Annotated in this window: 48 protein-coding genes (2 of these 48 cut by a window edge); 31 read left to right on the forward strand and 17 right to left on the reverse strand. The window is 66.2% G+C overall.

The window, feature by feature from the left end; translation table 11 throughout:
* The 8 genes in view from gvpJ to ACLMAJ_RS19310 are tightly spaced (at most 5 nt apart) and all read left to right on the forward strand, a layout consistent with a single transcriptional unit that may run on beyond the window.
* On the forward strand, positions 1 to 280 hold the 3' portion of the coding sequence (gene gvpJ / locus ACLMAJ_RS19275; protein ID WP_412015123.1) for a gas vesicle protein GvpJ. 134 nt of this gene lie to the left of the window's left edge; the window shows 280 of its 414 coding nt (coding positions 135-414); the start codon falls outside the window, past its left edge; it ends in the stop codon at positions 278 to 280.
* Entirely contained in the window at positions 280 to 1,041 is a 762-nt protein-coding gene (locus ACLMAJ_RS19280; RefSeq protein ID WP_412015124.1) for a GvpL/GvpF family gas vesicle protein, read from the forward strand. The genes gvpJ and ACLMAJ_RS19280 overlap by 1 nt, the downstream gene beginning before the upstream one ends.
* A 3-nt stretch (positions 1,042 to 1,044) precedes the next feature.
* Positions 1,045 to 1,302: a gas vesicle protein GvpG gene (locus ACLMAJ_RS19285; RefSeq protein WP_412015125.1), complete on the forward strand. Its 258-nt coding sequence runs from the start codon at positions 1,045 to 1,047 to the stop codon at positions 1,300 to 1,302.
* Positions 1,303 to 1,307: 5 nt separating this feature from the next.
* Complete coding sequence (locus tag ACLMAJ_RS19290; protein WP_412015126.1) at positions 1,308 to 1,643, forward strand: gas vesicle protein GvpO; 336 nt, start codon at positions 1,308 to 1,310, stop codon at positions 1,641 to 1,643.
* Complete coding sequence (locus ACLMAJ_RS19295) at positions 1,640 to 2,026, forward strand: gas vesicle protein (protein WP_412015127.1); 387 nt, start codon at positions 1,640 to 1,642, stop codon at positions 2,024 to 2,026. The genes ACLMAJ_RS19290 and ACLMAJ_RS19295 overlap by 4 nt, the downstream gene beginning before the upstream one ends.
* Positions 2,023 to 2,811 carry a GvpL/GvpF family gas vesicle protein gene (locus tag ACLMAJ_RS19300; RefSeq protein WP_412015128.1) on the forward strand — a complete coding sequence of 263 codons (789 nt, stop codon included), beginning with the start codon at positions 2,023 to 2,025 and terminating at the stop codon, positions 2,809 to 2,811. Before ACLMAJ_RS19295 ends, ACLMAJ_RS19300 begins: the two co-directional genes overlap by 4 nt.
* The gene (locus ACLMAJ_RS19305) at positions 2,808 to 3,038 is read left to right on the forward strand and encodes a gas vesicle protein (protein ID WP_412015129.1); all 231 of its coding nucleotides are present in this window, start codon (positions 2,808 to 2,810) and stop codon (positions 3,036 to 3,038) included. Before ACLMAJ_RS19300 ends, ACLMAJ_RS19305 begins: the two co-directional genes overlap by 4 nt.
* A complete protein-coding gene (locus ACLMAJ_RS19310; RefSeq protein WP_412015130.1) occupies positions 3,031 to 3,336 on the forward strand; it encodes a gas vesicle protein K in 306 nt (101 codons plus the stop codon). Before ACLMAJ_RS19305 ends, ACLMAJ_RS19310 begins: the two co-directional genes overlap by 8 nt.
* A gap of 277 nt (positions 3,337 to 3,613) precedes the next feature.
* Here ACLMAJ_RS19310 and ACLMAJ_RS19315 read toward each other — a convergent pair whose 3' ends face one another.
* Positions 3,614 to 3,820: a hypothetical protein gene (locus tag ACLMAJ_RS19315; RefSeq protein ID WP_412015396.1), complete on the reverse strand. Its 207-nt coding sequence runs from the start codon at positions 3,818 to 3,820 to the stop codon at positions 3,614 to 3,616.
* A 491-nt stretch (positions 3,821 to 4,311) separates the two neighbouring features.
* Between ACLMAJ_RS19315 and ACLMAJ_RS19320 the strand changes: the two genes are divergently transcribed.
* Positions 4,312 to 5,280: a TIGR03557 family F420-dependent LLM class oxidoreductase gene (locus ACLMAJ_RS19320; RefSeq protein ID WP_412015131.1), complete on the forward strand. Its 969-nt coding sequence runs from the start codon at positions 4,312 to 4,314 to the stop codon at positions 5,278 to 5,280.
* A 49-nt stretch (positions 5,281 to 5,329) separates the two neighbouring features.
* Here ACLMAJ_RS19320 and ACLMAJ_RS19325 read toward each other — a convergent pair whose 3' ends face one another.
* Both ACLMAJ_RS19325 and ACLMAJ_RS19330 read right to left on the reverse strand, forming a co-directional pair.
* Complete coding sequence (locus tag ACLMAJ_RS19325) at positions 5,330 to 5,644, reverse strand: hypothetical protein (protein ID WP_412015132.1); 315 nt, start codon at positions 5,642 to 5,644, stop codon at positions 5,330 to 5,332.
* Positions 5,645 to 5,830: 186 nt separating this feature from the next.
* Positions 5,831 to 6,667 (reverse strand): alpha/beta fold hydrolase, encoded by an 837-nt coding sequence (locus tag ACLMAJ_RS19330; RefSeq protein ID WP_412015134.1) that lies wholly within the window; start codon positions 6,665 to 6,667, stop codon positions 5,831 to 5,833.
* A 402-nt stretch (positions 6,668 to 7,069) separates the two neighbouring features.
* Here ACLMAJ_RS19330 and ACLMAJ_RS19335 point away from each other — a divergent pair, with 402 nt between their 5' ends.
* The 10 genes from ACLMAJ_RS19335 to ACLMAJ_RS19380 all read left to right on the forward strand — a co-directional run bounded on the left by ACLMAJ_RS19335 (position 7,070) and on the right by ACLMAJ_RS19380 (position 19,742).
* Positions 7,070 to 8,221: a hypothetical protein gene (locus tag ACLMAJ_RS19335; RefSeq protein ID WP_412015135.1), complete on the forward strand. Its 1,152-nt coding sequence runs from the start codon at positions 7,070 to 7,072 to the stop codon at positions 8,219 to 8,221.
* Between the two features lie 156 nt (positions 8,222 to 8,377).
* Entirely contained in the window at positions 8,378 to 11,311 is a 2,934-nt protein-coding gene (locus tag ACLMAJ_RS19340; protein WP_412015136.1) for an AAA family ATPase, read from the forward strand.
* Position 11,312: 1 nt separating this feature from the next.
* Positions 11,313 to 14,249, forward strand: coding sequence for a helix-turn-helix transcriptional regulator (locus ACLMAJ_RS19345; RefSeq protein WP_412015137.1), 2,937 nt, complete (start codon positions 11,313 to 11,315; stop codon positions 14,247 to 14,249).
* Between the two features lie 228 nt (positions 14,250 to 14,477).
* Positions 14,478 to 14,768 (forward strand): hypothetical protein, encoded by a 291-nt coding sequence (locus ACLMAJ_RS19350; protein ID WP_412015138.1) that lies wholly within the window; start codon positions 14,478 to 14,480, stop codon positions 14,766 to 14,768.
* A gap of 5 nt (positions 14,769 to 14,773) precedes the next feature.
* Positions 14,774 to 15,487 (forward strand): maleate cis-trans isomerase family protein, encoded by a 714-nt coding sequence (locus ACLMAJ_RS19355; protein ID WP_412015397.1) that lies wholly within the window; start codon positions 14,774 to 14,776, stop codon positions 15,485 to 15,487.
* The gene (locus tag ACLMAJ_RS19360) at positions 15,484 to 16,632 is read left to right on the forward strand and encodes an FAD-dependent oxidoreductase (RefSeq protein ID WP_412015139.1); all 1,149 of its coding nucleotides are present in this window, start codon (positions 15,484 to 15,486) and stop codon (positions 16,630 to 16,632) included. The genes ACLMAJ_RS19355 and ACLMAJ_RS19360 overlap by 4 nt, the downstream gene beginning before the upstream one ends.
* Before the next feature lies 1 nt (position 16,633).
* Positions 16,634 to 17,425 (forward strand): aspartate/glutamate racemase family protein, encoded by a 792-nt coding sequence (locus ACLMAJ_RS19365; protein WP_412015140.1) that lies wholly within the window; start codon positions 16,634 to 16,636, stop codon positions 17,423 to 17,425.
* Positions 17,422 to 18,399, forward strand: a complete 978-nt coding sequence (gene hemB, locus ACLMAJ_RS19370) for a porphobilinogen synthase (protein WP_412015141.1) — start codon at positions 17,422 to 17,424, stop codon at positions 18,397 to 18,399. The genes ACLMAJ_RS19365 and hemB overlap by 4 nt, the downstream gene beginning before the upstream one ends.
* 171 nt (positions 18,400 to 18,570) lie before the next feature.
* Positions 18,571 to 19,605 carry a hypothetical protein gene (locus ACLMAJ_RS19375; protein WP_412015142.1) on the forward strand — a complete coding sequence of 345 codons (1,035 nt, stop codon included), beginning with the start codon at positions 18,571 to 18,573 and terminating at the stop codon, positions 19,603 to 19,605.
* A complete protein-coding gene (locus ACLMAJ_RS19380) occupies positions 19,602 to 19,742 on the forward strand; it encodes a hypothetical protein (protein ID WP_412015143.1) in 141 nt (46 codons plus the stop codon). The genes ACLMAJ_RS19375 and ACLMAJ_RS19380 overlap by 4 nt, the downstream gene beginning before the upstream one ends.
* Before the next feature lie 60 nt (positions 19,743 to 19,802).
* Here the strand turns inward: ACLMAJ_RS19380 and ACLMAJ_RS19385 are convergent, their stop codons facing one another.
* From ACLMAJ_RS19385 to ACLMAJ_RS19405, 5 genes are all read right to left on the reverse strand, one after another.
* On the reverse strand, positions 19,803 to 20,360 hold the full coding sequence (locus tag ACLMAJ_RS19385) for a dihydrofolate reductase family protein (protein WP_412015144.1): 558 nt from the start codon (positions 20,358 to 20,360) through the stop codon (positions 19,803 to 19,805).
* Between the two features lie 458 nt (positions 20,361 to 20,818).
* Positions 20,819 to 21,262 (reverse strand): winged helix-turn-helix transcriptional regulator, encoded by a 444-nt coding sequence (locus ACLMAJ_RS19390; RefSeq protein ID WP_412015398.1) that lies wholly within the window; start codon positions 21,260 to 21,262, stop codon positions 20,819 to 20,821.
* A gap of 124 nt (positions 21,263 to 21,386) precedes the next feature.
* Positions 21,387 to 21,566, reverse strand: a complete 180-nt coding sequence (locus ACLMAJ_RS19395) for a hypothetical protein (RefSeq protein WP_412015145.1) — start codon at positions 21,564 to 21,566, stop codon at positions 21,387 to 21,389.
* Positions 21,567 to 21,729: 163 nt separating this feature from the next.
* Positions 21,730 to 23,403, reverse strand: coding sequence for an FAD-dependent oxidoreductase (locus ACLMAJ_RS19400; protein ID WP_412015146.1), 1,674 nt, complete (start codon positions 23,401 to 23,403; stop codon positions 21,730 to 21,732).
* A 76-nt stretch (positions 23,404 to 23,479) separates the two neighbouring features.
* Complete coding sequence (locus tag ACLMAJ_RS19405; protein ID WP_412015147.1) at positions 23,480 to 24,268, reverse strand: alpha/beta hydrolase; 789 nt, start codon at positions 24,266 to 24,268, stop codon at positions 23,480 to 23,482.
* Between the two features lie 395 nt (positions 24,269 to 24,663).
* On the opposite strand from ACLMAJ_RS19405, the gene ACLMAJ_RS19410 reads away from it, so the two are divergent.
* The 5 genes from ACLMAJ_RS19410 to ACLMAJ_RS19430 all read left to right on the forward strand — a co-directional run bounded on the left by ACLMAJ_RS19410 (position 24,664) and on the right by ACLMAJ_RS19430 (position 29,624).
* Complete coding sequence (locus ACLMAJ_RS19410; RefSeq protein WP_412015148.1) at positions 24,664 to 25,527, forward strand: enoyl-CoA hydratase/isomerase family protein; 864 nt, start codon at positions 24,664 to 24,666, stop codon at positions 25,525 to 25,527.
* Positions 25,528 to 25,615: 88 nt separating this feature from the next.
* Entirely contained in the window at positions 25,616 to 26,083 is a 468-nt protein-coding gene (locus ACLMAJ_RS19415) for an OsmC family peroxiredoxin (RefSeq protein WP_412015149.1), read from the forward strand.
* Positions 26,084 to 26,491: 408 nt separating this feature from the next.
* The gene (locus ACLMAJ_RS19420) at positions 26,492 to 26,932 is read left to right on the forward strand and encodes a TIGR03618 family F420-dependent PPOX class oxidoreductase (RefSeq protein WP_412015150.1); all 441 of its coding nucleotides are present in this window, start codon (positions 26,492 to 26,494) and stop codon (positions 26,930 to 26,932) included.
* 707 nt (positions 26,933 to 27,639) lie between these two features.
* Complete coding sequence (locus ACLMAJ_RS19425) at positions 27,640 to 28,224, forward strand: GNAT family N-acetyltransferase (protein WP_412015151.1); 585 nt, start codon at positions 27,640 to 27,642, stop codon at positions 28,222 to 28,224.
* 230 nt (positions 28,225 to 28,454) lie between these two features.
* Positions 28,455 to 29,624 (forward strand): cytochrome P450, encoded by a 1,170-nt coding sequence (locus ACLMAJ_RS19430; RefSeq protein WP_412015152.1) that lies wholly within the window; start codon positions 28,455 to 28,457, stop codon positions 29,622 to 29,624.
* Positions 29,625 to 30,148: 524 nt separating this feature from the next.
* On the opposite strand, the gene ACLMAJ_RS19435 is transcribed toward ACLMAJ_RS19430, so the two are convergent.
* The 6 genes from ACLMAJ_RS19435 to ACLMAJ_RS19460 all read right to left on the reverse strand — a co-directional run bounded on the left by ACLMAJ_RS19435 (position 30,149) and on the right by ACLMAJ_RS19460 (position 50,888).
* Positions 30,149 to 46,429, reverse strand: coding sequence for a LuxR C-terminal-related transcriptional regulator (locus tag ACLMAJ_RS19435; protein WP_412015153.1), 16,281 nt, complete (start codon positions 46,427 to 46,429; stop codon positions 30,149 to 30,151).
* 152 nt (positions 46,430 to 46,581) lie between these two features.
* Positions 46,582 to 47,013, reverse strand: coding sequence for a YbaB/EbfC family nucleoid-associated protein (locus tag ACLMAJ_RS19440; protein ID WP_412015154.1), 432 nt, complete (start codon positions 47,011 to 47,013; stop codon positions 46,582 to 46,584).
* Positions 46,994 to 48,682, reverse strand: coding sequence for a hypothetical protein (locus tag ACLMAJ_RS19445; protein WP_412015155.1), 1,689 nt, complete (start codon positions 48,680 to 48,682; stop codon positions 46,994 to 46,996). The genes ACLMAJ_RS19440 and ACLMAJ_RS19445 overlap by 20 nt, the downstream gene beginning before the upstream one ends.
* Positions 48,683 to 49,112: 430 nt before the next feature.
* Positions 49,113 to 49,439, reverse strand: a complete 327-nt coding sequence (locus ACLMAJ_RS19450) for a toxin-antitoxin system YwqK family antitoxin (protein ID WP_412015156.1) — start codon at positions 49,437 to 49,439, stop codon at positions 49,113 to 49,115.
* 462 nt (positions 49,440 to 49,901) lie between these two features.
* Positions 49,902 to 50,597, reverse strand: coding sequence for an alpha/beta fold hydrolase (locus ACLMAJ_RS19455; RefSeq protein WP_412015157.1), 696 nt, complete (start codon positions 50,595 to 50,597; stop codon positions 49,902 to 49,904).
* Positions 50,598 to 50,612: 15 nt separating this feature from the next.
* Positions 50,613 to 50,888, reverse strand: coding sequence for a hypothetical protein (locus ACLMAJ_RS19460; RefSeq protein WP_412015158.1), 276 nt, complete (start codon positions 50,886 to 50,888; stop codon positions 50,613 to 50,615).
* A 201-nt stretch (positions 50,889 to 51,089) separates the two neighbouring features.
* Here ACLMAJ_RS19460 and ACLMAJ_RS19465 point away from each other — a divergent pair, with 201 nt between their 5' ends.
* The 4 genes from ACLMAJ_RS19465 to ACLMAJ_RS19480 all read left to right on the forward strand — a co-directional run bounded on the left by ACLMAJ_RS19465 (position 51,090) and on the right by ACLMAJ_RS19480 (position 54,237).
* Positions 51,090 to 51,689 carry a DUF4232 domain-containing protein gene (locus ACLMAJ_RS19465; protein WP_412015159.1) on the forward strand — a complete coding sequence of 200 codons (600 nt, stop codon included), beginning with the start codon at positions 51,090 to 51,092 and terminating at the stop codon, positions 51,687 to 51,689.
* 163 nt (positions 51,690 to 51,852) lie between these two features.
* A complete protein-coding gene (locus tag ACLMAJ_RS19470; RefSeq protein ID WP_412015160.1) occupies positions 51,853 to 52,803 on the forward strand; it encodes a hypothetical protein in 951 nt (316 codons plus the stop codon).
* A gap of 21 nt (positions 52,804 to 52,824) precedes the next feature.
* Positions 52,825 to 53,160, forward strand: a complete 336-nt coding sequence (locus ACLMAJ_RS19475; RefSeq protein WP_412015161.1) for a hypothetical protein — start codon at positions 52,825 to 52,827, stop codon at positions 53,158 to 53,160.
* 324 nt (positions 53,161 to 53,484) lie between these two features.
* A complete protein-coding gene (locus ACLMAJ_RS19480; RefSeq protein ID WP_412015162.1) occupies positions 53,485 to 54,237 on the forward strand; it encodes a Mut7-C RNAse domain-containing protein in 753 nt (250 codons plus the stop codon).
* Positions 54,238 to 54,343: 106 nt separating this feature from the next.
* Here the strand turns inward: ACLMAJ_RS19480 and ACLMAJ_RS19485 are convergent, their stop codons facing one another.
* The gene (locus ACLMAJ_RS19485; RefSeq protein ID WP_412015163.1) at positions 54,344 to 55,237 is read right to left on the reverse strand and encodes an NmrA/HSCARG family protein; all 894 of its coding nucleotides are present in this window, start codon (positions 55,235 to 55,237) and stop codon (positions 54,344 to 54,346) included.
* 112 nt (positions 55,238 to 55,349) lie between these two features.
* On the opposite strand from ACLMAJ_RS19485, the gene ACLMAJ_RS19490 reads away from it, so the two are divergent.
* Entirely contained in the window at positions 55,350 to 55,919 is a 570-nt protein-coding gene (locus tag ACLMAJ_RS19490; RefSeq protein ID WP_412015164.1) for a TetR/AcrR family transcriptional regulator, read from the forward strand.
* A gap of 242 nt (positions 55,920 to 56,161) precedes the next feature.
* Here the strand turns inward: ACLMAJ_RS19490 and ACLMAJ_RS19495 are convergent, their stop codons facing one another.
* Positions 56,162 to 56,533, reverse strand: a complete 372-nt coding sequence (locus tag ACLMAJ_RS19495; protein WP_412015165.1) for a winged helix-turn-helix transcriptional regulator — start codon at positions 56,531 to 56,533, stop codon at positions 56,162 to 56,164.
* Positions 56,534 to 56,582: 49 nt separating this feature from the next.
* Between ACLMAJ_RS19495 and ACLMAJ_RS19500 the strand changes: the two genes are divergently transcribed.
* The gene (locus ACLMAJ_RS19500; RefSeq protein ID WP_412015166.1) at positions 56,583 to 56,939 is read left to right on the forward strand and encodes a DoxX family protein; all 357 of its coding nucleotides are present in this window, start codon (positions 56,583 to 56,585) and stop codon (positions 56,937 to 56,939) included.
* Positions 56,940 to 57,063: 124 nt separating this feature from the next.
* Positions 57,064 to 57,516: a hypothetical protein gene (locus ACLMAJ_RS19505; RefSeq protein ID WP_412015167.1), complete on the forward strand. Its 453-nt coding sequence runs from the start codon at positions 57,064 to 57,066 to the stop codon at positions 57,514 to 57,516.
* Positions 57,517 to 57,612: 96 nt separating this feature from the next.
* On the opposite strand, the gene ACLMAJ_RS19510 is transcribed toward ACLMAJ_RS19505, so the two are convergent.
* A protein-coding gene (locus tag ACLMAJ_RS19510; protein ID WP_412015168.1) for an FAD-dependent monooxygenase crosses the window boundary here: on the reverse strand, positions 57,613 to 57,671 show its 3' end. Its footprint extends 1,135 nt past the window's final position; the window shows 59 of its 1,194 coding nt (coding positions 1,136-1,194); its start codon lies beyond the right edge, outside the window — the gene reads right to left on this strand; its stop codon occupies positions 57,613 to 57,615.

Raw genomic sequence — 57,671 nt, forward strand, 5'->3', positions numbered from 1 at the left:
GTCGCTGGTCGGCATCGAATTGGTGACCATCGACGCGCGTGTGGTGGTGGCCAGTGTCGACACCTATCTGCGTTTCGCCGAGGCGGTCAACCGGCTGGAGATCTCGAGCAGCGAACCGAAGGGCCTGACCGATATCGTCGGCGATGTCACCGAGGGCGCGTCGAAGCACAAGACGAAGGGTGTGCTCGAAGCGGCCGGCGAGAAGGTCACGGACTTTCTCGGCGACGTGCAGGACAAGCACCAGACAGCGCCCCGCTCGTCCAGACGCCGGGAGCAGTGATGGCTGCCGACGCAACCACCGTGTACGTCTACGGCATCGTGCCCGCCGACGTCGAGCCCGTACCGCACGCGACCGGTGTGGGCGATCCTCCCGGTGAGGTTTCCGTGGTGCGGCACGGCGAAATCGCCGCATTGATCAGCACGCTCGAGTCCGATCGGCCACTGGGCACACCCGAAGACCTCACCGCCCATGCCGAACTGCTGGACGGGTCGGCCACTGTCGTTCCGGTACTGCCGCTGCGGTTCGGTGCGGTCATGACCGACATGGAAGCGGTGGAGAACGAATTACTCGAAACAAACGAGGACGAATTCCGCGCCGCGCTCGAGGAACTCGAGGGCCGGGCGCAGTTCGTGATCAGAGGACGCTACGTCGAGGACACCATCCTGCGAGAACTGCTCGATGAGAACGCCGAGGCGGCCCGACTCCGCGAGGAGATTCGCGATAAACCGGAGGACGCCACCCGTAATGCCCGGATCGCGCTGGGCGAGCTGATCAATCAGTCCATCGAGGCCAAGCGAGCCGAGGATACCCGCACGACGGTTTCCGAACTCGAGAAGTTCGAGCCACTTGTCAACCAGCGCAAGCCCAGCCACGAGCAGGACGCCGTCCACATCGCGGTGCTGGTCGAGTTGGCCCGGCAAGCAGAGCTGGAGGAAACGTTGCGTCGGCTCACCGAGGACTGGGACGGCCGGGTAGAGCTGGACCTGCTCGGACCGATGGCGGCCTACGACTTCGTGACGAAACGAGCCCCCGAGGGGTGAGGTATGGGTCTGCTCTCATCGATATTGTCGTTGCCTCTCGCGCCGGTTCGCGGCGTGATGTGGCTGGGCGAACTGATCCAGGATCAGGTCGAGCAGCAGCTCAATGATCCCGCGGCGCTGCGGGCCGAGCTCGAGGAGATCGATCGCGCCGCTGCGGCGGGTCACTTGTCCGAAGAAGAGCAGAAGCAAGCGCAGCAGGCGGTTCTGAATCGCATGACCGGGGCTGCGGATGACATGACTGCGATCGATCGGAAGGAGTGACACGCGTGGCCCGCAAGACCACTTCCGATGATTCCGAGGACGTTCATTCGGCATCGGACGAACAGCCTCCCCTGACCGCGGCGCAAGCCGCCGCGGTGGTGATCGAACACCTCACGGCACTCACGTCGAAACACGTGCAAGGCGTCACGTGCATGGAACCGACGGAGGATGGCTGGTTGGTGGAGATCGAGGTACTCGAGGATCGCCGCATCCCATCGTCGGCGGACATCCTGGCGCTCTACGAGGCGGAGGTCGATCTCGACGGGAATCTGCTGGCCTACCGCAGAATCAAGCGCTACGGGCGTGGCAACACCGACGTCGGCGGAAGCGGGCGGCGATGACGGTGGTCGGAGGGGGATCTTCCGTCCCGCAGCCCTACGGAGGCGGGCATCAGTCCACGAACCTCGCCGACATCCTGGAGCGGGTCCTCGACAAGGGTTTGGTGATCGCGGGCGACATCCAGGTGAACCTGCTCGATATCGAACTGCTCACGATCAAGCTGCGCCTGGTGATCGCGTCCCTGGAGACGGCCAAGTCGGTGGGCATCGACTGGTGGGAGACCGACCCCTGGCTCAATAGCAAGGCCCGCACGCTGGAACGTCAGGATAAGGATCTCGAACTCGAGAACCGGGAACTTCGGGACCGGCTCGCCCGACTGGAGGCGGCGAACGAAGAACGTCAACTCATCGAGCGCGGCCGCGAGCCGAAGGAAGAACGATCGTGACCGGTGGTCTCGGGGTCTGGTTGTACGCGGTGACGTCCAGCCGTGTGGGGGAACCGCGAGAGCTGACCGGGGTCGCGGGCGAGCCGGTGCGGACGGTGGTCTCGGACGATCTGACGGCGGTCGTAGGGTCGGTGCCGCTAGAGGTTTTCGGGGAGCAACCACTACGCGGGCACTTGGAGGATCTCGACTGGTTGGAGTCGACAGCCCGGGCGCACGACGCCGTGGTGTCGGCATTGGTGCGCCGAGCTCCGACCGTCCCGCTACGATTGGCCACGGTCTTCAGCGACGACAACCGGGTGCGCGAGCTGCTCGACGAGCGGCAAGCGGACTTCGGTGCGGCCCTGGCCCTGGTGAGCGGCCGCACCGAGTGGGGGGTAAAGGCCTACGGCGATCGTGCTGCCCTGACCGCTGCTGTGGCCGAGGCTCGGGCCGCGGACCCAGGCAGTGGTACGGGGGCAGGGGCCGCGTATCTGGCCCGGCGTCGTGCGGAACTGTCCGCGCAGGAGAGCGTGGAACGCGACGCGGCAGAGCGCGCCGAGGAGGTCCACACGCGCTTGGTCCACCATGCCGCGGCAGGACGACGTCAGGCGCTGACCGATCCAGCATTGAGTGCCCGCCGGGATTGGATGGTGCTCAACGGGACATACCTCGTGGACGACGATCGCGCCGACGACTTTGCCGCGACCGTCACGATGTTAGGCACCGAATTCCCTGGCATCCGGCTCGAACTCACCGGCCCGTGGCCGCCGTATTCGTTTGCAGGCGTGGAACGAGAGCCGGCATGAGCCAGGTCGACCACAGTGTCGACGATGGGCGCCGCGTCGCGCTGGTCGATCTGCTGGATCGGGTACTGGCCGGTGGGGTGGTGATTTCCGGCGATGTCAAGCTCGCCATCGCGGACGTCGACCTGGTTCAAGTCTCGTTGCGAGCCCTCATCTCCTCGATCAGCACTCTGTCGGCGCCGGATGGGTCCGCGATGCACGATGTGCTGGAACCGCCCGGCGATGACTGAATTCGGCGGCATCCCACCGCGTATCGACACCGAACCAGAATCCGTCGAGCGCGGGCTGGTCACCCTCGTCCTCACGCTGGTAGAGCTACTGCGGCAACTGATGGAGCGGCAAGCGCTACGCCGCGTCGACGCAGGCGACCTCACCGACACCCAGATCGAACGCATCGGCACCACCCTGATGCTGCTCGAACAACGCATGGACGAATTACGCGAACACTTCGGCCTGACCCCAGAAGACCTCAACATCGACCTCGGCCCCCTTGGCACCCTGCTCCCGCGTGACCCGACCGAACGCTGACGCCAGTGAGCACCATGATCAACGGCACAACGCTGCAGTTTCACACAGAGCCTTCCGGCACGTACCGTTGATCATGAATCTAGGGCCTGCGGCCACATACCCTGAACAGGGTTGATCGGCGCAACCATCGGACTGGTCCGGCCAATGACCCGACCCCGAACAGGAGTCAAACCTAGAGTCGCCATCTGCACGTTCCGCAACCCCGCCCACAAGCAGCCGCGTGCCTCGTGGACGCCAGGGACAACGATCTACGCGGCGTGGACGTCGGGGATGTGCATCAGGGGAGATGCATCAGCTGTCGAGCAAGGCCGAACAGACGGCTGCCGAGCTTGATGACGGGAAGCCCCAGCGGAATCAGGAGGATCGTCGCGCACAGCACCGCACCGAGGATCCACACCACGGCCGCGAGCAACCCGACTACCGTGCCGAGCACGGCCGTCACGATCCCCAACACCAATTTGAGTAGGCCTTGTATCGCTCGCATGACGACCTTTCTGTTTTCCATTCTGCGCTCTTTTCACTCGATGCGTTCCTGCAAACCACCTCGTTGGCGCGTGGAAAGCCGCCGGAGTTCGGCGAAATCTTGTGGCACAGAAGGTCAAGAGCGTCGGGTCTACCTGGACGCCCTCGGCGTTGTAGAGCGCGGTGTAGCGAATAAGGAAGGTTCGCCGGAGTCGGTTATGGGAACGCCACCGAGTGGAACACACACCCGAGGAGGTGTGGGGTGGGACAGAACGAACGCGAAGCGCCGCCGTTCGAAGCCGACGAGATGATCAACTCACCGGCCGATACGGGATAGCCCGTCGTGGGCTCGTAAACAAGCCGCCGCTGGGCTGACTTGGCCCGCATACCGGAACAGAGGCCGTTTACCGTCCGCTCCCTCGGGTAGGGCGATATTGATCAAACCGGCTGACCTGTGTGGTCAGCGGTGTCGGTAAACGGGAATGAACTCCGGAGGCAATCGAGGAGGACGCCGTGAAGGTCGGATACAAGCTGTCGGCAGAGGGATTCGGTCCTGCGGAATTGATCCGGCAGGCAGTACGCGCTGAGGCGGCGGGTTTCGATTTCGTCGAGATCAGCGATCATTTCCATCCCTGGCTCGACGAGCAGGGGCACTCGCCCTTCGCGTGGACGGTGCTCGGGGCAATCGCGGCGCGCACCGATCGGATCGGTTTGGCTACCGGGGTGACGTGTCCGACGGTGCGGTACCACCCGGCGATAGTCGCTCAGGCCGCGGCCACTCTGGCGTTGGTGTCGGACGGCCGCTTTACCTTGGGAGTGGGATCGGGTGAGCGGCTCAACGAGCATGTCGTCGGTGCGGGATTCGCGGGTTCGGTCGGTGTGCGTCACGAGATGCTGCGTGAGGCGCTCGAGATCATCAGGCTGTTGTGGCGGGGCGGTTATCGCTCGTATGGAGGCAAATATCTCCAGCTTTCCGACGCGCGGATCTTCGACTTGCCGCAGCGGCTGCCGGTGATCGCGGTCGCCGCGGGCGGCCCCGCTGCGGCCCGAGTAGCCGCCGAGTTGGGTGACGGCCTGTTCGCGACCGCGCCCGACGCGGAGGTCGTCGAGCGATACCGAGCCGAGGGGGGCGTTGGCCCGCGTTATGCCGAGGTTCCGGTGGCCTGGGCGAGCGATGAGGCTACCGCCGCGCGCGCTGCCTGGGCGACTTCACGGTGGGCGCTGACCGGCTGGAAGGTAATGAGCGAATTACCCAACCCGGTGAATTTCGCCGCGGCCAGTGCCATGATCGGTGAAGAGGATGTCCGCGGGCAGTTCACCTGCGGTAACGATCCCGAGCGATATATCGCCGCTGCACGGGAATATACCGATGCGGGTTTCGATCATCTGGTGCTGCAGAACGCCGGGCCGGATCCAGACGGTTTCATCGACTTCTACGAGAGTGAACTCGTAGGCCGATTCGGAGCCCTGACATCGGCATAACGATCGGTATCGCCAGCCGATCCCTCGCTGGACCGATCCGAATAGGGGGTCAGTGGCCCTGCCGGTCCGCAATCGGCGGACCCCGCCGGTTCATCCGCCGACGCTCCACCATGAGCCAGGCCACTCCGGCGATACCGCAAACGACGCAGACCACACCGGCGATCACCGCCCAGCCCGCGAAACCGTATCCCGCTGCGGTGAGCGTGATCGCGAGCGCCACCACGGCCAGGCCGCACAGCACGATGCCGGGGACGTTGTAGGTGTCCTCGAGCCCTTCGCCGGCGTGGCGCCGGCGCAGTGACCGGCGTCCGGTGGTGCGGCGTGACGTCTGCTGGTCGGTTCGAAAGGTCTCCGGTTCGGTCATGATGTGCCTCCCACAGGTGGTGTCGGGCGCGGACCCTGGCGAATTGATTCGCTATTGGTCGTCTGCCCCGAATCATGACCCGTAAACGCCCGCGCGATTGTGGGCCCGGATGTACGTGTGGGGGCTGTTGGCGCCGACCCTGTCAGCCTCGGTGCACAAGTAGTGTTGCGGGATTGTTGGTCCTGGCTATCGCCGACCGTTGTGGTGATCCGACATCGCAGTGCGGATCGCGGCGGCGAAGGCATCCGGCGCCTCGATGTGTAGTAGGTGGCCCGCATCGGAAATCACCTCGGTGTGGATCGACGGCACGGCAACGGTGATCCGCTGATGCACCTCATGGAAGAAGGCGTCGCTGTTCGCGCCGATCAGGAAGGTGATGGGAACCTCGATGTCGCTGATCCTGCGGATCGGGAAGTGCTCGAACATCGCGCCGAACGGGTGTGGGTCGAGTTCGGCCAAGATGTTGCTCGCGTGGGCACGGATCATGTTCTGTTCGTGCTCGGGCAACGCCTGGAACGACTCATCGCCAGCGACGAAGCGAAAGAAGATCTCGGCGCTCTTTTCGGGCCTCCCGCGTAACTGGGCCCATTTGGCCCTTCCGATCATGCGCAGCGAACCGGCCGTCGGATGCCGCAGACCGTGCAGCGGCGGCTCCACCACAATCAGTCGCTGCACCAAATCGGGACGGTCGGCGGTCAGCGCCAGTGCGACATTGGCGCCCGAGCTCCAGCCGACAACGGTGGCCGGTCTCGCGGCCACCCGCTCGAGCATGAATATCGCATCGGCCACGTGGTGGCGGTAGTCGCGCACCGGCGAGTGCGTCGACGCGCCGTAGCCGCGGCGATCGTAGGCGATAACGCGGTGCCCGTCCGCCGCCAGGTCATCGATCGTCCGACCCCAGATCGCGGCCGGTACGCCGGACCCATGGATCAGCAGCAACGGTTCTCCGGAACCGCGCACTTCGTAGGAAAGGTCCACCCCTTCATGGGTGAGCAGCATATGCGCCGAGTCCTTTCCGGTCATTTGGCTCGAGGTGACAGTGGTCTGCGCGACCTCGAATGTCGTGGCAGCGTATTCGGGTTTCCGATCTCCCTATTGCCTTGGCTGGGAAGCGCTTTCGTGGTGATATGCCAGCACCGAGGCATCGCGGGAGGTCTGCACTCAGGTGACCAGGTCCGGGAAGAGCTGCCTTGAAGAAATGGATGACACATTGCTCGAGATATTCGGCGACCTCGATGAGGCGCTGTACGCCGACGGTATTTCGCCTGACGTATTCCCTGCGCGCTGAGGGGGATTCTGCTCGAGTTCCGAGGCTGGCTGAGATAAATCTCGGATGCCGTGGAGCCCGGCAGCTGCGAAAGCCATAGACAGCCGCGACGCTCGACCCGGCCCAGTAGCGTTCAGGGTGAACGAAGGAGATCGAACATGGCTGGTGGGCGCAACGGATTCCTGCTGCTCAGTGGTGCGGCGTCGGTCGGGGCGGGTGCGTTGCACCTGTTCGCCGCGGGACTGCATACCGAGCACGCCACCCTCGCCCGGCTGATGGTCGTGCTCGCGGCAGCACAGTGCGCGGCCGGGCTGCTGGCGTCGGTGAGCACGCGAAAGGCCATGCCGATCACGGTGATCGGGGTGAATCTCGTCGCGGTGGCGACCTGGGGGTACACCCGGTTCGCGGGGCTGCCGTGGCCTGACGGCCTCGGCACAGCGGAGGCTCCGCAGTTCCTCGACGGCACATGCGCGGCGTTGGGGTTGCTCGCGATCGCCGGTGCGAGCGTCTCCCTGGCGCGCCCAGGGGCGACACTGCCCACAGCACCGACCGCGACTGCCGCCGGTCTGGCCGGAGCCCTCGCCGTCGCGGCCATGCTCGGCGGCGCCGGACATGTGCACAGCCACGACGGCGACCACACCCATGCCGCTGGCGGTGACCACACCGACCACGGAACCGGCACCGCATGGCCGCGGCCGTGGGATCCGGCGAACTCGATCGACCTGTCCGCCGTGCCCGGCGTTACCGCCGCGCAGGAGCAGCGCGCGGCCGCCCTGATTCGCAGCACCCTCGACCAGCTGCCCGCGTTCGCCGACGTCAGTTCCATCGGCGCACTGGGCTTTCGCTCCATCGGTGACTCGGCCACCGGTTACGAGCACTACGTCAACACCGGCTACATCCGCGACGACCGATTCCTCGACGCCACCCACCCGGAGTCGCTGGTCTACCAGGTCGACGGCGCCGATCGGACCCTGGTCTCGGCGATGTACATCGTCAATGGCAAGAAGATCGACGACCCCGAGCTGGTGGACTACGGCGGGTCTTTGATGCAGTGGCACGTCCACGACAACCTGTGCTGGAAGACCGGCTCCAATGGTCCCCAGGTTGCCGGTGCCACCGACGCCCAGGGCAACTGCCCGCCCAACTCGATCAACCCCGGCGCGGGCAATCCGATGGTCCATGTCTGGATCGCCGCCAATCAGTGCGGACCGTTCGCGGCCCTGGAAGGCCATGGTGCGGGGCAGGCGGCCACCTTGGACGCCCGTCGCACCGACACCTGCTCCCACGATCACGTCGGCGGGCACCCCTGAGCTCCGCACCAGGAGTCCACCCGGCTATGGCTCATTTGTAGCCTTTCCCAATGGTGCGTCGGTTTGCGGCCCGCAGCGTGCTGCCCGTGTTTACAATCCGGCGGAAATATCTGTGGAGGCTTCGGCGAGACCGCAAGTCGGGTGTGCGGAGGTAGCATGTCGGTCCCGAAATCCAGGGGCGTGACACGAGGTCTGGTCGGCCGTGTCGAGGAGATGCGAACGTTGACCGAGTCGCTCGCGGCGGTGCGTTCGGGCGGAACGGCGGCGGTATCGGTGACCGGTGAACCCGGGATCGGCAAGACCCGGCTGATCCAGGAAGTGTGTGCCGAGGCAGCATCGATGGGCTTCGGGGTCCTGCACGGTCGCGGGTCCGAACTGGAACGCGAGATTCCCTACGCCGCCGTGGTCGATGCGCTGGATCGAATGCTGGGTTCGCTGCGTCGGTCCGAGTTGCGGATGCTATCCGACGAGGGACGATCCGAACTGGGCAGGCTGCTGCCGTCGCTGGGCGACTGGGCAGGTCCGCTGGCGGCGCCCTTGCAGGTGGAGCGGCACGGCTGCCACCGAGCCGTGCGGTTGGCGTTGGATCTGCTTGCCGTCCGGCGGCCACTGTTACTGGTTCTGGACGATGTTCATTGGGCCGACCATGCTTCGATCGAGGTGATCGCGTATCTGCTGCGGAACACGGTGCCTCGGATGATGGTGTTGCTGGCCCACCGCCCGCGCCGGACACCGACGATATTCGCGACGGCGCTGGCACGCGCTACCTCCGACGGCACTCTCACGACGATCGGGCTCGGGCCACTATCGCATGCGCAGGTGGCGGAGCTGTTGCACGATCACGTGGCCGGGCCTGAGCTCGACGAACTGCATCGTGAGTGTGGGGGCAATCCGTTCTATCTGCAGGAGCTCGCCCGGGTTTCCTATCGGGGTGGGCAGGGACTTGCGCTCATGCGCACCGCCGCCAGCGACCGGGCCGGGATCCCCGCCACCGTTCTTGCGGCGCTCGAGCACGAGGTGCGCGCGTTGTCGCCCGCGGCGCAGAGCCTGCTCCGTTCGGCCGCCGTCGCCGGGGACCCCTTCGATCTCGACTTGGCCGCCGAGATCGCCGAACTCGAGGCGACCGAGGTGCATTCGGCCGTGGATGAATTGATTCGCGAGGACCTCGTCCGTGATTCCGATGCCCCGGGCCGACTGGTCTTCCGTCATCCGATTGTCCGCTACGCAATCTACGACGGCGCCGGGTACAGCTGGCGCAGGCTGGCGCATGGGCGGGCTGCCGCGGCGCAGGCCACCCGGCGTGCGGGACTGTCGGTGCGGGCGCACCATCTGGAACAGTGCGCCGACGTCGGCGACGTGGAGGCGGCCACCCTGCTTGCCGAGGCAGGAAGGGCGGCGGCGGCGCGTGCTCCGGTGGCCGCCGCGCGGTGGTTCGAGGCGGCCCTGCGACTGCTTCCCGACGACGACCCGAGTGAGCGACGGGTATCGCTGTCGCTCGATCTCGCCGAGGCGCTGACCACGACCGGCCGGCTCGGCGACGGCAATGCGGCGCTGCGTCGCGCGCTTGACCTGCTGCCCGCCGCCGCCGCGCGGGACCGCCGCCGGATCACGGCCATGATCGTCCGGATCGAGCAGGGCCTCGGCAACGCGTCGGAAGCCAGACGCTTGTTGTCCGCGGCGCTGGCACAGCCCTGCCCGGACGGTGCGGAATGGGCCGAACTGCAACTATTGCTTGCCAAGAACCACATGATGATGCGGGATTGGGCCGAGGCAGCGCGGACGGCGGCAGATGTCCGCGCGATAGCGCGACGCGACAACGACCGGCGGTTGTCTCTCGTCGCCACCGCAACCAGTGCATACCTGGGCCAGATGCCTGCGAACTCGCTTGCCTGCGCACTCGCCGACCTCGACGAAGCCGCCCCCGCTCTCGATGCGCTCAGCGACGACGACGTTGCGCCCGGGCTGTTGGACGCGTTGACCAAGGTGGTCCACGCGGAAGTGTGCTTCGAACGCTGGGACGCCGTGGTCGAGCACGCCGATCGAGGGATTCGACTGAGCCGCGCCACCGGTCACGGCGGGCAGTTGGTGGAGATCATGCACTTGCGGGTGGTCGCGCTCATTGTGCTCGGTCGACTGGACGACGCCCTGTGCGCGATCGATTCCGCCACCGAGACGGCGCTGTTGCTCGGCAACGAGCCCATGTTGGCGCTGAGTGAAGCCGATCGCTGCTGGGTGCTCGGGCTGCTCGGCCGAACCGAGGCCGCGCTTGCCGCGGGTGCGCGCGGCGTGGCCGTGTGTGAGCACACCCCGCACGCCCCCAGTGCGTGGTTCGCTCGAATGCTCTACGGCTCCGTGCTCATCGATGCTGGTCAGTACCGACGTGGCCGCCACGAGATCATCTCGGCCGGTGGCGGTGTCGAGCTCAGCGGGATCTTCCCGGTCACCCGACCCCGCTACCACCGGTACCTCGTCGACGCGGAGTTGGCCCTGGGGCGCATCGACGCGGCAGAGGATTCGACCCGCCGGATCGAGAAGATCGCGCGGACGGTGCCGATGCTGCACACCCGCGTCGGCGATGCGCACTATGCCCGTGCACGAGTGTTGCTCGCCCGCGAGGAGGTGCAGGCGGCAATGCGCAGCGCCGAACACGCCGTGGCCGAATACGAGTCGAGCCGCTCTCACCTCGAGGTGGCTCAGGCCCGTCTCGTGCTCGGCGAGGCGCTCCTGGACGCCGATGTTGCCGCGGCCAGGCGCGAATTCGATTCCGCCTATACGGTATTCGATTCCTGTGGGGCAGCTCGCCTGGCCGACCGTGCGCGGCTGGCCTTGCAGCAAGTGGGTCGGAGCCGACCGGGAACATGGCGTCGGTCGCATGCCGCTGTCGGCGCGCTCGGCGATCTCACCGAACGCCAGGCCGACATCGTCAACAGGGTCGTGCTCGGCAAGACGAACCGACTGATCGCCGCGGAGCTGCGCCTGAGCGAGAAAACCGTCGAGGCCCACCTCGCCCGTTTGTTCGCCAAGACCGGCGTCTCGTCGCGGGCGGAGCTAGCCGCCCTCGCCATGAGCAGGACCAATACCAAGAGGTGACATGTCGGTGACACCACCGGAGGACGACGCCCACAAACTGGTCGGGCGGATCAGGGAGATGCATACCCTGAGCGAGGCCCTCGCCGCGACCGAGCGTGGCGAAAGTGTGATGGTCATGGTGACCGGTGAGCCGGGCATCGGCAAAACCCGCCTGCTCGAGGAGGTATGCGCACAGGCGGTGCGGCTGGGATTCGAGGTCGGCCGCGGTCGCGGGACCGAACTGGAACGGGAGATCCCGCACGGCGCGCTGATCGAGGCGTTGAACCAGACGCTTCGTCTCGTGCGACACGAGGATCTCGATGCGTTCGGCGCCGATGTACGGTCCGAGCTCGGCATGCTGTTGCCCACCCTCGCGGATGGGGCGGCGCCGTTGACGACGCGACTCGAGGTCGAACGGTATCGGCTGCATCGGGCGGTGTGCATGGCACTGGACCGGGTGGCAGCTCGACGGCCGTTGCTGGTCGCAATCGACGACGTCCACTGGGCGGACCACGCGTCGATCGAGTTGATCGCGCATCTCATCCGACACCGGGGCCCGCGGGTGATGCTGGTCATGACCCAGCGCCCGCACCAGACGCCCGCCGCCCAGGCGGTGGTGCTGGCTCGGGCGACACGGGACGGTGCGCTGATCTCGCTCGAACTGGGGCCACTGACCCGGCGGGAGGCCGCCGACCTGCTAAGTGACCGTCCCGATATGGCCGATCTGTACCGCGAATGCGGCGGCAATCCGTTCTACCTGCAGGAGCTTGCGCGTGCATCGGTTCGGTTCGAGGCACCCGCTGCGCAGCAGACGGCCCCTCCCGGGTCGGCCGACGTTCCGGCGGCCGTCCGGGCGGCGCTGGAGCAGGAGCTGCGGGCGCTGTCCTCGACCTCCCGACAGTTGTTGCAGGCCGGGGTCATCGCCGGAGAGCCGTTCGAGCTGAAGCTCGCGGCGGAGATCGCCGAGCTCGACGAAGCGATGGCATGGCCTGCGGTGGACGAGTCGGTCGAGTCGGGCCTGGTCCGCGACTCGGGGATCCCGGGGCACCTGGTTTTTCGCCACCCGATCGTTCGTCGCGCCATCTACGACCAGGCCGGACCACAATGGCAGCGTTCGGCGCATCGGCGAGCGGCCGTGGCGCTGGCGCGGCGCGGCGCGGCCCTCGGGGTGCGCGCGCATCACGTGGCACAGTGTGCCGACATCGGGGACGAACCGGCGATCGCTCTGCTCATCGCCGCAGGCACGGAGGCCGCACCCCGTGCCCCGATGGCCGCCGCGCAGTGGTTCCGCGCCGCGCTGGCATTGCTTCCCGGCGGCGTCGCGGACGAACGGCGACCGTCGCTGTCGCTGGCTCTCGCGGAAGCGTTGGCTGCCACGGGTCGACTCGGCGAGAGCGGCACGGTACTACGGCAGGCGCTGGATCTGCTTCCGTCCGATGCCGTTGCGGCCCGCGGCCGGTTCACGGCATTGATCGCGCGGATCGAACAGGAACTCGGCAATGCCGTGGAAGCCCGGCGACTCCTCACCGCGGCCCTGGCGAATGCCGCTCCCGGCACCGTGGAGACAGCGGCGCTGCAACTCGTGCTCGCCAAAAACCAGGTGATGATGCGGGACTGGGGCGAGGCTGCGCGCACGGCGACCGATGTCCGAGTCGTGGCGCGTCGGAACAACGACCGGCGGCTGTACCTTATCGCGACCGCCACCAGCGCGTACCTGGGACAGATGCAGTGTGGTGCCCCGCTCGTCGAGGCGTTGGCCGACCTCGACGAAGCCGCCGCCGCGCTCGACGCGCTCACCGACAGCGAAGTCGCACCCACGTTGCTGGATGGGCTGACCAATGTGGTCTACGCAGAGGTCTGCTTCGAGCGATGGGATTCGGCGATCGTGCACGGAGACCGCGGAATCCGACTGTGCCGCAGCATCGGTCACGGAACTCACCTGGCTGAGATCATGCACCTGCAGTCGGCAGCGCTGATGTTGCGCGGCCGACTCGGCGAAGCGCTACGCACGATCGACGCCGCCGTCGAGACGGCGCTGCTGTTGGACAACGATCCGCTGGTGGCCTTGACCGGCGCGACCCGTTGCTGGGTGCTCGGCCTGCTCGGCCGCACCAACGACGCACTGGCCGCAGGAATGCACAGCATCGAACTGGGCGGCCGTACACCGCAGGCCATCTACGCCTGGCACGCTCGATTGATCTACGGTTCGACGCTTGTCGACGCGGGGCAGTGGCGGCGTGGTCGCCGGGAGATCGTCACGGCCGGTGGCGACGCTGCGCTGAGCGGGGTCTATCCCAGCATCCTTCCGCACTTCTACCGATTTCTGGTCGATGCCGAGCTGGCCCTCGGACTTCTCGACGCCGCCGAGGAAACCACTTCTCGCATCGAGGCCATCGCCGACAAGACCCCGGTGCTGCACATGCGCATCGGCGACGCTCACTATGCGCGCAGTGGAGTCCTGCTGGCTCGGGACGAGGTATCCGCCGCGCTACGCAGCGCGCAGTGCGCCGTCACCGAGTACGAAACGAGTGGAACCAGGGTGGACGCGGCCCGTGCGCGTCTGCTGGCAGGTAAGGCGCTGGTCGGCGCGGGCGAGATGACCGCGGCAAGGCGCGAGTTCGACGCCGCGCTCGCCACCTTCGAGCTCTGCGGCGCGGCCGGTCTGGCCGAACGTGCGCGCCGGGCGATGCGGAAAATGGACCGAGGCGCGACGGGGCGATCGAGTCGGTCGCATGCTGCTGTCGGCGAACTCGGTGATCTGACCGCGCGGCAGACCGAGATCGTCCGCCGGGTGGTGTCGGGGCACACGAATCGTCGGATATCCGAGGAACTGTTCCTGAGCGAGAAGTCGGTCGAAGCCCATCTCACCCGCCTGTTTGCCAAGCTCGGCGTCTCGTCTCGCGCCGAACTCGCCGCCGTCGCCGCCGGTCTCCGGCATCGGCCACGACTCGACCGGTAACCGATTTGAGGGGTTTCCCTACTACCTCCGCTGTCCGACGGTATCCGAAACTTGTTGTGGCAGTGACGTCGAACGTCTGACCGACGAGATCTCGGCGAGCTGCGGAAGCTGAGACCGGAGGACGTGCGCTGTGAAACCCATCCATCCCGACCTCTGGTACACGGCGTCGCGGCCGGACCGCCGATGAGCGCGGCATTGTCAGGTCCTGTCGTCGTATGGAGCACCCAGATGGAGCCGATCGAGACCACTGCCGACGACCGGACGGCGAACCGTCTCACCACGGAGACGTTGTCGTCGCTGCGGAACTGGGTGGGGGCCGTGTGTGAGGCGGAGCTGCGTCGCCTGGAGTCCCGTGCGCCCAGGCTCGACGTCGACGCGCGCGCCGAGGTGGCCCGCGCCATCCAGCGGGTGGTCGATGGCCTCCTCGGCGACCTCGGATCGCGGGTGGCCCGCGATGCCGGACTCGTCGACGCGCTTCGGACCTTCTTCGTATTCGACCGCCCAGGAGGCAAACCTTGACCAGAGTGGGTGTGGTAGTGCCACCGGCCAATCCGGCGGTGGAGCCGGAGTTCGCGCGCCTCCTCGACGCGCGTGCGGATCTGCACGTCACCCGGTTTCCGGTACGGCCGGGCCGCCCGCTGGCGGAGCGTTTGGACGCCTACAACGACACGTTGCCCGACATGATCCGTTCGTTCGGCGATCTGTCGCTCGACGCTCTGGTCATCGCGTGCAGCGGCTCGCGTTATCTGCTCGGCCCGGCCGAGGATCGTCGCCAGTGCGCCGAGCTGAGCGCAGAGTTCGGCCTGCCGGTCGCCTCCGCCACCGAAGCCATCAGGTGCGCGCTGGCACACCTCGGCGTCGCCGAAGTCACCTTGGTCTCGCCCTACCAGCCGTGGCTGACCGCATGCGCCGAGCGGTTCTGGGCGGCGGCGGGCGTCCGAATCGCCCAAGTGGTCGCGGTGCGGGCCGGGACGCGTTTCGCTCCCTACGAGGTGACAACGGACCAGCTTGTTGCGCAGCTCGAGCAGGCCGCGCCGCCGCCACGGGACACGGCGCTGCTGCTGACCGGCACCGGCATGCGCACGCTGCGCGCGATCGACGTGCTGACCTCGCGTGCTGAGCGGATCGTGCTGACCGCCAATCTGTGCAGCGTCTGGTGGGCGCTGACCAGCGCAGGCCTGCCCGCCTCCTGGGGACGCACCGCGCCCCAGACGCCGTCCGAGTCGGTCGCTACATGAGCCCCGAGGTGATTATCGCGGGTGCCGGACCGGTCGGTTTGGTTGCGGCCCTCACCCTGGCCAGGGCCGGCGTGTCGGTGTCGGTGCTGGAACGAGAGCCACGGCCCGCGACGCGGTCGCGCGCGGCCACCTTTCACCCGGCCACGCTCGAACTGCTCGACGAGCTCGGGGTGGCCGCGGCCCTGGTGGCGCGCGGTGTCGTCGTGAACCGCCTGCAGTGGCGCGACCTGTCCGGAGCGGTACTTGCCGAGATGACGATGGCCACCTTGAGTGAGCTGACCCGGTATCCCTTTCGGCTGCACGTGGAGCAATCGGAGCTCGTCGCGCTGCTGCTCGCCGCCCTCGAAGCGCATCCGGAGGTCGATGTCCGCTTCGGCACCGCGGTGCAAACGGTCACCGACACAGGCGCATCCGTGCGTGTCCGCGCCGCGGGCGGCTGGTGTCGGGCCAGGTACCTCATCGCTGCGGATGGCGCGCACAGTACCGTCCGGGCCTCGCTCGCTGCGCCATTGCCACTGTCCGTCTACCCGACGCATGCGTTGCGGATCTTCACCCGCGCACCGCTGGACGAACTGCTTCCGGGCTTGGCTTCGGTGACCTACGTGCGTGACCCAATTCAGTCGTGCAGCTTGTTGCGGTTGCCCGACCACTGGCGGCTCATTCTCCGGCTCGCCCCCGACGAGCCCGTGCCGCGGTGCGTGGCCGGTCTGGAACTGAGCACCTTGGACATCTTCGATGTGCACCGCTACAGCTTGGCGAGTGGCGTACTCGACGCTTTCCGCCACGGCCGGGTGTTGTTCGCGGGCGACGCCGCCCACGTCACCTCCACCGCAGGCGGTCTCAATATGAACGCCGGTATCCACGATGCGGTCGATCTCGGCCGGACACTCGCCGGCGTGCTGGCGGGACAGGCCGCACCGGACGCGCTGGCGGAGTGGTCGCGGCGCCGCCGCGCGGTCCTGGTCGATCATGTCGTCCCGGCCAGTGAGGCCAGGGTCGCCGGCGTTCAGGACGGCGACAGCGCGCGGCTCAACGTCGCTGTCGCCGCGCTCACAGCTATCGCCGCCGATCGCGAGGCCACCAGGAACTACCTCGTGAACGCCGCCATGCTCGACACAGCCCCATTACCGGTAAGGGAGATCTGACATGCGAATTCGGTTCCAGAAACATGCCGTCGAGGGGCGTTCGCAGCTACTCGACAAGCTCTACGCAGACCATCTGGCAAAGGTCTCCGATCCCACCACCGAGGTCGAGATCCATACCCTGCCGCCGCTGCTCTACTCGACCGAGCTACCCGAGGACTTGGTCGGGTTCGGGACGATCGGGCTGCTTTTCGCCGACTATTTCGCGCGCACCGCCGTCGCCGCCGAACGCGACGGCTGTGCCGCTTGGATCAGCGGTGCCGGCCAGGACCCGGGGCTGGTCGCGGCACGGGTGCGCGCCACCATTCCCGTCGTCGGGTACGGCGATGCCACTTGGCAGACCGCCAGGCAGGAGCGTCATCGGCTCGGCCTGATCGGCTTCATTCCACATCTGGTCGAGCCGATTACCGACAACATCGCCGCCGCGGGCGCCGCGTTGGCCTCTTATCAGTTGATCGATGACGGCGCGACCGTCATCTCCCGTGCGCTGGCCGGCGACTTCGAACCGTTCGTACGGGCCTACACCGTCGCCGCCGAGCGGGCGGCGACGGCAGGCGCTCAGTGGTTGGTGCCCGCAGAAGGCATACCCAACGAGCTCCTCGTCCACCTGGAGATCCAGGAGCTGTGCGGATTGCCGGTCATCGACCCCGGCGGATTGGCGATCAAGACCGCCGAGCACCTGGTAGGACTCCGCGCTCTCGGGATCACGGCCAAGGCCACGACCGGATACTGGCATCGGCGGCCATCCCCGGACCTCTTGGCGCACATCGAGCAGATCTTGGAGTTCAGGGCATGAGCTTCCCCTCCGACCGCCCGCGGCGACTGCGCCGCACCGCCGCGCTACGAGCGTTGGTAGCCGAGCATCGGCTGCACCCATCGGACCTCGTTCAGCCCATGTTCGTGCGCGAGGGCATCGACGAGCCGAGACCGATCCCAGCGATGCCCGGCCAGGTCCAGCACACGCGCGAGAGTCTGCGCAAGGCGGCTGCGGCGGCCGCGCAGGCAGGCGTCGGCGGCATCATGATCTTCGGTGTGCCCGAGCACAGGCACCCGGACGGACGTGGCGCGTGGGATGAGCGCGGCATCGCGCAGCTCGCGATCCGCGACGTCGCGGCCGAGGTGGGCGACACGACCGTGGTGATCAGTGATGTCAATCTCGACGAATACACCGATCACGGCCAGGTCGGGCTCATCGGCAATGACGGTGACGTGGATAACGACGCCACGCTCGACGCCTACGCCCGAGTCGCGCTGGCGCAGGCCTGCGCCGGAGCCCATCTGGTGGCGCCGAGTGGAATGATGGACGGTCAGGTCGCCGCCATCCGTGCCGGACTCGACGCCGCCGGACACGAGCGCGTCGCCATCCTCGCGTATGCCGCTAAATACGACTCCGCCTTCTACGGTCCTTTCCGCGCGGCTGTCGAATCCTCGTTCACCGGAGCCAGATCCACTCATCAACAGGACCCCGCCAACCTCCGGGAGGCGATGCGCGAGGTACTGCTCGACGTCGAGGAGGGCGCCGACCTGGTCATGGTCAAACCCGCAGGCCTCTATCTCGACGTGGTGCGCCGAGTGGCCGACGCCGTGAACGTGCCGGTTGCCGCCTACCAGGTGTCGGGGGAGTACGCCGCGATCGAGGCGGCAGCGCAGCAGGGGATGTTGCAGCGCGAGAGGGCCATCGAGGAGAGCCTCATCGCGATCCGCCGGGCCGGAGCACGGATCATCCTCACCTACTGGGCCACCGAGTTCGCTCAGCGACTGCGTGCTTAGTCGACGACCCACGTTCACACCCGCAGACAGTCTTCGCAGATGTGATTGGCGGGCACGATCGTCGGACGAATCCGGAAGGCGACACCCATGTCCGCTGTTGCTCGCGCGGATTTCGCAGGTCGCCCGGTTGTGATCGTCTGGCAGCAATGATTGGCAGAAGAGGGTTATCGGATGGACTCGCAGCAACATTCGCCCGGCACGGGGCTCGGCCATGCTGACAGGCAGGCACGCAGCCCGCGGTTGGCCGTCGCGGGGATGCGTGCCGACCGGGCCGCCGTGATGTCGCCGGTGCGGATGGAGAACGAGCTGCCGGATCTTCGGGTGCTGTGGGCGAGGTGGGCGGTGCTGTCGGCGGCGTTCGTCGCGGTCGGCTCGGAACGTGGGCCGCGAATGCTGCCGTCACTGGGATGGTTCGAAAGTTCCCGGGGTGCGGGTTCGACGTTGTATCTGCTGCCGGGCGGGCGGGCGGTGCTGTCGGGCGGCGTGTGGAATCCACCTGAGCTCGATGCGGTGAATAACGAGGGCGCCGAGATGCCGAATTTCTATGCGGGAGCGCCGGATTGGGTGGCCGATTCGGTGCTGAACCCACGGGCCGCGGCCGGGCTGCTGTCGTTTTGCTACTGGTGGGACGATGGTCGGTGGTGTCGGGGGGAGTCACCGGCTGCGGAACAGTCCAGTTCGGCGGTACCGGGGGTGTGGACCGCCGGCAGCGTCGTCGACATCATGCCGAGCATGCTCGCCACTCTGCCGGATCAGCGGTTGCGTGAGGCGGCCGATGCGCTGGTATCGGCCGCGCAGGTGGGTGTTGTCAGTCGGGACACGGTGACCGATGTATTCGACGACGAGGAACTCTTCGATATCGATGCCGCCTTCAACCAGTTCTCGATTGCGGGTTTGGTGGAGCGGCCGCAGCCCGAGATGTCGGCACTCGAGGCCATCGATCGTGTCCGCGCGTACGTGACCGATCGCGGGTTGGATACGACCGGCTATCCGCTGTCGCGGCTGACCGCTGATCGGATCGATGCGGGGTGGATGGTGTTCGTGCCGGTGCCGCGTGGTGAGATCGCGATCGACCGTGCGATCTTCTTTGTCGCCGACGACGGCGTGCTCGAACATTCGTCGTCGTCGATCGCGCCGTCGGAGTATATGACGGGTTTCCGGCAACGCTACCGCCAGCGGGCAGGGGTGGACGGGGGTGTCGAGTGACCGAGTCGGGAGGTGACGACCCCATCGAGTCGGCCGATCGGATTGTGCAGGCTGGGCGAGTCGGCGCCGCAGGGGGCAAGGTAGCTGCGGGCATCGACGGCAGCCAGGCTCTGTTGACCACCGCGCGATCGCACTGAACAGCACCAGGGCAGGCGCCTGCCCCGGTGCGACCGTGACTGTGCCTCGCTTGCTGGGTCTTACTTGTCGGCTGCCGCGTACACCAGTTCGAGGACTCCGGACGGGAAGGCCGTGCTTTTCACCAAGCGCAGGTTTACGGGCTGATCCAGCTCGGGGAACAGCGGCGCGCCCTTGCCCGTGGCGGCGGGCAGCACCCACAGCCGGTACTCGTCGACGACGCCGAGCTTGATCAGCGAGTGCATGAACTCGGTGCCGCCGGCGGCGACGAGGGCCTTGCCGGGCTCGGCCTTGAGCTTGGCGATTTCCTCGGCGGTGTCACCGCTGGCGATCCGGGTCTCGGGCCAGTCGTCGGCGGATTCCAGGGTGCGGGAGAACACGACCTTAGGGATCTCGTTCATGGCCTTGGCGGACGGATGGTCGGAGGCGGGCCAGTATCCGGCCATGATCTCGTAGGTGTTGCGGCCCATGAGGAAGGCCCCAGCCTCCCACAGTTGGTTGACGAAGTATTCCTCCTGCTCGGCGTCATCGATTGCCATCATGACGTCCCGGATTCCGTTGTCGCCGTCCGCGCTTTTGCCGTCGAGCGAGACGTAAAATCCCAGAATCAATTTCCGCATGCCACTGCCTCCATGTGCTGTCGATGTATCCAGCAATATCGACGACGGATCCACCCGAAATTCATCGGTGCAGTCAAGATTGTGTACACGCTCGTGCGAACGCCGTGAAATCGGCATGAGCGTGCGTTCGGCGGGCTGAGCCCGCCTGTCCTGAACTCCCAGAGCTTGCTGTCAACCGGGGCGAAGTCGGTATCGATGACCAGTGGACCGGCAAGAAGATGCTGGTCGGCACTGCGCCCATGTACGTGGAACCCCATCGGGGGCACGAACCTGCGACGCGCCCCGCCGCGGCCAGGTGCGGCCGGCTCTCCGGCGGAGCCACCACCCGATCGAATGATGCGTGACCATCCGAAGCGTGGGCGTGGGCGTGGGCCGGACCGTGTGCGTCACACGGTCGCAAGTTTGCCGCATTTCGGCTTCTTCGGCCCGCCGCCAACGGTGATGCGCTCAGGTACAACTCAGTTGCCGGTGGGAATGGTGGCGACGTCATCGGCGGGGACTTCGTATCCGAGATCGTCGATGAACGCAACGTGGACCGGCCGCTCCGTGCGTCGGGCTTTGCGAATCATTGTGGGGCCTTGAGCCCGGGAAAGGTGTTGGTCGCCCCATTGCTGGAGAGCGCCGATGAGGACGTGCAGTTCGCGGCCGGCGGGGGTCAGGTGGTAGGACGGGCGTCGTCGTTGACCTGGTTCCTGGTAGGACTCCTTGGTCATGACGCCGTACTCCACCAGCGTTGCGAGGCGGTCGGCGAGGCGATCCGGGGGCAGGCCGAGGTTGCGTTCGAAGTCCGCGAATCGGGTCGTCCCCAGGAGGGCCTCGCGGAGTATAAGGATGGTCCACCGTTCGCCCAGTACCGTCATGCTTCGGGCGACCGAGCACTGCCAGTCGTCGACGTTCTTCATTGCCACCTGATGAACTCTACTTGTCTGGCTTGGCAAATGCTAGTCAGGCGAAGTCGCTTACCGATCGCGTCGAGGTGAGGTCTGGACATCCTGTGGTGGCGGGGTCCGGGCGGCGTTTTCGTAGTCAGGCGGCCGCCCCGCCGATAAGGGATATGGCCGCGGCCGATATGGCGGCGAGGCCTGCGACGGTGATGCCGAATCCGATGGCCGTGGCCTCCAGGCCGACGTGGGTGGCGATCAGTCCGGCGATGACCGCTGGGGCGGCCAAGGCGAGGTACGCGGCGGTGAAGATGGCGGAGACCAACGCTCCCCGTCGGCTGGGGCCAGTTCGATGAGTGTCCTGTGGTCGGACTGAAGTGCCTGGCGTATCGGTCGTAGTGAGTGGTGGGCGTGCTCGAGGCGGCTAGGAAAGAACGCCAGAAGCGTGGCACTGAGCCAGAATCCGCGTGGTATGGCACTTGGTGGATTCACGAGTGGGCCGCGGTGAGGATGGCGTGCACGGTGCTGATGGCGCTGGCGCCTTCTCCGACGGCTGCAGCCACTCGTTTCATGGATCCGGCGCGAACGTCGCCGGCAGCGAGAACCCCGGGTGTGCTGGTCTCGAAGGGCATCGGTTTGCGTTTCGCCTCCGCCCAATCGGGTCCCAGGGCGGACTCGGGTATTCGGGAGTCGGTGAGGATGAACCCGTGGTCGTCGAGGGTGATGGCGGTGAGCCAATCGGTGGCCGGTGTGGCGCCGATGAAGCAGAACAGGCCGCACACGTCATGATCGGTGTGGGCGACGGCGCCGCGGGGTGTGGTGGTGGCGGTGGTGATGCTGCGCAGTTGGTGGTCTCCGTTGACGGCGGTGACTTCGGTGCGGGTGTGCACGGTGATGGAGGGGTGGGCGACGATCCGGTCAGCGAGGTAGGCCGACATCCCGCTGGTTAGTGAGTCGCCGCGCACGATGAGGTGCACCGTGCCGCCTCGTTCGGCCAGGAAGAGTGCGGCCTGTCCGGCGGAGTTGGCGCCGCCGATCACCGCCATGGAGGTGTTGCCGCACACGCGGGCTTCCAATTCGGTGGCGGCATAGTAGATTCCGGCGCCCTCGAAGTCATTCCATCGGGCCAGCGGCAGGGCGCGGTAGCGGGCGCCGGTGGCGATGAGGACGGTGTGGGTGTCGATGGCCGTGGCGTCGTCGAGCAGCACGCGCAGATGTCCTGGTGTGGTGTCCAGATGGACGGCTTGGGCCGGGGTGGCCAGGCGGGCCCCGAACTTCTGCGCTTGGATGACCGCGCGCCCGGTGAGGTCGCTGCCGCTGAGCCCGGAGGGGAACCCGAGGTAGTTCTCGATGCGGGAACTGGTGGCGGCTTGCCCACCGGTGGCTACGGCGTCCAAGAGCAGGGTGCGCAGTCCTTCGGAAGCACCGTAGACGGCGGCCGCGAGGCCCGCGGGTCCGCCGCCGATGACGACGACGTCGAGGGTTTCACCGATGATCGGGCGATGGGACAGGCCCAGCACGTCGGCCAATCGGGAGGGGGTGGCTTGGCGGATGATCGCCGTCGAGGTCAGTATCGCAGGCAGATCCTCGGTTCCGATGTCTGCCGCCTTGGCCAGGACCGAGCCGACGTCGGATGCGTAGTCAGTCCAGGTGTGGGGCAATTGTTGACGGTGGAGGTAGGTACGCAGTGCCATCGACGCGGACGATGCCGGGCCGGCGAGCACTTCGATGCTGCGGGCGGCTTGTCCGTCGCGCAGATTCTGTCGCCGGGCGACGAGCGCGCGCAGGATCAGGTCGGACAGGTCGGCTTCGGTGTCCATCAGCCGACGGAAGTCCGCGGGGCTGATCCGATAGATGGTGGCGGCCTCGGCGGCGCGGGCATCGAGGTAGGTGGCTTGCCCGGTCAGTAGGTTCATCTCGCCGCTGAATTGTCTTGCGCCGTAGTGTGCGACCACGGCTTCGGGGCTGTCGGCGGTGCGGGCGCGGATGATGTCGACGGTGCCGCTCTCGACGAGCAGCATGTCGCAGGACTGTTGGCCGGCGCGGAAGAGCCAGGTGCCGGGTCCGGCTGTTTGGGTGGTGCCGTAGCTGCGGAACCGGTCCCATTGGGCGTCGGTGAACGTGGGCTGCGCCGGGCTGGCGGTGCCTGCCGTGGTGGGCATGTCGGGCTCTTTCGTGGTCGGGGCGACTGCCGACCCGCCCGGCGTTGTGCGTCCGCCGGGCGAGTGGGCAGGGCGGTCAGTGTCGGGCGAGCCAGGACAGGGTGAAGTCGGCGACCTCGCGCCACTTGGAGTCGAAGACCAGGGAATGTCCGCGGTCGGCGAACACGTGGTAGTCGGTGACGGCGCGTGAGTCGGCGTAGAGCTGGTAGGCCTGTCGAGTGACGGCTTCGGGGACCTGGTGGTCCTTGCCGCCGCCGGTGATCAGCAGCGGGCCGCGGTCGCTGCTTGCGGTGTCCACAGCGGCCGGGGAGTTCGGGTCCTTCTTGGCGGAGGTGGCTTCGAACAGTGGTTTTCCGGGTCCGGGGATGGACCAGCGTCGGTAGAGTTCGCGGGCTTCGTCTTTGGAGACGGCGTTGGCGAAGCTGTAGCGGAACTGGCGCTCGGTCAGGGTGACTGCGTTGTCCCGGTTGGACTTCTTGCGCAGGACGGGCAGCGCGGCCCGTATTTGGCTCAGCGGAACCTTGGTCACCCCTTTGGGCGGGCCGGGGTCGATGGCTACGGCGTGACTGGCGTGCCCGCTCGCGAGTAGCTGCTGGGCGATCAGTCCGCCGAAGGAGTGGCCGATGATGATCGGATGCTGCGGTAGGTCGGCCACGATCTTGGTGTAGTGCTCGGCGATGTCGGCCAGGCCGTGACCGGCGACGGCTGATCGGTTGCGGCGGGTAGCTTCGACGTCGGCGGCGTCACCGGGCCAGCCTGGGGCGAGCGGCGTGTAGCCGGCCGTACGGTAGAGCTGGATCCACGGTTCCCACGCGGCGGAGTGCACCCACAGGCCGTGGATGAAGACGACGGGTTGAGCAGTCATGATGTGCTTCCTTCGGTTGCGAGGGGAACTACGGATTGAGGCGGCTCTGCCAGTCCCGTCGCACGCGTCCAGCGGGGCCGGGCGTGGGTTGATCGACGGGATGATGGTGGGGCCCAATTAACCGCGGACCGGCGTGCGCTCTGTCGGTGCGGTAGTCGTAGAACCAGACCTCGCCCGGCTCGAAGCTGGCGATGGTCGGGCGGCCGCTGTCGTGGGCGTGGTGGAGGAATCGACCAAAGCTGAGTTCGTTGAATCACCCATGCCGTTCAGTCGCCCATCTGTATTCGACTCTTGAAGTGACAGGCTCGGAGTAGGTGATCTGTAAACCGTGCGCCATATGTTCGACCGTACACAATCTAACTTGTAATTTCAAAGTGAGATGGTACGGTCCTCGCATGGCCTTCATCGATGACTTCGCCCCGACCCACCTTCGCCTCACCGAGGTTTCCCCCACGCTGTGGCTGGTTACCTTCGACAATCCGCCGGTCAACGTGATCGGACCTGACATGATGCGTGACCTCAAGGAACTGCTGACCGAGTTGGAGTCCAACGACACCGTCAACGTGGTCGTCTTCGCCAGCGCCGATCCTGACTTCTATCTGGCTCACTACGATTTGTCCGCCGATCACGCGGTGACCGAGGCGTTGCCCAGTCCCACCGGGTACGCGGCCTGGGTGGATATCACCGTGCGAATCAGCAAGTTGTCCGCGGTCACCATCAGTGCTGTGCGGGGCATCGCCCGCGGGGCGGGAAGCGAGTTCGTGCTGGCCACCGACATCCGGTTCGCCAGCCGCGAGAAGGCCATCCTGGGGCAGATGGAGATCGGGTTCGGCGCTGTGCCCGGCGGCGGTGCGGCCGGGCGGCTGCCTGCACTGGTCGGGCGCGGCCGGGCCTTCGAAATCCTACTCGGGGGCGGCGATTACGACGGCGACACCGCCGAGCGGTACGGCTACGTCAATCGGTCGATCCCCGATGAGGAGTTCGTGGCTTTCGTCCACGACTACGCCGAGCGAGTCTCGCGCTGGGACCATCGCGCCCTGGCCGAGATCAAGTCGTTCATCAACAAGTACACCCGCCTGCCCGACAGCGAATACCCTCTGCACTCCGACGCGTTCTGGTCGGCCGTGCCGACCCCGGGCTTCCAACAGGTCACCAAGGGCCTCTTCGAGCGCGGCCTGCAACAGAAGTCCGACATCGAATACCGCCTGGGCACCGACATCGCCGACGTCGTCGCCAACCCCTCAGCGGCCACGGACTGATTTTCCGCTCTAACCCTCTCGGCGTGGTCGGCCATCCGACTAGCCCCGCCTCCTCATCGCATTTCATGACACTCGAAGGAGAACTCCCATGACCGTCGTGTCCGGACACGCGCAGTGGTACGGCTCGTTCAAAGGCGGCACCGGATCGCTGTCGACGAAGACCACCGACACCATCCATGAGGCGCCGTACACATACGCCAGCCGATTCGAGGGAGCACCCGGGGCCATCCCCGAAGAACTGCTCGTCACCGGCCATGCCGGCTGCTACAACCATGCCCTGGCCAACATCGCCCTCAAGGTCGGCGTCACCGTCGAATCCATCAGCACCACTGCCGAACTCACCATGGGCACCGACGATCAAGGCTCGGACGGGCACGGCTACTCGGTGGAGGGCATCCACTTCATCGTGAAGGCGGACCTGCCGGGCATCACCGACGAGGCGTTCGCCGAACTCACCGAACAGGCACGTGCCCTGTGCTCCATCTCGAAGATCCTGAAAGTTCCCATCACCTTGGACGCGACCCGCGCCACCACCTCGACACAGGTCGAGCGCTAGCTGCGGCAGCCCGGGGCCCATGGGGCCCGCATGCTGCTCCGGTGTGGAGGGGGACCGGAGCGACCCTTCAACCCGGAGCTACGACAGGTCGCGGACCCAGTAGCACGTCCATGGCCCCTCGCAATTCCCAAAGCATCGGGACGAGGCGTACAGAGTGCGCGCACGTTCGCCCGCTCCAGCCGACTTTGGAATAAGCGACAATAAGATTCGCGCCTGAAGCGAAGTGAAACGACGCCAGCAAGCGTCGTTTATACCGAAGTTATGAATTACAAGGCATTATCTCGCACTTGTCACTTGTGCGCGGAAGTAGCATCGCAAGGACGCCACAGAGTCCCCTGAATAGGATTAGACAAGAACAGATGGCGCAACGATCGGCTTGCTGCCAACGATCAGCGGACGAAGGACGACATGGTGACACTCGACGACGCAGTCGGTTTGGCCGCGGCTGAGAAGGGATTGGCGATCGTGTCGACGCTGCGTGTCGATGCGACCATCCAGGCATCCTTGGTCAACGCCGCCATGATCACTCACCCGTCGACCGGTCAGCAGGTTTTGGCGTTCGTCACCTACGGCAAGGTCAAACTCGCCAACCTGCGGATTCGGCCGCAGATCGCTGTCACCTTCCGCAAAGACGGTCACTGGGCCACAGTGGAGGGCCACGCCGAGTTGGTAGGGCCCGACGACCCACAGCCGTGGCTACCTGACCCCGAATCGCTGCGCCTGCTGCTCCGCGCAGTGTTCGCCGCCGCAGGCGGCGTGCACGAGGACTGGGAGACCTACGACCGCGTCATGGCCGAGCAGCGCCGAACCGCAGTGCTCGTCGCGCCCACCCGCGTGTACTCCAATTAAGTCCCCCGCGGGTCGAGCGTCAGCGGCGACGATTGGTCGGCGGAGGGAACCTGACATCCATTGCAGGCTTAGATTCCGAGACCCAGGCCCTGCAACATAGTTCGGTCGATCAGGACTTCCAAGGACCCGTTCAGGCCACCACGCTGACATTCGGGGTGATCCGGGGGGAGTTCGGCCGCAATCCGAATACGTGGAACCATCCAGTGTAGGTCGGGGCTCGTCCGAGCACACATGTGTGGTTTCGTCCCACGATCGTCCGAGCGCGAGCCGTTCCCGTTTCTGCCGAGTCTTCAACTCCCGCAACGCCGTTGCGACGTTATCGGGCAGGGGCAGAGTCCGGCGCGACTGCTTCGTCTTTGGTTCGTCCACGGCGTGGACGTATTCGGCGATCGCCGCACGGAACTGTGGCACCAAATTCGATAGTGCTGAAACAGGCGGGTTGCCATCGGTGGCAATACCGGCGTCCGCTAGAGCTGCGGCTTGTCGGCGGTAGGCGAATCCAGCGCGGCATACAGTCACGCAGTGGCCGCGATAGCGAATTCCGTGCACTTGGAGCCGCGAAGGGTCCTCTATCGCGCGGTGAACGGGCCGATGCCTGTCGAAGGCGATCGAATTGCGGGGTCGTAGTGTGCCTGCGGTACTCGGAAATGGAAGTGTTGATGGTGACACCGGGCCGATATTCTGTGCATATTGTGGGGAGGCTGACCATGGACGATGCTCTGCAAATACCGCATCTGAGAGCCACCGCAGACTTGGAACTCCGCCCGTGGTCGTTGTCTGCGGCAGACCTCGAGCTTGTCAGGGAAGCCTCTGCCGACGACCTGATTCCTATCACCACGGCGTCGGCGACCTTCTCGCGTGAGGCCGCAACGCGGTTTGTCGAACGCCAGCGGCAACGAGCGACCGATCGAACCGGATACCCGATGGTGATCGTCCGGCGACGGGACAACACACCACTGGGAAGTATCGACCTGTGGTTGAAGGACATCGACGAAGGCCGCGCATCGCTCGGCTACTGGGTGGTCCGCTCTGCCCGCGGCCATGGCGTCGCCGCGCATGCTCTGGCGGCAATGGCTACGTGGGCGCTGGAAGAGCTACATATCCCACGGCTCCAGCTCTATGTGGAGCCTTGGAACCGCGCTTCGATCCGCACTGCGGAGAGAGCCGGTTTCGAATGCGAAGGGCTCCTCAGATCGTGGCAGAAGGTCGGCAATCGACGCCGCGACATGTTCATGTACGCGCGCCTGGCAACGGGAACCCTCGCCGGGGCGGATCGGGTTTGCACCGGTTAGACCTCAATGACCGGGTGCCGGCGGTCGCGGGTGATCGTGAACCGATATCACTGCTGGCACCGTGTTCGATAGGCCCCGCCGGTGCCGGGGTACTCGCCTCGGCCTCCACGGCCTCGCTTGTAAAATTTGTCGGGACTATGCTTGGTCTGCGTTTGTACGCACAGCCAGTGGATAAATCCGCTCGAAAACATCTGATGAATCGCTCACCCTCTCTATGAGAGGACCGTCCGATGGGTTTTGCAGAGATGCGCCGGTTCCGGCGTGATCCGTTGGGTTTCCTCGAGAATCTGCGCCGGACCAGCCCGGTAGAGGTGTTCGGGTTGCCGTGGGGCGGGTGGTGTGTCGGCGATACGGGTCTGGCGCTGACGGTGTTGAGCGACCGCGCTTTCAATGCGGGGAAGTCCGGGTTCTTCGGTTCTATGCTGCCTTCGCGGTCTGCTCAGGTCGATTTCGGCCGCGCGGTGCGAGCGATTCTGCGGACGCATACGCCCGAGTATCGCGAGTCCCTGGCGGCGGCGGTGATCGAGATGCCCTCCGTCACCCGCTGGCCCGCAGCGGGGGTCGAGCTGGTGTATCGGTGCACCGCGGACGTGTTGCTGCACCCCGATGGTTCTCCCGAGTTGCGGCAGTTACTGGAGCGAAATGCACGCGTGGGCGCGCTCCGCCCGGCCCGAATGGCGCAGCGGGCGCGGGCGCAGCTGCTGCGCGCCAAGCTGTCCACCGCGCTGAACGAGCAGATCCGGGACCGGCGCAGCGCCACCGGCCGCACAATGGAAGCCGAACCACGGGATCTGCTCGATGCCGTGATCGGTGCCTGTCCCGACGGCGTCGCCGATACAACGGTGGCGCAGCTGTATGTGCTGATGTTCCGGTCCATTGTGGGACCGCTGGGCTACTCGCTCGCGTGGTCGGTGCTGCTGGGCAGTCTCCACTCTCCCGGCTCACCATGGCCTTGGCCCGTCGACTGGGTGGTACGTGAGGCCCTGCGGTACCGGCCGGTCTCCTGGATGGTCAGCCGTCCCGTCCCCTGTCCCGCCGAGTTCGGGGGGATCGCCTTCCAGACCGGCGACTTGCTGTCCGTCAGCCCCTATCTGCTCCATCACGACAACAAACACTGGACCAGACCAGGGGCATTCCAACCCGACCGCTGGATTCGACCGAGCGAACACGGCCCATTTGTGCCCTTCAGTTCCGGCCCCTTCACCTGCGCCGGCGCCGCGGTAGCCCACGATCTGGTCACCGATGCAGCCACCACCCTCATCGAGAACACCTCTCTGCGCGTCATCGGCGGCGGTGATACCCGCCCGATCGTGACCAATGCCGCGACCCCCAGGCCGTTCACCCTGCGGCGTACCCCACAAGCCCTGTCCGCGCCCGACCGAGCCCCAGGAAGGAGGTGACATCATGATCAAGGCATTGCGGTTCATCTTCACCAACAAGCCGACCCGTACCTGGGACCCCGCTCAATACGGATGATTCTGCTACCGGCTGGATGGCTCGACCAACGCCAACCAGCTCTCGGTCATCGGTCCCCGATGGCATCGCGTTTCCACCGGGGTCTTCGGAGTGGATGAAACGTCCCGAGATCCCCAACCTGTATGGGGGATTCGGGGACACCATTGTGGTGGGACAAGATCGTCGACTACGTCGAGGGTGAGGTGTGGCCCAATCCAAAACCGACACCGCGTATCGAGCGGTTTTCAGCTGCTCGCAGCCGTGCAGGCTGAGCTCGGTACCTGGTCGTCGATGGCCTGGTGTGGCGCCATGCCGCCCCACCAGCGTGTTCTCGGTCGCGTCGAACGCTGCCCGAACCTGCTCGTCGGTTGCTATCGGGAACAGCCCGTGTATGACCTCCTCCAGCTGATCCAGCACCGCAACCACGGCGGCGTGTACTTCGGGGCGGTGATAGAGGTTGCGGGCCAGGTCAACCCTGGTCATCGGTGCGGGTGCCTGGTACTGATTCTGTCCGGGTTTGCGGAGGGGGGAGTGGCTGGGGGTTGGCCTCGGGCGCGTCGACCGATTGCTGTGGTGCCGCCGCGGCGAGTCGCTCCGCAGCGCGAGCGCCCCACGGTGTCGGCGATTGGTCGGTGTCGATCCAGGACCGCGCCGCCGCGCTCGGGGCTTCCGTTTCCAGAGGGACGTCTGGTTGCTGTGATTCGCCCGCTGCGGGCGGCAGTTCCGTTGGGCTGCCCGCAGCGGGTGTTTGCCGGTTGCGCCACGGTATCGGCGCGGATTCGGCCTGGGCTGAAATGTCGCGGGTTGTGTCGCCGGGCGGTTGAACTGGTTCAGGGGTGTCGGGTGCCGGCGGTGGCGCGGGAAATTCGCTGAGCAACTCGTCGATGTCTCCGGTTATGGCTTCAGGTGGACGGCGAACCGGCGCTGCGGCCGGCGGCGCTGTCGGTGCCGGGTCGATTTCCCCGAGGATCGCCGCGATGTTGCCGAGCACTTCGCCGGGGTCGACTGGAACCGAGTTCCGCGCAGGTTTTGTGGGAGCTGCCGAAGTACCAGGGCCCCCGGTGGTAACGGCAGCGTCGGGCAGGTCGAACCCGGCCCAGGTTATTGTGCCGAAACGCCCGAGGGGCTCTATCCCCGCTCTGTCTGCGAGCTCCGGGCTGATCAGGTCCCTGGCGCGTGAAATAACCTGCGGAGCTCGGGAATGTCGATCTGCCAACGTAACTCGGCACTCCAAGCCTGCCGGTCCCATGGCAACGGTCACGGCGACGACACCTTCGCGACCGGGGTTCAGCAGCAACTGGTCGACCAATGCCTTGAGTAGCCTGCGGGCTCTCGCGCGCACGGCGGGCACAGCCTTGACGGCTGTATCGACCAGTCTGTTGATCTCCGTGTTTACGGCTGTCCGATCGGCACCCGCATCGGCGGTCACGAACCGTTCGACATGTGAATGTGAGTCGGTGCCCTCGAAGATATCGCTCGCGTTCGTGATCGAATCCGTGCCGGCGGAGAAGAACAGCTCGTCGAACCATCCGTTGCCGCCGAAGAGCCGCCTGATAGCGCTGGAATTCGGGTCCGACTGTGCAGTGCGCTGGAAGAGCTCGATCACCGCGGGAGTTTCTTCGGTCTGCGTGTCCGCAGAACCAATTTTGACGGTCACAACCTTGGCACCCGGCTCGCCGGATACCGCCACGTTTATCCGCCACGGCTGGTCGATGTGATCGGCTGTCCACAGCGACCGCAGCTTCCGCGACACCACCAGGTCGGCGGCGTCGAGGTGGTCCGGAGCGGTCCAGCCGTGCCGCAGCATTTCGCTGCGGATCCGGCGAGTGATCCGGGTGACCGCGGCATCGACCTCATGCCCTTCCTCTACGGACCACCAGGTGGCCTCCATACCCGAGGAACGGAATACCGCATGGGTCGTGGGGCCGTCTTCAGCTTCGGCCACAGCCGACAACAGCGGTTGCGGCGTACCGGAACGGTCGGAGACTACTAACTGAACCTGTCCGGGACCCACCTCGGTAGCGGTCAATGCCAGATCGCCGGTGCAACCAGAGCGTGCCGCTGCCGTCAGTTGAACGATGCTCATGTGCGTCGCCGATCGCAGCGCATCGCTCAAACCTCGCGGTGCCGGATCTGTGACAACCGAATCATCCATCTCCGCTTCACGATTGGCGATGGTGGTCGCCAAGTCGGCCCCCTCGGCGGTGTCGTCGCCGAGAGTCGCCCATACCGTGAAACTGTCCGGTCCGGTCACCTCCACGCCGAAATGATCGGCGTAGTAGGGGAGTAGCCCCAACACCGCGGTTTCGTCGATATCGCCGGTATTGCGAGAGCTGACATTCACTTGAAGTCCGACAAACTCGCGGTCGCCGACCCGGACCATGCTCGCCACCAACTCACCAGCAGCACCAGGGTGATTCACGATATTGCCGATCATGGCCTCGGCGAAAAGTACTGACAGGCCGTCTTGTTGCGGAGACCAGACGAACTGGCCCGCATCCTCGATCAGCGCGGCCGCCGCCTCGGTGGCCTCAGCTGGATCGGAATCAGGCTCGATAACCAGTTCCTGCAGTACCGCGTCTGCGACGGGGGCGCCCATCGGCTCGGGTTCGACCACAGCCTCGAAGACGGTGTTCTCGTACCACGACGATCCGGTGGTGAAAATATCCTGGATGCTGCACTGCAGCACTCGGACGCCGGGGGCTCCGTCGACCTCGATCGTGAATTGGCAATGCAGCGTCGGGTCGCCGCTCTGCTGCGCCGTGCTTTCTCGCAGTGTTCGCTCCGCCGCGTTTCTTGCGGCGAGATCCTGGCCCGGCGGCCACCCTTCGGTCAGCGCTCGAACCACTCCTCGAGCGGCGGTGATCGCGACACTCGGATTCTGTTGAGGCTCGATCGTCAGTGCGATCTGCAGCAGCGGCTCGCTCGATCTGCCACCGTCCGGTACTGCCAGCGTCACCTCGGCGATGCCTTCCTCCCCGCCGATCTGCGCCAGCAGCTGCTGCGAGTCCTGCTCATCGAGAGCAGAAGTAACCTGCAACCAGCCACGGTCGATCGTGGTGAAATGGTTGGCCAACTCCGCTAATGCCGCACCCCCTGCCGCCGACTGGTCACCCAGTGGCCAGAGCGCATTGTCCACCATAAGTTCAACTTCGGAGCTTGCGGCCGAGAGTTGCGCCACCCCCAATTCCCACGCGTAGGGAGTCTCCACGAAGCAGGTCGCCACCTGCTCGGAACCATCCCAGAGCTCGATCAGCACCGGCTGAGCTGCCCATTCGTGCATGCGCGTCACCGTTATCAGACCATGCTCGATCGCGTCGAATCCCGCGGTCAGCCCGATCATCCGCCGCACCAGCTCCTTGCTGACCGCCACCGTCTCCGGAGGGAATCCCGGCGTCACTTGATCGATCAACTCGGCGGTCTGCTGTAGCACTTCTTCGGGATTCGCGCCGGCTCGGAACTCGAAGGAACGGGCCGCCCCGTCTTCGGGGACAGATGCTGCAACCTCGCCGGTCGGCGACCCCGGCCCGTCTTCCGGCTCATCCCGCGGCTGCGGCTGTCCGTCCTCGCTGCGGCCGTCGGCACTAGAGGGTTCGGCCGTCGGGGCAGCCGGATTCGCGGCACCGGCGTCGGTTGCCGCGGTCGGCGAGGTTTTCGGCGTCGGGTCGGGGTCTGCGTCGGCGGGCTTGCCGAGGATGGGGACTTTGGCTAGTTCGTCGGCGGCGTTGTCGTCGATGTGCAGGGGGAGCCCGGTGTCTTCCGCGGTTCCGAGGAAGGCGGCGTAGTAGCGGAGGTTGGGGTTGGTGTCGTCGCTGTAGGGGGTTTCCCAGTCCTCGATGGGGCGCATACGGGGGATACCGGGTTCGTCGGGGATGAGGTTGTCGGTGACGAAGAATTCGCCGCCGATGTTCTGGATGGTCCATGCGTGCGCGGTTCTGGTGTCGGCGGCGGTGACGACGGCCATTTCCCCATCGCCCAGTGCGTTGCGGATTGCTGTCAGAGGAGTGATAGTCGTGCCGGTTTGCGGGACTTGTTGGGTGGGGACCGGGTGTAGTCGGGCGCCGATGGCGCGGTGTAGGGCGTCGAGGTCGGTGGCGTAGTACTCGGGGAGGACTCCCCGGTTGTAGCCGTGTGCCCAGACGGTTCGCGCCACATGGTTGACGCACCCGATGGCGCGCAGAGTAGTCACTGCCTCGTCTACGACCTCATGCAGGTCGGTGAGAGTTTCGGCGACTCGCCGGGAAGCTTGTTCGTCGGTGGCCGCGACAAGTGCCGTATGCAGTTGTTCGAGCTCGGCGCGGGCGGTGCGGGCGGTGCCGATGGTGGGTTCGATCGCGGTGAGGATTTCGACCGCGGATTTCAGATATGTTGTGCCGGTGGCGATGTCGCCGGTATCGAAGGTGTGCCCGGCTGCGATCATCAGGTCGCCGAGGTAGGCGCCGGCGGTGCCTGCCCGGTCGGGAAGCGACTCGGCGCGGGCGAATGCTTCTGCGCGATAAGGCAAACGGTCTATGGCCTCGGTGATGGCGCTGTCGTCCGGGGCCGCCGGCGGGGCCGCCCGCGGCCGCCGTGCGGCCGCATCGGGATCGAGGGGAGTGCGGAACCAGGAGTCCAGGCCGGGAGTATGTGCAGGTGCGGGGTACGGGTTCCTCGATTCGCCGACAGGCGATGGTGAGGTCACCTTTCCGTGGTCCCCCGCGGCCGGAATCACGCTCGGCTGTGCCGTCGTATTCGCTTGCGGTGCAGGCAATCCCGGCTTGGCGACAGGGATGGCAACGGTCACGCCGTGGAGACCATCGCCGAGGGCCGGGGTGCTGTTCACCAGGTCTACCACCGGTGTGCCGTTGTCGCGGCGAACGAGGGCTTTGAACAGTGGCCGTTGGCGTGGCAGGACTTGTGGTTGCGGCATGGCAGCCGGTGTGATGAAGCTCTTCGGTTTCCAGTCGGCGCGCCCGACAGCTATTCCTCCGACGGCCGATCCGGCCATCAGGCCCGCTTCTATCCACCCTGTTGCGTTCCCGAAGCTGCTCAGCATGGAGCCGATGACTGCGCCGCCAAGGAATCCACCCGCGTTGCCGACGGTATCCAGGGCCGCCCAGGCGCTGCCGTTTACCTTTCGGTCGACTACGCGTGAAAAGTGCGCGTTGAAGATCTTGTTGTTGAACGCGTTCATAAAACCGACCACACCCAGAAGAGATCCGATGACAATCGGATCGCCGGTGGTCGCATACGCGATCGCGGGGCCGGCCCAGGACAGCTTTGAAAGGATATCGAATTCTCTGGTACCGGAGGGCCGGTCGATGACTCGGTCGACGAGTTTCTGCGGCACCGCATACGCAATCATGAGTCCGATAGAATTTGCTGCCGAGACCGCGCTCAGTGTGCCTACCGAGTACTCATTGGCCGTGGCGACCGCCGCCATATGCGTACCCATTGTCGTGGATACGAATAGTGCAGGTAAATTCATTGAGATGAAGCCGCGCATGAAGCGATCTCGCCATATCTCGCGGAAGCCATCCTTTAAGCTCGGTTTTGCTCCCTCTCCCGGCTCCGCCGCTGGAAGCGTGTTCAGTGCCAGGTGATATAGGGTGTTGGTCGCCGCGGTGGCCGCGTACGGGAGTAGCGGGATTGATTGCACGAGTCCGGTCATGGATCTGCCGCCTGCACTGCCGAGGGCATTTTCCAGAAGCTTGAGGTTGTCCGCGGTCTTTTCTTCTGCCTTTGATTCCATCAGCTGTTTGGCGTAGACAAGGTTGGCTGTCTTGATGAGGGAGGCGAGGGCCGTGACGGAGAGATTGGTGACTATGATGGCCCCTACGGTTCCGGGTAGATCGGCCGCGAGATAGGCGAGGCTGGCAAACCCCACTCCGGCCGCACCGGCTGTTGCCAGTTTCAGCGTTTGGCGGGGGTCTTTCCCGTCCGCAATCGGCCCAGCGACAGATGTAACTATAAATTGGGTTCCAAATGCGAGGGAGGTCGTCCAGCCGGCCACATTCAGCGAGCCGCCGCTGGCAAGTATCGAAAAGGGGGTAGTGGCGATCAGGCCTTGGGTACTCAGAGTGGCTCCCACCGAAGTGTAGAAGCGGGTTTTGATATCCGATTTGAAGGTTTTTTTCAAGATGCCGGGCTTTGATGCCACATCGGGTTCGGTTGCCGGTGTGGCAGGAAGGCTCGTGTCATCGGTGCCCGCGGGCGTGCTGTCTGCGCGTCGCCGCTTGAACCACGGTGTCCCGTCCTTGCGATGACGATCGACATACGCACCATTGCGCACCGGATCGAAACCGAACGCCGGCGCTGCTGTCCGGCCCGGGAGGTCCAGCGCGGTGTTCACATCGACGACGGGGGCGAGGGGATCGGTCACCTGCGGAACAGACGTGCGGTGCGCCCGATGATCGCGTTTGGCAGACGTGCGGTGCGCCCGATGATCGCGTTTGGCAGCCGGAAGTTGTTGCGGGGCAGTGCTATCAGCGACACCTTCGGGTACGAAAAGTTGCCCGGCACGCTTGAAGCCGTCGGGGGCAGGCAGCTCCGCGAGCCGCGATTCGGCGTCGACCGGCTTGGAGTCCTTCGGCGTGCCGGCGCCGATGAGGACGCCGGCGGCCAGCGAAACCTCGGGTTGTTCGAGCCTGGTGCGCAAAACTCCGGCGACGGCGCGGATGGCGCGAAGCTCGCGCATCTCGAATGTCTTGATGGCGACGCCTACCTCGGCGGCGGCCTCCGTGCGGTTCAGTCCGCGCACGAATCGCAGCGTCAGCGCTTGCTGGAAGCGAACATTGGTGAGCTCGGCGATGGCGGGCTCGAGGGCCTCCGCCGAGGTCTGCTGGACCAGTTCCCGATCGACGTCCGTTTCCGGCCGAGCCTGAGCGTCGCCGAGCTGGCGAAGTTGGATGTCGAACTCGTGACGGATCAGGGCGGCCGCTTGTTGCGGTGCACCGGCGTCGCGATGTCGGCTGGTCAGCTGGCGGAGCTGCTCTGAATCGGATTCACCTGCGCTGCTGTGCGATTCGGTGGCCTGTTGGTCGCGGGCGGTACCGGTGTCGGTCCATGGTGTTGCGGATGAGGCCGAGGTGGCTCGCTGCCGGGGTCTGTTTCCTGCCGCCGTGGGGTCCTGGCTGTCGTCGCCGAGATCGATGGCAACGGGGTTGATGCGATTGGCGGATGTCCCGCCCCGCTTCCACGGTGAGGACGCGGTGGCGGAGTTCGACTGTGGCGCAACAGTTCGGGTGGTTGCCGCCGGCCCGAGCTGATCGGATGAGTTCTGTGCAGGCCCAGGTGTTTCGGTAGATGCGACGTATGCGGGCTGTCCGTCGGCGCCCGGCCATACAACGGGTGCGGCGGGCAGCCCTGAGTCTGCCGGTGCCACGTTGTGTTGCGGTTCCCCCAGCATCTCGGCGATATTGCGCATCCCGCGGTCGGCCATGCCGTAGTTCTCTTCGGCTTGGGCGGCTCGTAGTTTTCGTTCGGTCGCCGCAGCGACGCGGCCTTCAGCGTCATCGCGAATTTCGTTGGCCGCCAACAGGTCCGATACAGCACGGAAGTGATCAAGCAGCAGTATGCGGCGCGCCCGGCTCATCGTCGCCGGATCGGGCTGCTCCGCGAAGGCGAGCAGTTGTTCCAGATACTCCGACATGTTTCGCAACATGTCGTATCGCCGCGTGGCCTCGGCAAGCTGCTCGCGGTGCACAAGATCGACCTTGTCGGCCTCGTTCCCGGCGTCCGCCATATCCGTGAATATCGCCTCGGCCACATCCTGAAGCCGCTCGAGCTCGCCGGTGACAAGGTGTTCCGCGGGCTGTGCCGGAATATCCTCGGGCGCCTGGTGAATTCGGTTCCAGACCGCCGAGAACGTGGCGAGCGCCGTTCCCAGCCGAATCTCCGCGGCCTCCTGCCGAGCACGCAGGGCAGCGGTTGTCCCTTCTCTCAGGCCCTCGTCGTATGCGGTGCCGGCAGCCGCTGCCTCATCCGAACGTGCCAACCACCCCGCCGTCTGGTACGCGAGTTGCTCCAGCAACCGCAGCCGCTCCTGCGAAACCGGAATATCGGTCCCGCGCCGCACGGCCAGCAACTCATCAATCAAGCCGATCACGCGATCCAGCACCGGATCAGCCTCTGCGCCATAATGTCTCGCGGCGACCGCATCGCGGAGTGATTGCAGGTGCGCGACATCCGAGGATTCCGCGTCGTGGTCGAGGTCGATCGCGACTGGGTCGATGCGTGGCGTCGGTTCGTTCGGCTGCTGATCGAACTGCCGGACGAGGTCGTCGAGGACGTGGGTAACGGAGCCGTCGCCCTCGTCGATCACCAGGTCCGGTTCCCGCTCCCTGTACTCGGCTCGAGCCGCGGCACTCATCCCACGCCACTTCCGGGTCAGCCCGGCGAGGACACCGTCGGGTGCGAAACTAGCGACCGTCCCTGAACCGACCGGAACGGAGCCCTGGTTGTACAGGGGGGCAGTGGCGGCATCGGCCGGCCCGTCGTCTTGCAGAGCTTGCTCGACCGTGCGTCCGTTCAGCAGGCCCCGCAAGGCATACACCGGATGCGTGGGATCCACCGGCGCCGACCGGCCGAAGGAAATGTCGGCTTCGGCCAGAGCCTCAACGGGATTGAAGACCAGCTCCTGACCCCACCAATCCTCACCCTCGTCGGGCTGGTCTCCGGAGCGGTATGTGGCGTTCCTCGGCTCCTCTTTTCCTACCTTGCTGTATGTGTCGAGCTGGTCCAGCCACTGGTCGAAACGAGCGTTCGGCGGCACCTTGCCCTGAGCGCGCAGTCCCATGAAGTATTCGTGCAGATATCCGAAGGCTCTCGGGGCCAGCTGATTCCGATAGTCGGCCCTCCTGTCGAACCTGGCATCCGTGGGGAGGTCCCCTGAACGCCGTTGCTCCACGAGTTGCGTGTAGAGGACGGGGTCGATCGGCGGCGGGTTCCTCATGAGGGTCTCGGCCGCGTCTCGTGCGTGCGCCAACTCGTGGCGCAGCGCATCGTAGACGGGGTCACCCGTCGGTGCCGCAGCGAAGCCGCGGCTGACGTCGTCGTTTCTGGAGGCGGTGAACAGCTCGGTATCGGCGAAGTACGTCTCGTTCAGGAATACCACGACGCCCGGCTCACCGAGAACCGGAAGGACGCTGGCGTACTGCGAACCGGGCAGGGGGGTGACAACGATCGCGTTGGGGCGGGCAGCGGAGTCCTCGCCCAGCGCATCGACAACGGCATTCCGAATGGACAGAGCCGTCTCGACGGTGACGCCGGGCTTGTCCAGCCCCAACACCTCGATGCCGAACGTCGTGAACAACTGAGCCGCGATCGCCTGCTTGATCTCTTTGTCTCCGTCGGAGGTGTCGCCGAGGTCGATGGCCGCCGGATAGCTTCTCTGTGTGGGTGTTACGCCGGGTTGCTGCCACAACTCCGCCGGAAGGGCCGATTTGTCCTTCCAGCGTTCACGCGCCTTCGCCGCGGCTGAATTCTTCTTCGCTGCAGTCGGTTCGGGTGTTTGCGGGGGCGTCTGATCGGCGCTTGGGGCCCCGTAGGAGGCGGCGGTTTCGCGGTGTTCGTTCTCGAGTCGGTCCAGTTCGTGGAGGACGAAACCCTGCGGCCCGCCGGGGTTCAGGAAAGCCGGAGCCTGATCCGCGCAGGCCGCGCGGTCCTCGGGAGACATGGCGCGCCATGCCTGGGCGAGCTTTCTCGCGATGCCGTCCGGACCGACGCTGGGACGGAAGCTGGAAGCGACTGGGGTGAGGCCGGGATTGCTCGCGCGCGCAGCGGCAAGGGCGTTGCGGTGCTCGGCGTTTCGCCACACCTCGGCGACCGGGACTCCGCGCAGCAGCGCTTGAAGTGCGTAGGCCGGATGGGTGAAATCCTTCGGCGCGCTCCTGCCGAAGGCGTTGTTCGCCTCGGCTAGTGCCTCCGCCGGGTTGAACACCGGGAGGGTGCCCAAGGTCGGCTTCGAGCCGGGCTCGGCCTGGATGATCCGTTCGCGGGTGCCGACGTCGAGTCGTTGTAGCCATGCCTGGTACAGCGGTTCGAGCTCGACCTTGCCGTCTCGGGTCGACAGCCCGGCCCGCAGTGCCCACGCCTCGATCGACTCCTGGCTGTCGAAACTGCTCACCCACGAGTCGAACGCCTCGAACAGCCGGTCGTCCTCGCGCAGCGCCTTCCTGCCGCGGCTGTATCCGTCGAGCTGTCCCATCCAGTCGTCGAACCGAGTGTCACTCGGCAGCGAACCGGCCGCCCGCAGACCCATGAAATGCGAGTACAGGAAGCCGAATGCCCGTGCTTCCACCGAATCGGCGTAGTTCCCGAGTCGAGCGGCCTGGTCGCGTAGGTGTGACATCTCGTGACTGATGGAGTCGTACACCGGATCGCCGGTGGGAGCCATCAATCGGCCCTTGCGGACCGCCGTGTCCATGGCATTGCGAAACTCCTGCGGATTGCCGAAGAGATTCTCGTTGAGCACCATGACGACCGGTAGCGTGTCGGTAATGCCGCCGGCGTCCCAGATGACTGCTCCCGTCATATCCGCCATGGGCGCCACCAGAATGACGTCGAGACGGATGAACGGGTCCTCGTCGAACGCGTCCACTATCGCGTTCCTGACGGACAAGGCCGTGGCCACCGAAATACACGCCTTGTCCAACCCGAGGACCTCGACGCCGTAGGCATCGAACAATTCGGCGGCGACGGCCTGCTTGGTGAGTCGCTCGGACTCCGCGACCGGTGCCGGATCCGCAACGGCGGGTGCAGCGTCCGCAACCTGCCGGGAATCCGTCCGCGGCGCGAAGACCTGCGGTCCCGCACCGGCGACGACTCGTTGCAATACCGCCTGCACCACGGTCGGAATCAGGCCGACCGCACCGAGTTTGCGGCCGGCGCGCGCGAGATGGGCCGCGGCGGCATCCTTGGTGATCGTGAGCTGTTCGCCGATCGCGGCGGGTGACAGTCCTACGGTCGCCAGCTCCAGCACCTCGACCTCACGCGGGGTCAGGGTGCCGTGGGTCGCCGCATTCGACAGTGGACGGCTGTGGTCGGGCGCACCGACGGCGAGCTGCCCGCGACTCAGCGCCGCTGTCATCGTCGCGACATCGCCTCTGGTGCCGAGCTTCATCCCCGCCCGGGCGATGTGACCGCGCACCGCCCGCTGCGTCATCCCCAACGTGGCGCAGATGGTTTCGAGCGCTATGTCGTTCGCGACCAAGGTGAGTACCTCGGCCTCGATGGCCGCCAGATCCGGCATGTGCTGTGGGGCGTTCTCGCCCAGTGCCCGTAGCTGCTCGCCCAGCTGTGCGATGGCCTCGGTGTGCGCGGCGGTGAGGCCATCGCCCTGCTGCACCGTCTGCGCCGCGTCGGCGACCAGTTGCCGCTGTTCCAGCGTGAGGTGGTTCAGGCCGGTGTGCAGCATATTTCGGGCGGCTTCGGTCAGGTCCTCGCTTCCGGTGGGGTGCGTCCCGGTCTGTGTGTGCGTTGCCGCGTCGATGGCCTGCGTCACCGGCGCGAAGAGCGCGGCCTGTGCGCCGGGGGCCCGCAACGCCCCCACGATGTCCTGGAAGACGTTGTCGCCATTCGTATTACGGGTGTCGAGGACAGACGGTGAATCGTTCTGCCGACCGCTGGATGGCACATTCGTGTCGGCCGCGGGGTCCCCTGCTGAGCGCGGGTTCGCGGCGGTTCCGGCAGCGTCCTGGTCGTCATTGGGTCGGGCACCGTCGGTGGCCGGCATGCCCGGCGTCTGCACTGCTTCGGCAGTGGGTGCTGCCGCACGGTGCTGACTGCCCTGTGCGCTCGTCGGATGAGCGGCGGACGTCGCGGAGTCGGCACTGCCGTCGGTCGTGCGGTCGTCCGATCGGCCTTCGTCCGATGCGCTCGCTGCGGCGGCAGTCGCGGCAGCACTGACGATGTGCTGGGTGCCAGTCGCTTTCGCAGCATCGGCGGCGAGTGGTTCGAAGTCCGGCCGATCGCTCGGCCTTCCCGTATCCAGCCTGTTCGCACCGCCATTGTCCGACGCGCCGGGCGCCGTAAATCCCGGTGTGCCGGCCGGGACTGCCGCAGCCGCGGCCTGCGCACCGGCCGTAGCCGGGGGCGCAACCGAAGCCGGTGTACCAACTGCGGTGGTCGCGGCGACAGAGTCAGCCGGAGCGGTGGTGGTGACGGCCGTGGCCTGTGGTGGAGGCTCTGGCGGCTGATGTCGTGGTTGTCCCGAGGCCGGTGTGGCGGCGGGATCGTGCCCCGAGGCCGGTGGCGCGTTGGGCAGGTGAGCCGAGGCTGGATCGGTAGTGGGGCGGACGACGCCAGCGGGCTGGAGTTTCGACACCAGCCCGCGGACGTCGGCTTCCGCCGCGGCGAGGCTCTTTCGGCTGTTCTCGAGGTTGTTGCCGGCGGCGTCGAGTTTCTGCCGGGATTCCGTGGTGGGCGCTGCGCGATGCTCGGCGACAGCGGCCTGATGTTGGGCGAGCGCGGACTCGTGCTGGGTCTCGGCGGCGATGTATCGGATGACCGAGATCTGAGCCCGGGGGCTCTTGGCGAACAGGGGATCGTCCAATGCGACGTAGTACTGGACGCTGCCCTTGCCGCCGCTGCGAGCGGTGCGGTTCTCGGCCTGGATGTCGATGTCGCGGTGTTCGGCCGACCGGCTGGACTTCAGGACATGCAGCCCACCACGCTCGTTGATCTCGGGGCTGATGGGAATGTCGACACCGCGCGCACCCTGCCGGTTGATGACAAGGACCATGCCCTCCTTGCCGGCCTCCTTGAAGATCGCCAGCAGATCGGCTTCGGCGGTGACACCGTGCTCGAGGAACCATTTCGCATCGACGGCAACGTGTTCGATGCCTCGCGCGGTCAGCTTCGCCGATACCGAGGCAACCTCACTGTTGCGGTCGCAGATTACCTCTATCGGGCGACCGGTGGCGTGCATCTCGGCTACGCCGGCGGCCATCGCCTCGTGCTTCTCTCCTTGGGTGCCGACACGGATGTCGTTGGCGGGGTCGGCCCCCTCCAGCTGCGACGGTTTCAAGCGGGGAATGTCGATGATCTCCCGCGTGGAATTGTCGGCACCGCCCGTTCCGATCTGCCGCAGTTCGGCGTCGGCGTTGTCGGTGGTGGCAGACAGGCCGCTGAACTCGTCGCACAGCTCCGAGGAGAACAGCTCCCGCACGGTGACGGTTTTGGTGCTGGTGGGATCGGCGCGGATCCGGATGCCGTGCTTGGCTTCGACGGCCTGAGCCAGCCCACCGTTCCAACGACTCTCGGTCGAGGTCTCCGCATCGAACATCACCTTGTGCGTGGTCTGATCGATGATGTAGACCTTGTGGGAATCCGGGTTCAGTACTTTCTTGCCGTCGACGACCAGGACGTTCCCGTCGCTGTCGGTACGGAATTCCGGCCCGAGTTCGGGGTGATGCCAGACCACGTAGTCGTCGTTCTCGGTGTAGCGCCACTCGGCGGTGGCGGCCATGGCGATCCGGTGCGCCTCGGACTCGCTCGGGATGCGGCCGATGATTTTCTCGAGCTTCGCGGTCAGTTCGCCACCGAGGATGTGCTCGACCTTCGCGCGGTCGCTTCCGGTCAATGTGGTGTGGTCTTCGCTCGCCCCGGCGGCACGAACGAAATCAGCCCTGCTCAGCAGCCCGGCCTTCACAGCGTCCCGGAGGAAGCCGTGGACATCCTCGACTCGTGCGGTTACCTCCGGACTGGCAGCGTTGCCGGCACCCTCGGAGAGGATGAACACCGACCCCTTGACGGCCGCGTCGACTTCGTCGACCTGTTTGATCCTGCCGGGCGCGACATTGCCGCGGAGTTCGCCGAAGCCGTCCGCGTGCAGCGTGCCGAAGGAGATCGTGGCCTGGCCCTCGGCCACCGGTGCATAAGGATTGTCCGGGTTCATGAGGCGGATATCGAAGCCGTAGTTCCCGAACAACTTCTGACCGATGTCGTATGCCTCGAGTGCGAGGGTGTCCATGGTCGTGAGCACCCGCACCGGCTCGCCCCGGGCGGCTCGCAATGCCGACGCGGCCTGGAATACCAGTGTCTTACCCTCACCCGCCTGCATCCTGCCCACATGACCGTCGCGTACGGCCAGCATTCCCATCACCTGGGTCCAGCGCAGGACCTTGCCTTCGCCGCGATTGATCACCTCGATCACGGCCAGGGCGGCCTCGCGGTCGTTGCCGCTGAACAGCATCGCCTTCAGCTCCTGGTCCGAGACGGTGCTCCAGTCTCGGGACTCGTACTCCATGAGGATGTCATCAGCCTGGGCCCGATACGCCCGCGCCAGCGCCTTGGCGGAATCCTCGCCTGCGTCGGGTTGCTCGTCACCACGATGCTGATCGCCGTCGTCGTCTGCGCGCGCATGCTCCGGCTCGGGCTCACCACGCGTGCCGGTGGCCTCGGGGTCGTCGTCGGCCTGCGTTCGGACGCCCTCCTCGTCCGAACGCGTGTGTTCCGGCTCGGGCTCCTTGCCGGTGGCCTCGGATTCGGGCTTGTCGCGAGTACCGGTGGCGTCGGGATGGTCGTTGGCCTGCTGCTCGGGGCCGTCATCGATCGCGCGGCCGTGTTCGGGCTCCGGCTCGCGCGAAGGAGCGTCGTCCTGGCCGCGGCCGCGCGACGCCTCGTGCGGGTCGACCGCCGGAGGACGTTCTCCCGCAGCGGGTTTCGGGGCCGAGACCCGTGGTGGGCGGTCTCCCGGGGCAGCGCGCGAGTCGGATCCCGCGGGCGGTCTTTCCTCGCCGGTCACGGCTTTTCCGGCGGGTCGCTGCCGCGCCGCTGCGGCGGGCCGGTCGCCGCTGTTGCGCCCGTGCTCCTCGAGCTTCACAGCAGGCGCTTCGGGCTCCGCCACCGCCGTCATGGTGGGCGCGGGACTGTCATCAGACGCCTTCGGGGCCGAACCGTCGGGTTGTCCGGCCTTGGTGTGCTCGGAGTCGACCACGCGGGGCGCCCGAGCAGCCGGTTGGGCGGCTTCGGAGTCCGCCGGAATCGGTTGCTCTGATACGTCTTTCGCCGCCGCGGGTGCCTCGCCCGTATCGCCGTCGGCGCGAGTCCGCACTGCGCCGGAGCCGGCGTCGGCGTCGGCGTCGGAGTCGGTGGAGTGCCCACCTCCCTTGGTTTCGGTGGCTTGGTCCGCACGCTCGGCTGCCTTCGGTGAGGCGGCGGGCCCGTCTTGTGTTCGGTCACCGCTCGTTTCGGCGTGACCGCGTGCCTGCCCGGCACCCGATCCGGATTCCGAGTCGGCGGGATGCGGCGTCGCTGTGCTTACTTCAGGGCGCGTGTGTGTGTTGTCGCCCTCCGCCGCTGGCCGGGCGCGATTAGGTGCGCCGTCTGCCGGGTGCGGCGTGTTCGGTGCGGTAACCGTTGCGCGTTCCGGTGGGACGGAGCTCGGCGATTTGGGGCTTTCCCCTGGAGCGGGGTGCGCCGTGACCGCCGCACCATCGGCGGGATGCTTCGGCGCGGGTGTTGTTCCGGAGGCGGTTTCGCTGCCTGCCTGTTTCGGTCCGCTCCAGTTCTCCGAGTTGTGGCGTGCGGCGAGGATATCCCGGAGCGGAGTGGCGTGCGGCTCCGGCGATTTCGGTGCGATTGGGTTCGCGGCGGCCGGGTCGGCGGCCGCGGAGCCGGACCGGAAATCGACCACTTCGGCCGAATTGACATTGTCGGGCAACGCATTCCGCAATCCAACGGGATTCCAGTCCGATTTGTTGACGGCCGCGGACGGCGGGGCGGACCGATCTCCAGTGGCCTCCGGCCCCGCCAGTGCGATGAGCTCTTCGAGCTGCATCTGCCCACGCCCGGCCGGTGGGGTGCTGGCATCGGCGGCGGCCGCGCGTATGCCTGCGGCACCGTGCGCGGCAGCACCGACGAATCCACCCGTGATCGCGGGCAGCAGTCCCTCGGAGAAGTTACCGAGGGTGAGATCTTCCCCGGAGAGTTTCAGCGCCACTGCGGCACCTGCCAGACCACCGGCGATGCCGCCGCCGGCGCCGACTACGGCGGTCCCGGAGACCTGAACCAGCAGACGCACGCCGGTGCGGGCGGACCGCCCGGCCAGGGCGGTGGTCGCCGGTATGGCCCAGCGGTTTCCGAACCACCGGCCGAAGAGCATGCCTACCCCGCCGCCGACACCGCCGGCACCGCCGGCGATACCTGCTGCTTTCCGGTCCATCTCGTCGCGATGGCCGTCGGCAACCTGGTTCAGCTGCACCGCGGCGTTGATGCCGCCACCCTGGATTGCACCGATCGCCGCCATCTTGCCGGCCAGCCTGAGCGCGCCACGTTCGGCCGCCAGCCGCATGCTCTGCCCGGAAATGTACTGCAACATTTTCGCCCAGGCCCACCGCACCGCGGTCTTGGTTCGCATTGTGGCGATGTAGGCCTCCAGCGCACCACCGAAGGTGAAGGTGATGGCGGCGTGTGCCAGGGTCCAGGTCAGGATTACCGCGAATCCGATGACGGTCCACTTCTGCAGCTCTAGGCTGTTGGCTCCCTCGTACTGCTCTTCGGCGAGCGTGTCGGTGTCGTCGGCTTGGGCACGGAAATACTCCGCTGTCCGGCGGTACCCCTCTTCGGCGCTGTCACCGGTCTGCCCCCGGATGATGTGCCGCAGCGTGGCCTTGTTGTCGTAGTGTTCCGCCTGTTTGCGGAACCAATCGGCCTGGTCCGACAAGTAGTCGCCGCACCGGCGCATCGCGTCTTCGTTGCCGACCGGAAAATGTCCCGCCACGCACTCCACGACGGGTGCGGGCAGCCAGGAAGGGAGGTATAGCGGCATAGTCGAGCCGGTCCACTCATCCGGCGGCCGGCGGCCGCACCCGTGGCGTCGCCACCGTCAACCGCACCAGCACGGTGGCATTCTCCTGCCCGTCGCCCGTCTTCCTGCCGGTGGGAATGGAGTTGAGCGGAATCGTGGTGTTCGTCCGTCTGTCACGGGGTCGATGTGCCGGTGTTCCGGAAGAATTCACGGATGTCACGCAGAGTAGGTCCCTCGCCCATGATGTCGGATAGATCAGGCTCGTCGTCGAGGGAGGCGGCAACCGGCGCCGCGGCATTCTCGCTGTGCTCCCGGGCCTGGCGTGCGGCCTCCTGTGTCGCTTGCAGGATCAAGCGGGCGAGTTCGTCTGCCGTCCTGCGGAGCGCGGCCGGGGTCAGCGACAAATCCGTGAGAACACCGTTGGCGTCGACCGTTACTTCGACCGATCCGTCGGACGACCGGGTCTGCAGGCGAAGGGCATCCAGCTGCCGATGGATCTCGGTCAGCCGGTCCTGCTGTTCCTCATAGGAGTCGATCAGTTGCTCCACCTGCTTGCGCAACGCATTGTTGGCCGAACGCAGACCCTCACGCTTCCATCGGTCCATTCCCTCGTCCCTCCCCATCCCGTTTGCCTGACCGCATGTCCAACCGCGCCATGACCAGCAGCAAGCGGTGGAGCACCTTGGCCGGCCCGGGTGCCTGGGCGCCGCCCTGCTCGACCGCGGCGTATCCCTCGGCCAATGCTCGGCCGGGATCCAGTACGCCCGTGCGGAAGCAGTGTTCGCCCAGCTGGTCTCGCCAGCGTCGATAGCCGTCGACGACCTGTGCCAGGGTCCGGTTCTCGATGCCGGTGACTCGCAGGTATTCGGTGATCAATGCGCGCTGGGCCGTCTGCCGCGCCCGGAACCCGCCGGCGAGATCGGCCACGTGACCGAATTCGCGCAGCATCCGTGCGTGCATCGGGCGGTGTGTGTTTTCGCCCGGCCGGGTCCAGGGCCGGGCGCGGCCGGCCGGTCCACCCGGGTCCGCCACGGTCCGGCGGTCCAAGACGATCCACGGCTCCGGTGTCGCCGGCTCTGCTCGGTTCTCCACTCTCGACAGGTCGCCGTCGCAGTCTCCGATCTCGATGCCGTGCAAGGGGAGTGGGTATTTGTCCAGCACGGTGTCGACGGCGTCCGCGATTTCCTGGGCCGACTGCGTGGAGATTCCCGACGACTCGAATCCGGTGATCCGCAGGTTGTGCCGGGCAGCCATGGCGCTGATAATCTGCATCGCCTCGTCGGCCGTGATCGGCTGCGGCGGCGGTTTCCGGTCCGGAGCCTTGCGCTGCTTGGGTTCAGCGGGAGGTTTCGGTGCGCCGGGCCGTCGAGGCGGTGAGACCCGTGGCGGTGACTGCTGCTCCGGTGAGGTCCCCTTGCCGGGTTTCGACCATGGGGACGCGGAATTCCCGGGTGCTGCGGGCGGCGAAGCCTGCCGACCGCCAGGTGGCCGGGTGTGCGGTGTGGCCGTGGTATGAGTGCCCGAACTGCGACCGGACCCCGTGGGCAGCACCGACGATGGTGGCGCGGAAGCCGAGGACCGCGATGCCGGTGTGGTCGGGGTCGAGGCGCTGGGGCCGGAAGTTGCGGGCTGGGACGGCGTTTGCTGTCGGTGGCCGCCCTGTTCCTGGGAACCGCTGCCATTCGGATCGGTGTTGTCCGGCACGGCGCCGGAATCAGCACCGGGAGAATCGGTTCCGGCGGGCGAGTCCGTGGAACGCTGTCCCGTGGGCTGCCGTGCGTCGGTGCTGGTGTCGCTTGCTGCCGGTGAGCCGGAGTTCGATTGCTCGGTATCTTCCTGTGTCTGCCTCGCACCGGACGATTGCCGGTTCGGTTCGCTGACGTGGCTCGTTTGGTCGGTCTGCGGAGCAGACGCTGTTTCGGAACTCTTTGGCACCGCGATATTCGGAACTGCGATATCCGGCAACGAGTTCCGGACTTGGTTGCCGCCGCCGCGATCCTGATTTTCGAAATTCTCGGCGGTGGCGCGGAGATTGGAACCCATGGTCGTGACGTTATGGACGAGGTTCTCGAATCCCGTCATGTTCCGTTTCAAGCCCGGTACATACGATTCAGCGAACGTCTTGCCGGGTTCGTCGTTGCCCCAGCACTCGCCCTCTCCGGCGAGGTCGGCCTTCAACTTCGCCAGCATCCGTGCCGTCTCTTCGGCGAGCGTGTGGAGTTCGTCGGCGGTATTCCGTAACTCGTCCGGATCGACATATAACGATTGCTCCACGAGCCCTTCACTGTGGCCGTACTCACTTCGGATGTGCCTGCGCCGATGTCGGCCCTTGCCATCTCCCGGTGTTGCCGGGAAGACGATTCTGCACCGGCGACCCTCATCGCGCATGTCGCGTCTTCTCGCCAGTGGGAACTTGCTTCCCGCCGCATGCTTCCTGAACCAGGCACCGAACATGTCGAACGACGGAGCCCGAATGTGGTGAAGAACGCTATCCGCGAAGCCAATTCATGCTTCGCCGGCAGGTCCCAACCGATGACGCCGCCGAAATCATGCCCGATGTAGTGGACTCGCTCCTCCGGGGCGAAGTTCTCAACCACCGCGCCGAAATCTTCGACGAGCCGGTCGAGAACATACGAGTTCACATCGTCTGGTTTTCCAGAATTGCCCAAGAGGTGCCGCCGGAATACGGCAAACCTGCCGGACATCACTGCTCGGGGTTGCCGTCCGCGTCCCAGCGCTGTTCGCTTTGCATCCTTCCGAACTCGTCCGCGTGCATCTCGTAGGCCAGCAGTCCGTTGCCGTGCCATCGGCGGCCCTCGCGGATGATGCCGAACTGGTAGATGTTCTCCACGCTCACCGAACCGTCTTCGCGGAAGCTGCGCTCCGGGCCGTCCTGCACGCCCACGCGGAAGCTGGACTCGGCGAGCACACCGTCTTCGTCGGCTTCCACAGCGATGCCCGTGAAGGGCTGGCCACGATAGGTGAGCCGGTCACCATCGTCGAACTCGGCGTCATCGAGAGGTACCCGCATCGTGCACTCCTGTTCAGGCCAGTTCATGACGTTATACGCGAGAGCGTCACGCCTGCGCGTCATGATCACGAACTAAATCCCCCTCTCGAGTGGGAGAAATCCCGCCGCCCAGGCGACTACGGTGCGGCTGCTACTGCTCGGCGGGTGGTGTGAAGTCAGCGGGCACAGCTGCCGTGGGATGCGGTGCGCCCGCCGGTCAACCCGTAACGGGTGTAGCGGGCTCACCGCCGGGTCGCACCATGTGCACTGGAGTACAGAACGTCGTCTGAGCCGCGAAGCTGTATCGCTGTCTGTGGCTGCTGTCCGGTTGTGGATCGGGGTGTCTGCTCGGGCGCTGACCGCTGTCGGCAAACTCGGCCGAGATAGGGCGCTATCCCGCTGACTTGTCGAGGAACGCCCGCAAGTACGGATCGACAGCGTCCGCGTCGGTCAGACTCAGGAAGTGCGCACCACCGTCGATGATCACCGGTGGTGCGGCATTCGGCAGGGCAGCCGCCAGCTCGCGGGCCCGATCGACGGAATACGCGGCATCGGCCGAGCCGTGCAGAACCAGCGCCGGGCAGTCGATCGCAGGCACGCGGTCGAGCACGTTGTCTCGCTCGACCGCGTGCTGAGCACCCGGTCGATCTGGTCCCCGGACAGCTGGCGCCACTTGGCCTGCCATTCGGTCGCGTCGTGGCTGCCCAGGCAGATCGCGGCGTTGAGGTCGAGCAGTTCGGGCGTGGGACCGAGTTCGCGCCATGCCGCGGCCGCCTGCCGGTAGCCGACGGCGACCTCTGGATCCTCCGCGCTGCCCGAGGTGCCGAGTAGCGCGAGCGCGGTCACACGCTCCGGTGCCAGCAGCGCCATCCGCAGCGCGATGAACCCGCCCTGGCTGGTGCCGACCACCGCGGCCCGGTCGACCCCCAGTTCGTCGAGCAGACCGAGCGCGTCGCGAGCCACATCCCAGTAGGTGAACGGACCATCGGCGGGAGTACTGCCGTGCCCTCGCTCGTCCATCGCGATCAGCCGGAATGTCCCGCTGAGCGTCCGCACCTGCGGGACGAACATGTCGGCGTCCATCAGGTAGCTGTGCAGGAGCAATACCGGGGGACCGTCGCCGCCGTAATCGACATAGCTCACCGGTTGGCCGTCATTGACCTTCGCCGTTGTCCGCATGGGCCCCAGTCTATTTCAGAGCGCCGCCACCTCCGGCGGTTTGTGGTGGCAGCTCTGCGTCGCCAGTGGTAGCCCGGCCGACGGAGCGCAGGCGTACCGCTTGGCGTATGACCCGCTCACACCCGCCGGGTACTCACCGGCATGATGCACATCGCTCGCCCTTCGACCGTCGAAGAAGGTAACGGGTGGAGGGTGAGCCAGAAACGCATGGTGGTGGTCGAAGCGGGCGGTCAATGCCTCGATCAGGGCGGAATGCCTGCCCCGGAGCCGGCCGAGCGCTGGCTCGGCCAACGCCTTCAGCATTGCGCGCCCGGCCGCGATGACCCATCCCGATCAGTACGAGGGTCGTCCCACCGGTCACCGGTCCCGCGTTCGGAACTGCCAAGAATTCCAGGACTGGTCCTGCGTGGCGTATCCGGTTGTGGCAATGGTGTTTCCACTGCGTTTTCGCCTACCCGCGGAGTACGGTGAGGTGCTGTGAGGAGAAGGCGGATGGCGTGGTGGCTGCCCACCGCGTGTGTGGTTGCGACCGTCCTGGGTTGTGGCTCCGAACAGTCGGCCCCGCCGGGGACGACCAGCGTGGGCTCGGCGCTGTATGCGGTTTCGCCGCATTCGGCCGCGCAGTCACCGCTCGCGGGTACCTCGGGTGCCGTTGCACCGCAATGTCAGACGTCCGATCTCGCGGCCGGTCTCGGACCGGAAACCGCGGCCGCTGGAACCGTCGCTTTCCCGATCGTATTCACCAACAACGGGTCCGGTCCGTGCGTACTCGAAGGATTCCCGGGTGTCTCCTACGCTACCGGCCCGGACAGCGCACCCGTCGGCGCGCCCGCCGCGCGGGACGGTGCCTCATCCGGCCCGGTCCAGTTGTCGCCTGGTGGGCAGGGGTCGGCGCTGGTGTACGCGCTCAACGTGAGCAACATCGCGCCCGAGCAATGTCAACCGGTGTCGGTGTCCGGGCTGCGAATCTACCCGCCTGACAACACCGTATCGCTCTACCTCGAACGCGCCGGGACAGCATGCAGTCTCGCGCAGGCGACCACGAGCCAACTGAGGATCCACGCTGTCGTTGCGGGCACCAGCGACCGTTAGCCCGCCGGGTGGCGACCGGGCGTCGTTGCGGCATGGCGGATTACGACGCGGTCACAGTAGTGCGCTACTCCTGACGTCGCGGTCGGGTCCCCGGAAAATCGGTAGCTACCACGTCAATTCCGGTCCTGCTCTAGGGCCGGTCGACCTTCTCGGAGGGGTAGCCATGGTTGATTCCCTTTTCGCCGATGTGTCCGAGTTCCAAGTACCGGTCGACGACTCCTACCCGTATCAGATCTTTTCGTTCAGATCCAACGACGGCACGTACCGGGACCACAACTTCTTCACGAATTACGCCTGGGCCGCCGACGCCGCCGACGCCGGACGAATCTCCTGCTTCATCGTCTACTTCTACTGGCGACCGAACTGGCTCGAGACCGTCGACACCCACAGGAGCATGATCGGCCAGGCGGGTGGCCCGCACCCGAAGATGATCTCCATGATCGACGTGGAATCGGGCGGCAATCCCGGCGGAAACCAGTCCGACGGCATCAACCGCGCCTATTGGCGGCTCACCGACTGGCTGGGCTCGACCCGCCGGGTCATCGGCTACGCCAACCGCCCCGACTTCAACAGCATGTGGCCGGTGCGCCCGGACGGACTCGACATGATCGGCGCCGGCTACGGCAGCAACCCCAACCTGCCCGGCCAGATCGCCCACCAGTACACCGACGGCCAAGGCTACGGCGGCGGACTCCCCGAGGGTGCCCCACCTTTCGGCAACTGCGATATGAACTCCGCCGACGGATTCTCGCCGGAGGACTTCGCCAACCAGTGCGGCGTCGGGGTGGTCGCGCCGGATCCGGTCACCGACATATGGATTCAATTCATGGGCATCGGCGGCAACGGCTGGCCCCAACTGGCCGGCCGCACCCTCGTCGACGGCGTCGCCATCGTCGGCCGAACCCTGGGCCTGTCCGGGTTCGCGCCACCCTCGGGACCAACCCAGGTGCCGCTGCCCCGCGACCCCGACGGCCGCATCCGCGACGAGTGGATCCAGATGCTCGGTGTCCAAGGCCAGGGCTGGCCGCAACTCGGCGGCCACACCCTCGTCGACGCCGTCGCGGCAATCGGGCAGGAACTCAACATCCCCGGCTTCCAGCCGCCCACCCAGTAGCCCCCTGATCGGAGTACACGTATGCCTACGATCCCCAGTACAAACGGTCGCTTCTTCGTCGTCACCGATTGTGTGCCACAGGTCCGGGCGGCCGCGACAGCCGCCGCCCGCGGCGGCATCCTGGCCGGCCTCACCTCCGCCGACCTTGGCGAGTTCGCCTTCCCGGATGAAGCATTCAACGGCATACAAGCCTGCGACACAACACAATCCGGCCCGATCGCATGGTTCGGCACCTTCAACGGCGGGGTCCCCGAGGGCAGCGTCTATGCCATCGACCTCACCACCGGGCAGGTCTTCAACCACAACTCCGGACAGGCCGCGGCATGGACCCGATTCGTCCTCGCTGAATCCACATAGACCGAATACGCCGCAGCCGAAACCTGGCTGGCCCGCGGTCGATGCTGCGGCACCGGTCCCGTCCCGCGCGCCGGCGGTGAAGGCCGCCGTCGGCCCGGTGACGACGCTCCACCAACAACCCCTACTGGGTGATGCAATTCGACGGCATCACCCCATAACCATCGGGTCCACACCATCGAACCTCGACGTCGACCACATTCACCAGCTGAAATGCGTGGCACGTCAGCGCGTCCGGGAGACGCTGACCGGCCGCGATCGTACGCGGGATTGGTCAACTGGAGATTGTCCTGGGCGGGCTGGGTGCTCCCGCCGGACAATGGTCGTATGACCACCAGTGTCGAACTGCGTGTGTATGCCGAGCTGAACGACTTCTTGCCCCCGGGCGTGCGGTACGCGGCGCAGCTGCGGCCGGTCCGGCCGCACCAGACCGTGAAGGACGTCGTCGAGGCCGCCGGTATTCCGCACACCGAGGTCGACCTGATGCTGGTGAACGGTGAGTCCGTCGACTTCGGCCGCCATCTGCAGCCGGGCGATCGGGTTGTCGTCTACCCGATGTTCGAGACGCTCGACATCGGGCCGCTGACCCGAGTGCGTCCCCGCCCGCTGCGCGATCCGCGTTTCATCGTCGATGTCGACCTCGGCGGGCTCGCACGGCTGATGCGGCTGATGGGACTCGACGTCCGCGGCGTTTGGGAGGCCGACGACGCAGCACTGGCGAAGAAAGCCGCAGCCGAGCACCGGATCCTGCTCACCCGCGACCACGGACTTCTCGAGCGCCGCACCGTGACCCACGGCGTATTTGTCCGGTCGGACCACCCGCTCGAGCAGATGGTGGAGGTCGTCCGCCGGCTCGATCTGGCGGATCGGCTGGTGCCGTTCAGTCGCTGCATGCGCTGTGGCGGCGTTGTCACCGATGTGGCCGAGCAGGGCATTATCGATCGGCTCGAACCTCTCGCCCGCCGCTACTACGACACCTTCCGGCAGTGCTCGGGTTGCGGCCGAATCTATTGGGAGGGTTCACATCAGCAACGTCTCGAGGCCCTGGTCGCCCGGATCCGCGCGGCAATCTCGTGGTGATAAGGCGACGGCGCTCGGGTAGGTCTGTGCTGTAGTTCGTCGGTGAGTTCGAAATCTGGTCCCGTCCACACCTCGAGTTGCCCGCGCATGTCTTCGGCAATGTACATCAGGGTCGGGCGGTGTACGCGGAGTACTGCCGTGTACCTTCACGCGCCAGCCAGGTGGTGAAATCCAGCAGTTCCGGATGGCATCGCCGCAGCGCCACGATGTCGGCATTCCAGCCTCCGCCCTGGTTGGCGAACCGGTAGCCGGCGAGGGCGTCGGGGTCCTTGTCCAACAACGCTTCTCGTGGGATCGCTCGGTATTCGATCGGTTGTCCGAGGGACCGGCTCATAGCCTCGGTGATCTCGGTCATTGTCAGCTCGTCGCCCGCTAGTTCCACTGCGGCTCCGATGTATTCGTCCGGGTGAGTGAAAGCCCGCGCGGCGAAGACGCCGATGTCGGTACCCGCGATCAGCTGCACGGGTACGTCCGGATGGATGACATCGGTGAGTACTCCCTCGCGTAAGCCGAAGCGGGGGTCGAGCTGGTTCTCCATGAAGCGCACCGGGCGTAATGCGGTGGTCGGCAGGCCGAGCCGAGTCGAGTATCTTTCCAACTCCGCCTTGCTCTGCCAGCGGCGAATGCCGTGATCGGCGTCCGCAGCGCCGACCGAGGCGTAAACGAAGTGAGCAACACCCGCTGCCGCGGCCGCATCCGCGACATTGCGGCCCAGCCTCAGTTCGTCGTCGACGGTGAAGCCGGGAGGTGTGCCAGGGTATCCCGCGGTCGGTTGCACGCTGAACACCCCGTGAACACCCGCCGCCGCCGTATCCAGCGCGGTTCGGTCGCCCATATCGCCACGCGCCAGTTCCGCACCCGCCCCTGCCAACACCCGAGCACCCGCCGTGTCCGGGTCACGCACCAGCGCGCGCACCCGCCAACCCGCCGCCAGCAGCGCGCGAGCCGTTGCACCACCTTGGGTGCCCGTCGCTCCGGTAACCAACACGATGTCCGACATCGCATCCTCCTCGAGTAGCGCTTTTCGCCTGTATCGGCAATAAGTGGGGATTGTCCCCGTTTGACTGTCGGCTACAATACGGGGACTATCCCCGTTTTGCAATCGGAGTGTAATGACACCAGCCCCGAGCAGACCTCCCCGCGCCGACGCGCTGCGCAATTACGAACGGCTCATCACCGCCGCCACCAGTGCCTTCGCCGAACACGGCCCGCAGGTGCCGCTGGACGACATCGCACGCGCCGCCGGGGTCGGCAATGCCACGCTCTACCGCCATTTCCCGACCAGACAGGCACTACTGGAAGCGGTCCACCACGACCACATAGCGGCACTGGTCCACCGAGCCGGCGACTTGGCCATGGCACACGCCCCCGCCGAGGCGCTCAGGTTGTGGCTCGACACCGTTGTCGCACAGGGCAGCGCCACCCGCGGCCTCGCGGCCTCACTGCTCGCAGTCATAGGCACATCAACCGAATCTTGGTGCCGGAAAGAAATATTCGCCGCGGCAACCGGCCTTTTGCAGCGCGCTCGGGACGCGGGCGAGATCCGATCCGGGCTGACCGCACCCCAGTTACTGAAGCTCGTCAACGCGATAGCCCTTGCCACTGAAGGAGATCCGGACCCAACCCAGCAAGCCCGCACACTGCTGGACTTCCTCTTCGACGGCCTTCGCGTTCAAGCGTGACTCTGTGCACGCGACAGACCTGTGCGCAGCTCGAACGGACTGGCCGAACGTTCGCCGATGCCGCCGACTCGCAGCGAAGATCTCACCGTGACGAAACATAGCCTTCGACTCAGCAATTGGGCGGAAAACATCCTCCTCTGCCGCCACCCGTGCGTTCGACGAACATTTGCTTCTGCCGATGATCGGAAGTCGGTTCCTTATGCTTTGGCTCGCACTCTCCGAAGGTGTGGGCTGTCCGGAACCTAGTGCGTCTGGTTCGCGGCAGTCGATTCCTGGAAGTCGACGAGTGCTTCTCCGTGCACCTGCGCCCACTCCGTCAACATCGCTATCGGCTCCTGGAGCGTCCGGCCGAGCGGGGTCAGGCTGTATTCCACCCGTGGAGGCGCTTCGGCGTACCGCTGTCGATCGATGAGGCCGTTGCTCTGCAAGCGGCGGAGGGTCTGGGTCAGCACCTTCCGGGAGATCCCGCCGGACAGGGCGACAAGTTCGCTGTGCCGCTTGGGGCCGTCTGCGAGCGCGTACAGGGTGACTACGGACCACTTGTTCGCGACGATCTCGATTGCTGTGCGTGCAGGACAGTCGGACATGAAGATGATTCCGGCAGGAGGGCTCACGGTCCGAAGGTTACCAAAAGGTACCTATCGGATTCCTAGCGTTGTCATCATGCACATCGCAGCCCTGATCCTGTCCGTCCTGCTCGCTCTCGCGATGCTCCATTCCGGAGTGATGAAGTTCGTCCGCCCAGCGTGGCTACGCCAATTCGCGGAAGCGGTCCACCTCACCACTTCCCAGCTCACCGTGCTCGGCAGCCTGCAGATCGCCGCGACGGTCGGTCTCCTCGGGGGCATCTGGTTCCCGCCCTTCGCGATCGCCGCCGCGATCGGTTTGGTGCTCTACTTCGGCGGCGCGATCGTCGCCCACATCCGCAGCGGCGACCGGAACATGCTGGGAGCGGCGGTCTTCCTCGCGTTCTCGATCGCGACGTCAGTCGTGCTCGTTCTCAATGTTCGCCTCGCCTGAGCTTGCGGCAACACGCCACCCCACATCAGGAACGCCCAGTAATGCCGCTGCGCGCGCGTCGGTCAGCTGATCAGATGGCCTGGCTGACAGGGGCTTCCGACGTCCGATCGCGTCAGTGTCATGGGTGAAGATCGACGGCGTGGATGAATTGACAGCAGAGCTCGAGCGAGTGATGCACGGGCTGAACTACGCGCCGAGCTTCGGGTTGCTGCGGTTGCCAGCGGGGTTGTCGCTGGGAGCCGCGCAAGCGGCAGTAATCGCGACCTACCCCCAAGCGACGTTCCCCAACCCGATCCTCTCGGATGTCGATACTTTGTGGGACGAAATAGATTACGGGTTCCACTACCGCGGCGACACTGGCAGCGGATTGACGCTGTCTCTTGCCGAAGAGACCAGACTTCAGGATCTTCAAGAGCGCTACCGGAACTTCGCCCGCAGCTCCATCGGCCCAGGTTCGGTCATCTACACCGGCGGTTTTGCTGGTCTTCCCGGTTACCCCGTGTTCTGGGACTTCAGATACATCGTGCTCAACGAAGACCGTAACGGACTGCTGCTTTTCGGCAGCGCATCGGATTAGCCACACGGCAACCACGATGGCCGGACACCGGCTTGTGCATGACAGGTCCCTTCATGAATTACGGGTCATGTCCCGGCCGGGACGCCACCACGGCATTCATTGCCGCTGCGGATCTGGTTGCCGTCCGGGGCCGCTGACCGTGGTGCGGTAGTTCG

The organism is Nocardia arseniciresistens, from assembly GCF_046764875.1.
Taxonomy (GTDB): Bacteria; Actinomycetota; Actinomycetes; order Mycobacteriales; family Mycobacteriaceae; genus Nocardia; species Nocardia arseniciresistens.

Coding starts and splice junctions, on each gene's coding strand:
- ACLMAJ_RS19280 (WP_412015124.1), top strand. CDS start 280: ATGGCTGCCGACGCAACCACCGTGTACGTCTACGGCATCGTGCCCGCC.
- ACLMAJ_RS19285 (WP_412015125.1), top strand. CDS start 1,045: ATGGGTCTGCTCTCATCGATATTGTCGTTGCCTCTCGCGCCGGTTCGC.
- ACLMAJ_RS19295 (WP_412015127.1), top strand. CDS start 1,640: ATGACGGTGGTCGGAGGGGGATCTTCCGTCCCGCAGCCCTACGGAGGC.
- ACLMAJ_RS19305 (WP_412015129.1), top strand. CDS start 2,808: ATGAGCCAGGTCGACCACAGTGTCGACGATGGGCGCCGCGTCGCGCTG.
- ACLMAJ_RS19310 (WP_412015130.1), top strand. CDS start 3,031: ATGACTGAATTCGGCGGCATCCCACCGCGTATCGACACCGAACCAGAA.
- ACLMAJ_RS19315 (WP_412015396.1), bottom strand. CDS start 3,820: ATGCGAGCGATACAAGGCCTACTCAAATTGGTGTTGGGGATCGTGACG.
- ACLMAJ_RS19325 (WP_412015132.1), bottom strand. CDS start 5,644: ATGACCGAACCGGAGACCTTTCGAACCGACCAGCAGACGTCACGCCGC.
- ACLMAJ_RS19330 (WP_412015134.1), bottom strand. CDS start 6,667: ATGACCGGAAAGGACTCGGCGCATATGCTGCTCACCCATGAAGGGGTG.
- ACLMAJ_RS19335 (WP_412015135.1), top strand. CDS start 7,070: ATGGCTGGTGGGCGCAACGGATTCCTGCTGCTCAGTGGTGCGGCGTCG.
- ACLMAJ_RS19340 (WP_412015136.1), top strand. CDS start 8,378: ATGTCGGTCCCGAAATCCAGGGGCGTGACACGAGGTCTGGTCGGCCGT.
- ACLMAJ_RS19345 (WP_412015137.1), top strand. CDS start 11,313: ATGTCGGTGACACCACCGGAGGACGACGCCCACAAACTGGTCGGGCGG.
- ACLMAJ_RS19350 (WP_412015138.1), top strand. CDS start 14,478: ATGGAGCCGATCGAGACCACTGCCGACGACCGGACGGCGAACCGTCTC.
- ACLMAJ_RS19360 (WP_412015139.1), top strand. CDS start 15,484: ATGAGCCCCGAGGTGATTATCGCGGGTGCCGGACCGGTCGGTTTGGTT.
- ACLMAJ_RS19365 (WP_412015140.1), top strand. CDS start 16,634: ATGCGAATTCGGTTCCAGAAACATGCCGTCGAGGGGCGTTCGCAGCTA.
- hemB (WP_412015141.1), top strand. CDS start 17,422: ATGAGCTTCCCCTCCGACCGCCCGCGGCGACTGCGCCGCACCGCCGCG.
- ACLMAJ_RS19375 (WP_412015142.1), top strand. CDS start 18,571: ATGGACTCGCAGCAACATTCGCCCGGCACGGGGCTCGGCCATGCTGAC.
- ACLMAJ_RS19385 (WP_412015144.1), bottom strand. CDS start 20,360: ATGCGGAAATTGATTCTGGGATTTTACGTCTCGCTCGACGGCAAAAGC.
- ACLMAJ_RS19390 (WP_412015398.1), bottom strand. CDS start 21,262: ATGAAGAACGTCGACGACTGGCAGTGCTCGGTCGCCCGAAGCATGACG.
- ACLMAJ_RS19400 (WP_412015146.1), bottom strand. CDS start 23,403: ATGCCCACCACGGCAGGCACCGCCAGCCCGGCGCAGCCCACGTTCACC.
- ACLMAJ_RS19405 (WP_412015147.1), bottom strand. CDS start 24,268: ATGACTGCTCAACCCGTCGTCTTCATCCACGGCCTGTGGGTGCACTCC.
- ACLMAJ_RS19410 (WP_412015148.1), top strand. CDS start 24,664: ATGGCCTTCATCGATGACTTCGCCCCGACCCACCTTCGCCTCACCGAG.
- ACLMAJ_RS19415 (WP_412015149.1), top strand. CDS start 25,616: ATGACCGTCGTGTCCGGACACGCGCAGTGGTACGGCTCGTTCAAAGGC.
- ACLMAJ_RS19420 (WP_412015150.1), top strand. CDS start 26,492: ATGGTGACACTCGACGACGCAGTCGGTTTGGCCGCGGCTGAGAAGGGA.
- ACLMAJ_RS19425 (WP_412015151.1), top strand. CDS start 27,640: ATGGACGATGCTCTGCAAATACCGCATCTGAGAGCCACCGCAGACTTG.
- ACLMAJ_RS19430 (WP_412015152.1), top strand. CDS start 28,455: ATGGGTTTTGCAGAGATGCGCCGGTTCCGGCGTGATCCGTTGGGTTTC.
- ACLMAJ_RS19435 (WP_412015153.1), bottom strand. CDS start 46,429: ATGCCGCTATACCTCCCTTCCTGGCTGCCCGCACCCGTCGTGGAGTGC.
- ACLMAJ_RS19440 (WP_412015154.1), bottom strand. CDS start 47,013: ATGGACCGATGGAAGCGTGAGGGTCTGCGTTCGGCCAACAATGCGTTG.
- ACLMAJ_RS19450 (WP_412015156.1), bottom strand. CDS start 49,439: ATGCGGGTACCTCTCGATGACGCCGAGTTCGACGATGGTGACCGGCTC.
- ACLMAJ_RS19455 (WP_412015157.1), bottom strand. CDS start 50,597: ATGCGGACAACGGCGAAGGTCAATGACGGCCAACCGGTGAGCTATGTC.
- ACLMAJ_RS19465 (WP_412015159.1), top strand. CDS start 51,090: ATGGCGTGGTGGCTGCCCACCGCGTGTGTGGTTGCGACCGTCCTGGGT.
- ACLMAJ_RS19470 (WP_412015160.1), top strand. CDS start 51,853: ATGGTTGATTCCCTTTTCGCCGATGTGTCCGAGTTCCAAGTACCGGTC.
- ACLMAJ_RS19475 (WP_412015161.1), top strand. CDS start 52,825: ATGCCTACGATCCCCAGTACAAACGGTCGCTTCTTCGTCGTCACCGAT.
- ACLMAJ_RS19480 (WP_412015162.1), top strand. CDS start 53,485: ATGACCACCAGTGTCGAACTGCGTGTGTATGCCGAGCTGAACGACTTC.
- ACLMAJ_RS19485 (WP_412015163.1), bottom strand. CDS start 55,237: ATGTCGGACATCGTGTTGGTTACCGGAGCGACGGGCACCCAAGGTGGT.
- ACLMAJ_RS19490 (WP_412015164.1), top strand. CDS start 55,350: ATGACACCAGCCCCGAGCAGACCTCCCCGCGCCGACGCGCTGCGCAAT.
- ACLMAJ_RS19500 (WP_412015166.1), top strand. CDS start 56,583: ATGCACATCGCAGCCCTGATCCTGTCCGTCCTGCTCGCTCTCGCGATG.